Origin of the sequence: Paenibacillus amylolyticus (assembly GCF_047302515.1) — a bacterium.
In the GTDB taxonomy this organism is placed as follows: Bacteria; Bacillota; Bacilli; order Paenibacillales; family Paenibacillaceae; genus Paenibacillus; species Paenibacillus amylolyticus_G.
Genome location: NZ_CP168019.1, coordinates 4,609,967 through 4,667,637 on the forward strand (window position 1 = coordinate 4,609,967; position 57,671 = coordinate 4,667,637).

At 47.0% G+C, this 57,671-nt stretch carries 50 protein-coding genes (1 of these 50 cut by a window edge); 18 read left to right on the plus strand and 32 right to left on the minus strand.

What is annotated here, in order from left to right:
• On the minus strand, positions 1 to 942 hold the 5' portion of the coding sequence (gene pruA, locus ACDJ59_RS20185; protein WP_413405225.1) for an L-glutamate gamma-semialdehyde dehydrogenase. 606 nt of this gene lie to the left of the window's left edge; the window shows 942 of its 1,548 coding nt (coding positions 1-942); the start codon lies at positions 940 to 942; its stop codon lies off the left edge, out of view.
• Positions 943 to 1,262: 320 nt separating this feature from the next.
• Between pruA and ACDJ59_RS20190 the strand changes: the two genes are divergently transcribed.
• Complete coding sequence (locus tag ACDJ59_RS20190; protein ID WP_076251307.1) at positions 1,263 to 2,186, plus strand: proline dehydrogenase family protein; 924 nt, start codon at positions 1,263 to 1,265, stop codon at positions 2,184 to 2,186.
• Between the two features lie 226 nt (positions 2,187 to 2,412).
• Here the strand turns inward: ACDJ59_RS20190 and ACDJ59_RS20195 are convergent, their stop codons facing one another.
• Positions 2,413 to 3,579 carry a BclA C-terminal domain-containing protein gene (locus ACDJ59_RS20195; RefSeq protein WP_413405228.1) on the minus strand — a complete coding sequence of 389 codons (1,167 nt, stop codon included), beginning with the start codon at positions 3,577 to 3,579 and terminating at the stop codon, positions 2,413 to 2,415.
• Positions 3,580 to 4,053: 474 nt separating this feature from the next.
• Between ACDJ59_RS20195 and ACDJ59_RS20200 the strand changes: the two genes are divergently transcribed.
• Positions 4,054 to 5,739, plus strand: a complete 1,686-nt coding sequence (locus ACDJ59_RS20200; RefSeq protein WP_413405230.1) for a sigma-54 interaction domain-containing protein — start codon at positions 4,054 to 4,056, stop codon at positions 5,737 to 5,739.
• Positions 5,740 to 5,785: 46 nt separating this feature from the next.
• On the opposite strand, the gene ACDJ59_RS20205 is transcribed toward ACDJ59_RS20200, so the two are convergent.
• Positions 5,786 to 7,855 carry a hypothetical protein gene (locus tag ACDJ59_RS20205; protein WP_413405232.1) on the minus strand — a complete coding sequence of 690 codons (2,070 nt, stop codon included), beginning with the start codon at positions 7,853 to 7,855 and terminating at the stop codon, positions 5,786 to 5,788.
• A 318-nt stretch (positions 7,856 to 8,173) separates the two neighbouring features.
• Here ACDJ59_RS20205 and ACDJ59_RS20210 point away from each other — a divergent pair, with 318 nt between their 5' ends.
• Positions 8,174 to 8,464, plus strand: a complete 291-nt coding sequence (locus ACDJ59_RS20210; RefSeq protein WP_413405234.1) for a hypothetical protein — start codon at positions 8,174 to 8,176, stop codon at positions 8,462 to 8,464.
• A 59-nt stretch (positions 8,465 to 8,523) separates the two neighbouring features.
• Here the strand turns inward: ACDJ59_RS20210 and ACDJ59_RS20215 are convergent, their stop codons facing one another.
• Positions 8,524 to 10,194, minus strand: coding sequence for a PucR family transcriptional regulator (locus tag ACDJ59_RS20215; protein ID WP_413405236.1), 1,671 nt, complete (start codon positions 10,192 to 10,194; stop codon positions 8,524 to 8,526).
• A gap of 189 nt (positions 10,195 to 10,383) precedes the next feature.
• Here ACDJ59_RS20215 and ald point away from each other — a divergent pair, with 189 nt between their 5' ends.
• Positions 10,384 to 11,517 carry an alanine dehydrogenase gene (gene ald, locus ACDJ59_RS20220; RefSeq protein ID WP_413405238.1) on the plus strand — a complete coding sequence of 378 codons (1,134 nt, stop codon included), beginning with the start codon at positions 10,384 to 10,386 and terminating at the stop codon, positions 11,515 to 11,517.
• 167 nt (positions 11,518 to 11,684) lie between these two features.
• Here ald and ACDJ59_RS20225 read toward each other — a convergent pair whose 3' ends face one another.
• The gene (locus tag ACDJ59_RS20225; protein ID WP_413405240.1) at positions 11,685 to 12,602 is read right to left on the minus strand and encodes a PD-(D/E)XK nuclease family protein; all 918 of its coding nucleotides are present in this window, start codon (positions 12,600 to 12,602) and stop codon (positions 11,685 to 11,687) included.
• 524 nt (positions 12,603 to 13,126) lie between these two features.
• On the opposite strand from ACDJ59_RS20225, the gene ACDJ59_RS20230 reads away from it, so the two are divergent.
• Positions 13,127 to 13,810, plus strand: a complete 684-nt coding sequence (locus tag ACDJ59_RS20230) for a serine/threonine protein kinase (RefSeq protein ID WP_413405242.1) — start codon at positions 13,127 to 13,129, stop codon at positions 13,808 to 13,810.
• Between the two features lie 329 nt (positions 13,811 to 14,139).
• Here the strand turns inward: ACDJ59_RS20230 and ACDJ59_RS20235 are convergent, their stop codons facing one another.
• Complete coding sequence (locus tag ACDJ59_RS20235) at positions 14,140 to 15,036, minus strand: AraC family transcriptional regulator (RefSeq protein ID WP_413405244.1); 897 nt, start codon at positions 15,034 to 15,036, stop codon at positions 14,140 to 14,142.
• 129 nt (positions 15,037 to 15,165) lie between these two features.
• Here ACDJ59_RS20235 and ACDJ59_RS20240 point away from each other — a divergent pair, with 129 nt between their 5' ends.
• Both ACDJ59_RS20240 and ACDJ59_RS20245 read left to right on the plus strand, forming a co-directional pair.
• The gene (locus ACDJ59_RS20240) at positions 15,166 to 16,053 is read left to right on the plus strand and encodes a sugar phosphate isomerase/epimerase family protein (RefSeq protein WP_413405246.1); all 888 of its coding nucleotides are present in this window, start codon (positions 15,166 to 15,168) and stop codon (positions 16,051 to 16,053) included.
• 136 nt (positions 16,054 to 16,189) lie between these two features.
• Entirely contained in the window at positions 16,190 to 17,245 is a 1,056-nt protein-coding gene (locus tag ACDJ59_RS20245) for a Gfo/Idh/MocA family protein (protein WP_413405248.1), read from the plus strand.
• A 313-nt stretch (positions 17,246 to 17,558) separates the two neighbouring features.
• On the opposite strand, the gene ACDJ59_RS20250 is transcribed toward ACDJ59_RS20245, so the two are convergent.
• Positions 17,559 to 18,878 carry a glycoside hydrolase family 125 protein gene (locus tag ACDJ59_RS20250; RefSeq protein ID WP_413405250.1) on the minus strand — a complete coding sequence of 440 codons (1,320 nt, stop codon included), beginning with the start codon at positions 18,876 to 18,878 and terminating at the stop codon, positions 17,559 to 17,561.
• Positions 18,879 to 18,992: 114 nt separating this feature from the next.
• Between ACDJ59_RS20250 and ACDJ59_RS20255 the strand changes: the two genes are divergently transcribed.
• The gene (locus ACDJ59_RS20255) at positions 18,993 to 20,054 is read left to right on the plus strand and encodes a LacI family DNA-binding transcriptional regulator (RefSeq protein WP_413405252.1); all 1,062 of its coding nucleotides are present in this window, start codon (positions 18,993 to 18,995) and stop codon (positions 20,052 to 20,054) included.
• A 228-nt stretch (positions 20,055 to 20,282) separates the two neighbouring features.
• Here ACDJ59_RS20255 and ACDJ59_RS20260 read toward each other — a convergent pair whose 3' ends face one another.
• From ACDJ59_RS20260 to ACDJ59_RS20270, 3 genes are all read right to left on the minus strand, one after another.
• A complete protein-coding gene (locus tag ACDJ59_RS20260) occupies positions 20,283 to 21,908 on the minus strand; it encodes a hypothetical protein (protein ID WP_413405254.1) in 1,626 nt (541 codons plus the stop codon).
• Positions 21,886 to 22,461 (minus strand): RNA polymerase sigma factor, encoded by a 576-nt coding sequence (locus tag ACDJ59_RS20265; RefSeq protein WP_413405256.1) that lies wholly within the window; start codon positions 22,459 to 22,461, stop codon positions 21,886 to 21,888. Before ACDJ59_RS20265 ends, ACDJ59_RS20260 begins: the two co-directional genes overlap by 23 nt.
• Positions 22,462 to 22,602: 141 nt before the next feature.
• Positions 22,603 to 23,118, minus strand: coding sequence for a mismatch-specific DNA-glycosylase (locus tag ACDJ59_RS20270; protein ID WP_413405258.1), 516 nt, complete (start codon positions 23,116 to 23,118; stop codon positions 22,603 to 22,605).
• 121 nt (positions 23,119 to 23,239) lie between these two features.
• Between ACDJ59_RS20270 and ACDJ59_RS20275 the strand changes: the two genes are divergently transcribed.
• Positions 23,240 to 24,160 carry an AEC family transporter gene (locus ACDJ59_RS20275; protein ID WP_413409869.1) on the plus strand — a complete coding sequence of 307 codons (921 nt, stop codon included), beginning with the start codon at positions 23,240 to 23,242 and terminating at the stop codon, positions 24,158 to 24,160.
• A 60-nt stretch (positions 24,161 to 24,220) separates the two neighbouring features.
• Here the strand turns inward: ACDJ59_RS20275 and ACDJ59_RS20280 are convergent, their stop codons facing one another.
• Positions 24,221 to 24,472, minus strand: a complete 252-nt coding sequence (locus ACDJ59_RS20280) for a hypothetical protein (RefSeq protein ID WP_091015650.1) — start codon at positions 24,470 to 24,472, stop codon at positions 24,221 to 24,223.
• A 275-nt stretch (positions 24,473 to 24,747) separates the two neighbouring features.
• On the opposite strand from ACDJ59_RS20280, the gene ACDJ59_RS20285 reads away from it, so the two are divergent.
• On the plus strand, positions 24,748 to 25,140 hold the full coding sequence (locus tag ACDJ59_RS20285) for a RidA family protein (RefSeq protein WP_413405260.1): 393 nt from the start codon (positions 24,748 to 24,750) through the stop codon (positions 25,138 to 25,140).
• Positions 25,141 to 25,274: 134 nt separating this feature from the next.
• Here the strand turns inward: ACDJ59_RS20285 and ACDJ59_RS20290 are convergent, their stop codons facing one another.
• From ACDJ59_RS20290 to ACDJ59_RS20300, 3 genes are all read right to left on the minus strand, one after another.
• Positions 25,275 to 25,904 carry a copper amine oxidase N-terminal domain-containing protein gene (locus ACDJ59_RS20290; protein WP_413405262.1) on the minus strand — a complete coding sequence of 210 codons (630 nt, stop codon included), beginning with the start codon at positions 25,902 to 25,904 and terminating at the stop codon, positions 25,275 to 25,277.
• A gap of 161 nt (positions 25,905 to 26,065) precedes the next feature.
• Complete coding sequence (locus tag ACDJ59_RS20295; RefSeq protein WP_413405264.1) at positions 26,066 to 26,869, minus strand: nucleotidyltransferase domain-containing protein; 804 nt, start codon at positions 26,867 to 26,869, stop codon at positions 26,066 to 26,068.
• A 26-nt stretch (positions 26,870 to 26,895) separates the two neighbouring features.
• On the minus strand, positions 26,896 to 28,389 hold the full coding sequence (locus ACDJ59_RS20300) for a TROVE domain-containing protein (RefSeq protein ID WP_413405266.1): 1,494 nt from the start codon (positions 28,387 to 28,389) through the stop codon (positions 26,896 to 26,898).
• A 371-nt stretch (positions 28,390 to 28,760) separates the two neighbouring features.
• Between ACDJ59_RS20300 and ACDJ59_RS20305 the strand changes: the two genes are divergently transcribed.
• Both ACDJ59_RS20305 and ACDJ59_RS20310 read left to right on the plus strand, forming a co-directional pair.
• Positions 28,761 to 30,116, plus strand: a complete 1,356-nt coding sequence (locus tag ACDJ59_RS20305) for a helix-turn-helix transcriptional regulator (protein WP_413405268.1) — start codon at positions 28,761 to 28,763, stop codon at positions 30,114 to 30,116.
• Positions 30,064 to 30,948: a WYL domain-containing protein gene (locus ACDJ59_RS20310; protein ID WP_413405270.1), complete on the plus strand. Its 885-nt coding sequence runs from the start codon at positions 30,064 to 30,066 to the stop codon at positions 30,946 to 30,948. The genes ACDJ59_RS20305 and ACDJ59_RS20310 overlap by 53 nt, the downstream gene beginning before the upstream one ends.
• A gap of 121 nt (positions 30,949 to 31,069) precedes the next feature.
• On the opposite strand, the gene ACDJ59_RS20315 is transcribed toward ACDJ59_RS20310, so the two are convergent.
• The 6 genes from ACDJ59_RS20315 to ACDJ59_RS20340 all read right to left on the minus strand — a co-directional run bounded on the left by ACDJ59_RS20315 (position 31,070) and on the right by ACDJ59_RS20340 (position 35,258).
• The gene (locus ACDJ59_RS20315) at positions 31,070 to 31,570 is read right to left on the minus strand and encodes a hypothetical protein (RefSeq protein ID WP_413405272.1); all 501 of its coding nucleotides are present in this window, start codon (positions 31,568 to 31,570) and stop codon (positions 31,070 to 31,072) included.
• Positions 31,571 to 31,750: 180 nt separating this feature from the next.
• The gene (locus tag ACDJ59_RS20320; RefSeq protein WP_413405274.1) at positions 31,751 to 32,491 is read right to left on the minus strand and encodes a hypothetical protein; all 741 of its coding nucleotides are present in this window, start codon (positions 32,489 to 32,491) and stop codon (positions 31,751 to 31,753) included.
• On the minus strand, positions 32,488 to 33,186 hold the full coding sequence (locus ACDJ59_RS20325) for an ABC transporter ATP-binding protein (protein ID WP_017690291.1): 699 nt from the start codon (positions 33,184 to 33,186) through the stop codon (positions 32,488 to 32,490). The genes ACDJ59_RS20320 and ACDJ59_RS20325 overlap by 4 nt, the downstream gene beginning before the upstream one ends.
• The gene (locus ACDJ59_RS20330; protein WP_133386622.1) at positions 33,179 to 33,565 is read right to left on the minus strand and encodes a GntR family transcriptional regulator; all 387 of its coding nucleotides are present in this window, start codon (positions 33,563 to 33,565) and stop codon (positions 33,179 to 33,181) included. The genes ACDJ59_RS20325 and ACDJ59_RS20330 overlap by 8 nt, the downstream gene beginning before the upstream one ends.
• 225 nt (positions 33,566 to 33,790) lie before the next feature.
• A complete protein-coding gene (locus ACDJ59_RS20335) occupies positions 33,791 to 34,654 on the minus strand; it encodes an aldo/keto reductase (RefSeq protein WP_413409871.1) in 864 nt (287 codons plus the stop codon).
• A gap of 46 nt (positions 34,655 to 34,700) precedes the next feature.
• Positions 34,701 to 35,258, minus strand: a complete 558-nt coding sequence (locus ACDJ59_RS20340; RefSeq protein WP_413405277.1) for an STM3941 family protein — start codon at positions 35,256 to 35,258, stop codon at positions 34,701 to 34,703.
• Between the two features lie 395 nt (positions 35,259 to 35,653).
• On the opposite strand from ACDJ59_RS20340, the gene ACDJ59_RS20345 reads away from it, so the two are divergent.
• On the plus strand, positions 35,654 to 37,663 hold the full coding sequence (locus ACDJ59_RS20345; protein ID WP_413405279.1) for a prolyl oligopeptidase family serine peptidase: 2,010 nt from the start codon (positions 35,654 to 35,656) through the stop codon (positions 37,661 to 37,663).
• A 130-nt stretch (positions 37,664 to 37,793) separates the two neighbouring features.
• On the opposite strand, the gene ACDJ59_RS20350 is transcribed toward ACDJ59_RS20345, so the two are convergent.
• A complete protein-coding gene (locus tag ACDJ59_RS20350) occupies positions 37,794 to 38,036 on the minus strand; it encodes a hypothetical protein (protein ID WP_413405281.1) in 243 nt (80 codons plus the stop codon).
• Between the two features lies 1 nt (position 38,037).
• On the opposite strand from ACDJ59_RS20350, the gene ACDJ59_RS20355 reads away from it, so the two are divergent.
• On the plus strand, positions 38,038 to 38,178 hold the full coding sequence (locus tag ACDJ59_RS20355; protein ID WP_413405283.1) for a hypothetical protein: 141 nt from the start codon (positions 38,038 to 38,040) through the stop codon (positions 38,176 to 38,178).
• Between the two features lie 68 nt (positions 38,179 to 38,246).
• The gene (locus ACDJ59_RS20360; RefSeq protein WP_413405285.1) at positions 38,247 to 39,440 is read left to right on the plus strand and encodes a MalY/PatB family protein; all 1,194 of its coding nucleotides are present in this window, start codon (positions 38,247 to 38,249) and stop codon (positions 39,438 to 39,440) included.
• 191 nt (positions 39,441 to 39,631) lie between these two features.
• Here ACDJ59_RS20360 and ACDJ59_RS20365 read toward each other — a convergent pair whose 3' ends face one another.
• The 5 genes from ACDJ59_RS20365 to ACDJ59_RS20385 are packed head-to-tail and all read right to left on the minus strand — an operon-like array spanning position 39,632 to position 44,880.
• Positions 39,632 to 40,237: an ABC transporter ATP-binding protein gene (locus ACDJ59_RS20365; RefSeq protein ID WP_413405287.1), complete on the minus strand. Its 606-nt coding sequence runs from the start codon at positions 40,235 to 40,237 to the stop codon at positions 39,632 to 39,634.
• Positions 40,227 to 41,183, minus strand: coding sequence for an ABC transporter ATP-binding protein (locus tag ACDJ59_RS20370; RefSeq protein WP_413405289.1), 957 nt, complete (start codon positions 41,181 to 41,183; stop codon positions 40,227 to 40,229). The genes ACDJ59_RS20365 and ACDJ59_RS20370 overlap by 11 nt, the downstream gene beginning before the upstream one ends.
• Positions 41,184 to 41,185: 2 nt before the next feature.
• A complete protein-coding gene (locus ACDJ59_RS20375; protein ID WP_413405291.1) occupies positions 41,186 to 42,187 on the minus strand; it encodes an ABC transporter permease in 1,002 nt (333 codons plus the stop codon).
• Entirely contained in the window at positions 42,184 to 43,179 is a 996-nt protein-coding gene (locus tag ACDJ59_RS20380) for an ABC transporter permease (RefSeq protein ID WP_413405293.1), read from the minus strand. Before ACDJ59_RS20380 ends, ACDJ59_RS20375 begins: the two co-directional genes overlap by 4 nt.
• A 42-nt stretch (positions 43,180 to 43,221) precedes the next feature.
• The gene (locus ACDJ59_RS20385; RefSeq protein ID WP_413405295.1) at positions 43,222 to 44,880 is read right to left on the minus strand and encodes an ABC transporter substrate-binding protein; all 1,659 of its coding nucleotides are present in this window, start codon (positions 44,878 to 44,880) and stop codon (positions 43,222 to 43,224) included.
• Positions 44,881 to 45,305: 425 nt separating this feature from the next.
• Here ACDJ59_RS20385 and ACDJ59_RS20390 point away from each other — a divergent pair, with 425 nt between their 5' ends.
• On the plus strand, positions 45,306 to 46,493 hold the full coding sequence (locus tag ACDJ59_RS20390; RefSeq protein ID WP_413405297.1) for a hypothetical protein: 1,188 nt from the start codon (positions 45,306 to 45,308) through the stop codon (positions 46,491 to 46,493).
• A gap of 1,059 nt (positions 46,494 to 47,552) precedes the next feature.
• Here the strand turns inward: ACDJ59_RS20390 and nikR are convergent.
• From nikR to ACDJ59_RS20420, 6 genes are all read right to left on the minus strand, one after another.
• On the minus strand, positions 47,553 to 48,092 hold the full coding sequence (gene nikR / locus ACDJ59_RS20395; RefSeq protein ID WP_413405299.1) for a nickel-responsive transcriptional regulator NikR: 540 nt from the start codon (positions 48,090 to 48,092) through the stop codon (positions 47,553 to 47,555).
• 52 nt (positions 48,093 to 48,144) lie between these two features.
• A complete protein-coding gene (locus ACDJ59_RS20400) occupies positions 48,145 to 49,158 on the minus strand; it encodes an alpha/beta hydrolase (protein WP_413405301.1) in 1,014 nt (337 codons plus the stop codon).
• A 93-nt stretch (positions 49,159 to 49,251) separates the two neighbouring features.
• Positions 49,252 to 50,292 (minus strand): hypothetical protein, encoded by a 1,041-nt coding sequence (locus ACDJ59_RS20405; protein WP_413405303.1) that lies wholly within the window; start codon positions 50,290 to 50,292, stop codon positions 49,252 to 49,254.
• A 351-nt stretch (positions 50,293 to 50,643) separates the two neighbouring features.
• Positions 50,644 to 52,698 carry a hypothetical protein gene (locus ACDJ59_RS20410; protein ID WP_413405305.1) on the minus strand — a complete coding sequence of 685 codons (2,055 nt, stop codon included), beginning with the start codon at positions 52,696 to 52,698 and terminating at the stop codon, positions 50,644 to 50,646.
• Entirely contained in the window at positions 52,673 to 53,575 is a 903-nt protein-coding gene (locus tag ACDJ59_RS20415; RefSeq protein ID WP_036606401.1) for an ABC transporter ATP-binding protein, read from the minus strand. The genes ACDJ59_RS20410 and ACDJ59_RS20415 overlap by 26 nt, the downstream gene beginning before the upstream one ends.
• Positions 53,568 to 53,957, minus strand: a complete 390-nt coding sequence (locus ACDJ59_RS20420) for a GntR family transcriptional regulator (protein WP_036606399.1) — start codon at positions 53,955 to 53,957, stop codon at positions 53,568 to 53,570. Before ACDJ59_RS20420 ends, ACDJ59_RS20415 begins: the two co-directional genes overlap by 8 nt.
• Positions 53,958 to 55,150: 1,193 nt before the next feature.
• Between ACDJ59_RS20420 and ACDJ59_RS20425 the strand changes: the two genes are divergently transcribed.
• Both ACDJ59_RS20425 and ACDJ59_RS20430 read left to right on the plus strand, forming a co-directional pair.
• Positions 55,151 to 56,056, plus strand: coding sequence for a futalosine hydrolase (locus ACDJ59_RS20425; protein WP_413405308.1), 906 nt, complete (start codon positions 55,151 to 55,153; stop codon positions 56,054 to 56,056).
• Positions 56,053 to 56,895, plus strand: coding sequence for a 1,4-dihydroxy-6-naphthoate synthase (locus ACDJ59_RS20430; protein ID WP_036606394.1), 843 nt, complete (start codon positions 56,053 to 56,055; stop codon positions 56,893 to 56,895). Before ACDJ59_RS20425 ends, ACDJ59_RS20430 begins: the two co-directional genes overlap by 4 nt.
• The last annotated feature ends 776 nt before the right edge of the window (positions 56,896 to 57,671 follow it).

The following is a 57,671-nucleotide window of genomic DNA, read 5'->3' on the forward strand; positions in this document are numbered from 1 at the left end:
ACCAAATGCCGAAGCGGTAATGGACTCTGCCGCGAGTTCCAGATCACTGTCACTGTCTACTACGATGGAATCCTTGCCGCCCATCTCTGCAATAACCCGTTTGATCCACTTCTGACCTGGAGCTGTAAGTGCTGCACGTTCATTAATTCGCAGTCCTACATCTCTGGAACCGGTGAAGCTGATAAAACGGGTGAGCGCATGATCCACGAGATAATCGCCCACTTCACTGCCTGGTCCTGGTAAAAAGTTCACAACGCCATCTGGCAAGCCGACTTCTGCGAGCAGCTCCATAAACTTGGCGGCAATCACTGGAGTTGTGCTGGCAGGCTTCAAGACCACTGTGTTGCCAGATACCAGTGCAGCCGAAGTCATGCCTGCCATAATCGCCAGCGGGAAGTTCCAAGGTGGAATAACAACACCAACACCCAGCGGAATATAGCTCAGCTCATTATCTTCCCCTGCAATCCGCACGAGGGGCTGCGGTTCACTCAGTCGCTGCATATCCCGTGCATAGAATTCCATAAAATCAATGGCTTCTGCTGTATCCGCATCCGCTTCAGGCCAAGTCTTGCCAGCTTCATAAACCATCCATGCGGAGAATTCATGCTTGCGACGGCGCATAATGGCAGCTGCTTTGTATAGATAGCGAGCCCGTTCATTCGGGTCAGTATGTTTCCATGTGTGGAATGTCTCCGCTGCTGTCTGAATGGCTTTTTCGGCCAATTCCTGATCTGCCTGATGGATCGTTCCGACAACTTGATTCTTGGCTGCGGGGTTCACGGAAGTTAACGTGCGGCTGCTTGTTATTTTTTGCCCACCAATAATAATCGGGTATTCCTGCCCAAGTTCAGCTTCTACCTGACGAAGTGCGTCTTCAAATGCTTCCTGGTTCGCCTGGACCGCAAAGGGTGTGAATGGTTCGTTAACAAAAGGGATATTCATCAATGATTCCTCCTTCAGGATGTGGGATTCGCTGGCTGCTCGCCTGAATTATTTTGCATGTTATTCATCACCAAATATATGTAGCAAAATCCGTGCCAACTCCGGTTGAGATTGAAATATTTTTCTCGTTAAATTTAACTAAAGAAAATTCACACGGGCCACTCCGATGACAGAATAACCTTCCGATCGCTGTTATCCCCAGATTTTTTTGTTTCCTTTTTATAGAGGGAAAATCTCCATGAAAAATAGTAGACCATCGCCAAATCTGGCACGTTTCTTGCTTGAATTAAAGATGCACAATGCTGAAGGAGGAAACGAAAATGAGTGTGGGAACGGAAATATATCGCAAAACCTTATTAACCGTGGCAGGCAACAAAGCTGTAGAGAACCTGTCCATTAGATATGGTAAGAAGCTGGCAGGCAAATTTATTGCAGGAAACACCTTGGAAGAAGCTCTCGAAGAGATCCACATACTCAATAATAAAGGCATTATGGCTACACTCGATCATCTGGGCGAAGGCATCACCCGCCTGAGCGAAGCGGCATTGTACAGGGATGAGTATGTACGCCTGGTAGAAGGCATTGCACGTGAAGGCGTAGACTCCAACGTCTCGCTAAAACCAACCCAGATGGGCCTCGCACTTGACCCGGAAGAGGGTTATCGAAATATCCGTACCGTTGCCACACAAGCCAAATTGCATGATCTATTTGTCCGAATTGATATGGAGGATAGTCCATTTACTCAAGCAACGCTGGATATTGTCCGAAGACTGCACTCGGAAGGACTGCATAATACAGGCACAGTATTGCAAGCCTACCTGCATCGCACCGAAGAAGATACGCGTGATATGATTCGGGAAGGCATCCGGCTTCGACTGGTTAAAGGTGCTTACAAAGAACCCGGATCAGTCGCCTATCAGAATACTTCTGAAGTCATTCATCAATTCAAAACGATGATTCGTAATCACCTCGATCAGGGTGTGTACACTGCGGTTGCCTCGCATGATGATCACATCATTAACTGGACGAAACAATACGCCAAGGATCGGGGAATCTCGCCGGATGCCTTTGAATTCCAGATGTTATATGGTCTGCGGATGAGCGAACAGGAACGTCTCGCCAAAGAAGGCTATCGCATTCGCTGTTACGTACCTTATGGCACCATGTGGTATCCGTACTATACCCGCCGTTTGGCCGAAAAACCGGCTAATCTCTGGATGGTCGTTAAGAATATGTTCCGATAGTTATTCTCCAACTGGATCAATATATATGAAAAAAGACAAAAGAAAACCATGTTGCCTCTTTTTTTCTGGGCACATGGTTTTTTCTGTACGAACACTTTAGCAGAGCATCCAACTTTCCTTTTCTCCGGTTCTTCTCTTAATGTCTAAAAAATTAGCATCCCCAATTTTAAATGTCTATTTTTTTGGACACATCCATTTATTAATCAAAATTATAAGCTCGAAAAGTTTAACTGCTTAACTGTTGAATAAGAATAGAAGCATTAGCATTGGTCTGTGTTCCACCTGCTAGTGTTTGCAGACCAACAGCTGATGCGCTGGAATGATTTCGTAATGTCAGCACATCACCGGGAGCAGCCGTAATAATGACCATGCCTGGATTTGGTTGAGTCCCAGCTCCTGAACCATAGACACTGCCACCTACAGGGGCTCCGTTTTGATAAAGGGTGAATTGGTTTGCCTGCACACCTGCAACGTTGAAAAACACCGCATAGTCCCCGGCATTACCAATAATAATCGCAGCGGTATTGGGCGCGTGAGTAATACCGGTAAGATTTGCGTTGCTGTCGAAGATTACATCCGCTTCAATAGCTACAGTTTGAGCTGATGTATTAAAAATGTAGGCGTACGAGGACAACCCTTGCCCTGCTGTACCAGTTGCTCCAGTGACACCTGTTGTTCCGGTAACCCCAGTGCTTCCTGTTACTCCCGTAACACCCGTGGATCCTGTCACTCCGGTGGCCCCGGTGCTTCCCGTTACTCCCGTAACGCCCGTGGCTCCTGTTACTCCGGTGGTCCCAGTGGCTCCTGTTACTCCGGTAGCCCCGGTGCTTCCCGTTGCTCCCGTAACTCCTGTTACGCCAGTAGCTCCGGTGCTTCCCGTTGCTCCCGTAACGCCCGTGGCTCCTGTCACTCCAGTAACTCCAGTCCCTCCTGTTACTCCCGTAACGCCCGTACTACCAGTGACCCCGGTGCCTCCTGTTACTCCTGTAACGCCCGTGGCCCCGGTGGCTCCAGTTACACCTGTTGTGCTAAGCGTTTCTCCCAATAACTCTTGGGATACCAATCGGTGAGCCGCGACTAATTCGCCTGCGGCATTTTTGCCCCATACGGATATTTGTGCTTCTGAAGCAGCCGTGTCTGAGGTTGAAAATACAAACTCAAAAGCATCAAAATTCCCATTATAAACTTTGGTTATGACCTGATTAGGTGATACATTGAGCAGTTCTTCTACATATAATGTTCTGACTCCATTAAGGTAATAGCCCCGAAGAAGGACCGTGAACATTTCTGTCGCATTCCGGTTATCGATTTTGACCGTAACGGATTGAGTTGGTCGGATCCCCGTTATTCCTGAAATTTTATTCTCAATGGGCCCAGTTGATAGAATGGCCATTTCATCACCCTCCTTTGGTTCTTCTTCATGCGGATGGCCTTCATATAGCATTATTCAGAAGTTTCATAATGGTGTGGACAATTCATGTTCTATACGAATAATCACTTCAACTGCCGTGTAACAGATTGAGAAATCACAGCTTAATAAGGTAACTCAAATGTCATTTTTAATAACTCAACCCTCACTTTAAATTACTGAAGGGCTCATACAAATTAGCATTAATTCCTTAAAATAATAGTAAAAGGAAATATCAGAAATGAAAATTCAACATCGATCTCCTCTGTGTCGACAACATGTATGCTTCATGTCAAAAAATATATACACACCTCATTTGGAAAGTTATAATATGGGTAACCATCATTCTCCAGTCATTTCATATGTAGATTACTTGTATGTAACTCGTGTAAAGAAGTCGTTTCCAAAAGTTATGTTCTAACTGAGGTGATATCGATGAAACATTTACTTCCAGAATTAATGTCTTTATTGCGTACGGATATGGATATTCTGGATACAGACCTCTCCACACTTACCATTCCGTCCTCAACATCGTTGGTAGATGCCTTCTGCTTATTCAACACATCTTCTTATTTATTCATTCAGGATGATGGCCCTCTATTGGGATATATCGCCGTATCCGATGTTTTGCATGCCATGATGCATGCGCATCGCCTAATAGAAGCTTATTTTGAGACCACACTGGAGACAGCGGGTTCAGCTCTGACATTAATTAATGAAGATGCCAAGGTGGCCTACTGGACAACTGGCGCGGAGCATGTTTTTTCGATCAGCAAAAAAGACATCATCGGACAACCCGCAGCGGACTTTTTCCCTCCAGATCGGCTACAGTCTCTCAAAACGTTGTATACCGGTGAAACGGTCTACCGCAAACAGCATCAGCCACGGCCCGACCTCTTCGCCCTGATTAATGCTCGTCCTGTCCAACTGGATGGACATATTGTGGGTGCAGTTGCTGCCGAAGTGGATATAACAACCGAAATCCGATTACATCAGGAACTATTACATATGACCTCCAAAGTCCAGCACCTGGAGAAAGCCGTTGCTCGGCTACGTCCCGAATTAGATCCATTTGCCAGAATCAAGGGCAGCGGCCCGGTCATCAAGCAGTGCATGGAGACCATTCGCAAGATCAGTACCACCTCAGCAACCGTACTTATCCTCGGAGAGAGTGGCACAGGCAAGGAGTTATTCGCCAAAGCCATTCATGATCTTCGTGAATCGCAGACTGCACCGTTCATCGCTATTAACTGTGGGGCAATCCCTGCTTCATTGTTTGAAAGTGAGTTATTCGGCTACGAAAAAGGCGCCTTCTCCGGAGCGGATCCCAAAGGCAAAAAGGGCAAGATTGAGCTTGCGGAAGGGGGTACTCTTTTTCTGGATGAGATTGGTGAGATGCCATTGGAATTGCAAGTGAAACTACTTCGGGTGTTGCAGGAGAAGAGTTACTTTCCTGTGGGGGGAACGCGTATGAAACAGGCCAACTGCCGGATTATCGCAGCAACCAACCAGAATCTAATGAGTATGATTGCCCGTAATCAATTCCGAGAAGATCTCTACTATCGGCTGAATGTCATTAACCTTGTCATCCCTCCTCTGCGCATGCGCAAGGAAGATATATATGAATTAACCCAGACGTTCCTTCAAGAATTTTCATTGCTCTATAACCGTCATATTGAGTTGGTTCCACCTGAAGTGTTCAAGTTGCTGTTCCAATATGATTGGCCAGGCAATGTGCGTGAATTACGAAATGTGATCGAACGCCTGACCATTCTGACGACAGATGGTGAGATGAAGCAGGAATATCTGCCCGATACCCTCACTTCCCTCACCATGCAAGAACAGTCCGAAATTCAACTGACATCCGGAATCCATTCACATGCCAACAACGAATATCAGCAACGTCAGGATTCGGCGGGAGCAGAACAAGAACCTCGAACGGTTGCAAATGCGGACGAATCAGAACCCTCGGATGATTCCGAACTTGTCTCCGGTGTTATCTACCAGCAAAAATTGGACACCTATGAAGCGCAACTTCTAATTCAATATCTGAAAGCAACAGGTGGTAACAAACGAACCCTCGCCAAGCAACTTGGCATCTCCAGGGCAACGCTCTATAATCGCATGAAGAGGCTTGGTCTATGACCAGCCTCTTCTTGTCGTTATTATCGGTATATGAATGAATCTAACCCTACAAAATCCGCGCCAAGCGAGTCAGCGCTGTTCTGAGATGGCGATAAAATGTCGCCCGACTCATGGAACACGTCTGGGCTGCGGCAGTTGGATTGCCAGCATGCGTCCAGTAGGCCGCATATAACAGCATCTGATCCTGTGGAGATAGGCCATGTACTCTGCCTTCCAACAGATCCATGACATACAGCTGTAACTGGATTCCATCCTTTACTCCTCTAACCCTGCCAGCATATTCATGCAATTCTCCCGGGGAACGAAGGTATCCCAGCATCTTGCGAACCTCCTGTTCCGACCAGGATGTCCGCTCCCGCACCGTTGTTCCTGGCTGTATCCGATCATCTTGCCATTCAGGATCAAGCAGGGACATAACCCACACTCCGAATTGCCCACTACGCAAATCCAAATCAAGCACATCTGCCGGGTCCTCATATCTGTCACAAGCACGGGTTCGGGTTCTCCGCATCTGAAAGCCAATACTCAGCAGGAACAACTTCAGATGAGGATTCGTTGCAATCAATATCACTCTCGCACCATCACCCAAGAGAGACAGTCGGTCCAGTGCCATATACCCCACCAGTTCTTCTCGTGTGTAACCAGGCACGTCATCTCTTGCCGCAGCCAGCAAAGCAAAGTGAGTATCACTTTGATCCGGATCATTGCCAAGCTCCTGTGGGGTGAAGCATTCATTCATCTCATTTGGAAAATACTTCAGTAGCAGCCCGCTACTTTCCCTATGTACTAGCACTGTAATGAACATGGCGATCGGCTCTCCAAGCTGGTCACGCATCAATACGATCCCTTCGGGATAACGGTACGCCAGCTCATCCAGGAACGGACCATAGAACACGGCCTGATCTGGTGCCACGCTGTACTCACACCATTGTTGTAACAGCCTGTGCAGCGAAGGCAGATCCTCTTGTTTCATCGTTTCAAGAGGGGAGAACAAGGAATCACGGGACACATCCGCGTACTTGCGGAATTGAAGCATGGACTCCTGACAGAGCAACAACATCTTCCGGGCAATCTGGCGGCGCTCATGCGAACCTGCCTGTTCATGTAGCGGTTTCAGCAACTTCGCGATTCGGATACGCATCGTCTGCAACCGATGCGGCTCACGTTGGCGCAAATCCCGTAGCAGATGCACCCTGCCCATGTCATGCAGGGCAAGACCATCCGGGCCGGAACGAATAAACGACATCTGTCTCAGCATGTGATACTCTTCTTGGGTCACAGTCATATCCAGTACAGATGATAACAATTCCTGATTTGCTGTTCCAAGCAGGGTTAACACCTCCACCATGGGATGCAGACGGGGAATCGTCAGTTCCAATAGCAATCGGGCACTGATCATATGCGACAGTTCAGCCCATTCGGCATGGGGAAGATTCCGTCTCTGATCCGCAGCTTCCACAGCAAGCGCCAAACCCAGCGGATGTCCATCGGTCATTCTCGTAATAGTACCTGCCATCCCCTGATTCAGAGAGCCCGCAACCGAGATATACTCCGAAATCTCTTCGAAGGTAAAATGTTGAAGCTGCATCTGTACAAACCGCTGATGCAATCGGGGATGTGTCCGCCAGGCGGATGCCAGTTCTGGGCGTGATGCCAGAATGACAAGTATCCCTCTTAACGGAAGTTTGGATATGAAGACTTCCATGAACCAACTTTCCAGCAGTGCGAGTTCTTCATAATTATCCACTGCCAGGACCAATCGCTTCTCGACCGAAGTGTCTTTCAGCAAGCTCAGTGGTCGCGGATATCCGTCATTATCCAGTGTTTCCAACCCCAACGTAGAGGACAAATAATCCATAAAAACGGAAGGAGTTGCGCCGCATGATCGGCCATCCATCCATATTGCCGTCGCACCTTGATCACGAGATACGGATAACATCTCTGAAAGCAAGGAAGATTTACCGATGCCTCCCATACCCGTAATTGAAAATATGGTCAGTGGCGCTTCCGGATGATTGAACCACCGCTCCAGTGTCGTCAGTTCCTTGGTTCGACCAATGAAACGTTTGCCATCCCCAACATAGTTATCGTATTGAGCCTCACTACTGTTTCCCATATATGTCCTCCGTACTAGATACTGGTACTTTTAATATACTATATTTTCTCACAAAATTGAGACTATATTGAGACGCGCAGTTGCATGTGAAGTGATAGAATCTTGTTAAAAGCCAATTTATAGTAAAGATTCAAAACAGCGGACATGGAAACGTTTTTACAAGGTATACATAGACCCTTCCGCGCTACTTCTTAACATAATGGATCATTCCGCCGATCAAGCACAGCCAACATGTACATGAGCATTTACCGATCTCGAATTCATGCTTCCCTTTCAAACCCTACTACCAGCCCGATATTCCAGGAAAGGCGGATTTGTGTGAGAATAAACCTCGATATCTGTAATCTGAGCGGACAACTCGGAATCAATCCCGAACGACTTAATGAATGGCTGCATCAAAGCGGTATTTCAATGGCAACCCCTGAGGCAGAACGAGAAGGACGTGCCGATCGGTCATCGCCCCCGTATCGACTGGCTGCTCCTACTTCATTATCACTGGCACCATCCTCCAGTCAAACGAAGCTTTATCGGGGCCGACGCTCCACTTCCACTCTGCAGCGCCTGCCTGCTTCATTACGACATACCCGGCGGATTAGTAAAAAGGGCTAGACTGTACTCAAGGTAGTGTAAGATCGATGCACAGTCTGTGTTGCATCCCTTTCACCTCATCAAGAGGATTGCCACTGTCCATTCTCAATCATCGCGTGCGCGAGCAGCGCCATCTCCAGACAGATTCTTCTCCCTTGATCCATGTAACCTGGACCCATCAGTTCTTCCAGCTTCTCCAGTCTGTTGTACAACGTTTGCCGATGAATAAATAACTGGGCGGCCGCATCCCGTTTGGAACCAAAGTTCTGCAGGTAAGCATCCAACGTCTCTACCAATCGCAGGTGATGCGTTTGGTCATGTGCAATCAACATACCCAAGTGATCCTGGACAAAGGGTTGCAGGAAGGAGTGGGGTAATGCTTTTAACATTTGATATATACCCATACGTTCGTAAAAGTGAACATGTTCCATCGGATCTACCGATCTCGAAACTTCGATCACCTGATAGGCCTCCTGAAGGCTCTCCGGCAGGCTGGTCAAACGGTTGCGTAACTTGCCAAATCCCACATGTATCATAACCTGTTTCAAATTACGACTGGCAAACCGCTTCACGTCCTGGGCAATCCCTTCCAGCAATCGCAGCAGTTGATGACGTGCAGCAGCCGTTACCGCTTCCTTCGCACAGCACAGATATACCTGGTTGTTCTTCAGCATAATCAGGCTAGGCAGATTGTTCTTCTTGAGCAGGGAACGCAGCAGGACAAGAACATCCTGATGATTCGCTTCCATTCGCTCCCGGCCTGTACCCTTCAATCGATGCTCAATCTCGATGACCCCTCCTGCAAACCAGTACTGTCCCTTTACCAGCAAACGAAGCCCCATTCGAGTCTGAGCCTGTTCCTCCTGATGGATGTTGCCATTCATCAGATCCTGGATCAGTTCATTCTGATTGCGGACCATCTTCTCCTCAAGAAACTGGGAACGAAGCGTGAGCGCTGCCGCCGCCTTCGCCGTATAATCGAGCAACAGCTTGAGATATTCCACTGGAGCCGCGTGATGCACAATCATGCCTACAGCCGAAAATACTTGGCCAAAACAGACGACCGGATGACACAACAGAGCCTTCTGTTCGTCCATGTGGAACCATAATTCGGTATCTGAATCATTCAAATCCAGATGTTCTACCTCCTGCTCATACCAGGTATAGATGGCCTGTTCCATCTCCGGAACAAGTTCGGGCACAAAACTGCCCGGCTCCATGGACGAAATGTACACCACCGGTTTGGCAGCATACTCATGCAGCAGGTTCAGCACAGCAGACATGTCCGTACTCTGTAATGTACGCTGCTGAAGCTGGCGGGAGTAGGCTTCCAGACTTTTCAGTAGTTGGTGCTGATGATTAATGAGCAGAGAGTGAATATCCTGCGTAATTTCGACAAAACGAACCGGTTGTTCAAATACGATCAGCGGGAACTGGTGTCTGTCCGCCAGTTCAATCAATTCCTCAGGAATTCCGTATATGCTCGTACCAAACTCCACACACAGCCCCGCTGCCTCACTGCCAATCAGCTGAAGCAGATACTCTTCGCGCCCTTCTTCCGATTGAAGCCACAGTCCAGTGGATAAAATAAGATCATGGGGGCTTACGAAGGGAGATACATTCGTAATCTCCAATACATGAACCCAGCCAACCTGACGGTTCACCCCATCCTTCCCTGCCGCTAGTCGTGCTCGGCCAAATACCGGACGTGCAAGGATATCTTTGATCGTAAACACGCGGTCATTTCGCAATGGCGATCCCTCTTTGTGTTATTTTTTCTTACATTATAATCCATGGACAAATGTCCTGAACAGTCTTTTTCGACAATATGTTGAGTTCGATTCCTAAAAATTAGACATCAAGTAAGGTGCAAAACGATTATGCAAGTCATAAACTTGTAGTATAAGCTAACAACCAATAAATGGACGAGGTGCATGGTGATGAGAATCGGAATTCCCAAAGAAATCAAAAACAATGAGAATCGTGTAGCAATGACTCCGGCCGGGGCTGCTGATTTCATCAGAGCCGGTCACCAGGTACTGATTGAACAAGGCGCGGGTATCGGCAGTGGATTCACGGATCATGAATATCAAGCTGCGGGCGCCGAGATTCGGATTGATGCCAAGTCCGTGTGGACCGAAGCCGATATGATCATCAAGGTGAAAGAACCGCTTGCCAGTGAATATGGATATTTTCGTCCGGGACTGATTCTGTTCACATACCTGCACCTCGCAGCGGAACCGGAGCTTGCCAAAGCCCTTATTAAAAGTCGGGTAACGGCTATTGCGTATGAAACGTTGGAGGTCAACAGTGCTCTCCCCCTGCTAACCCCTATGAGTGAAGTTGCAGGCCGCATGGCCTCCCAGATCGGAGCACAGCTACTGGAGAAAACGGAAGGTGGCAAGGGCATTCTGTTGTCCGGTGTACCAGGCGTCAGTCGGGGGAAAGTGGTCATTATTGGTGGTGGAACGGTGGGAACAAATGCAGCCAAAATAGCTATTGGTCTTGGCGCCGATGTGACCATCCTTGACCTGAATCTGAATCGTCTGCGCCAGTTGGACGATATCTTTGGCAATCAGATCCACACGTTGGTATCCAGCCCGTCCAACATTGCAACAGCTGTTGCAGCGGCAGATCTGTTGATCTGTGCGGTGCTGATTCCGGGCGCCAAGGCGCCAACGCTTGTCAGCGAGCAGGTGGTGAAGACGATGGCACCGGGTTCGGTCATTGTGGATGTAGCGATTGATCAGGGCGGGATCGTTGAGACCATTGATCATATCACAACCCACGATGAACCGACCTATGTGAAACATGGTGTCGTGCATTACGCGGTGGCGAACATGCCGGGCGCCGTGCCGCGTACGTCCACGGTGGCGCTAACCAACGCCACTATGCCTTATGCGCTGCAGCTGGCCAACCACGGTGCAGCCGCCGCGATTCGCGGCAGTTCGTCCATTCGCAGCGCGGTTAACGTGCTGAATGGACATATCACGTATGAGGCGGTTGCCCGGGATCTCGGGCATGCCTATGTTCCCGCGGGTCAGGCGCTGGAGAATACCGCCGCTGTCCAGTAATCTTGATATGATCGTTCCACCCGGCGCCTTGTCTCCAGGCCTGTGGGACGCAATAGAAGCGCAAGTCGGGCAGATGATGTTCCCGGCTTGCGCTTCTTGATTTTTTTCACATATGAAATAGCTCGTTGTTTGGTATAAGGCCTTTAGGTTGCTCCGGTTTTGGCGCTTCAGACTGCTCGCTCACTGCAAACTTCGCGGAAGTTGCAATCCCGACAGGACCGGTGCGAAGGCATTGCCGTGAAGTAGGTGACGTCCTTGGGACGATTATAATACTCATCCTCCACACAGGATCGCATCTCCTCGATGTAACGACCCACGTTCTCCTCCACCTTCCGGATATCCTCTTCCGTTGCCGTAAACTCCCGGTGTTTTCCGGTTAACAGGTACTCCACTCGCAGTTCAATCTGCTCCAAAGGGATTCGGTAGTGTTCTCTCACATAGGATGCGTACAGCATTAGCTGATCCGAGAAGTCATCTTCCTTACCCGTCTTCCAGTCCACAATGACAATATTGCCATTACTGCGTCGATACAATAAATCCATCTTCACATACACACGTGTATCGTGCAGCATCATGGTATCCCATTTCTCGATCTCCAGAATGTCCGTACTTGCCCGGGACAAGTCCTCCCACGTAAGCGTCTGGTACAGATTACTGACACAGGCCGAAGCCCGTTCCTTAATCGTGGCGATCCGGTCATTTAACGTATCATCCCCGTAATAAATCTCAGACAGCATCGTGCGATTCTTGGGGTTCATCCGCCACTGATCCGCGTCCATGGATTCCACATACGCCTGATTCAGTAGCTTGCGTATGGTCTGTTCCAGGAAGTGTTCACGCGGTTTATCTTTGCCCTCTTCCCTGCTGCGTACCGCCGACTCACACATCCGATGCGCGAGATCCCCGAAGACAAGATACAGATTGCTGAGCTGCTTCAGACGGTACAGACGAACCTGCATCTCATCAGCAGAGTCTGTCTTCCAACCGTTATGGGCACCGTAATAATGATAATAATATTTGCGCAGGCACTCATCGAACATACTCGCCCGCGACTGCGAATAAGACCACTGCGGGTATTGTGCCATAAGTAATCTGCCTTTCTGTATGCCGGATCTGCATGAGATCCCTTAATGCTCACAGTATAAAGCCCGGGCAACCTTGCCGCAAGCGCGCTTCCGTTATTTTCTTCTGACGCAACCGTTTCCGATTCGATCCGTATCGTTTATATAGTAACATCACCAAAAGATGAAATTGCGGAGCAGAACACATAATATACTCTATAGAGGGCAGCGAATCCGGGACCGGGATGCTAGTACGGGTCTAGCCCGGGGCCAGTGCGGGGCCAGTGCGGGCCCGGCGCTAACGAATCTCACACACCTTATCACGTGGATCAAGAGGTTTTACGGAATCCAACGAACCCAGACAAGCTAATTAGCCTTATTTCGGTTGTAGATCGTGTTTATTGCAAGCAGATGAGTCAATAGCCTGTCTCTGATTCGTTACATTTTCAGATCTGCCGATTTTCGTGAAATAAGACTTACTCGGTTCGTTAGAAAATGATTATATGAAAAAAAATTGTACAGGCATATCCTAAAAGGAGGCAACACCCATGAATCGACCGGATTGGTTCCAGGCGGAAGAAGCATTACAACAGATCCAAGTCATCGGAAGCGACCGGAATGAGCTCGTGAACATCATCGGCGATGTAGAAGGATTGAATTGCATTGGCACGGGTACAGACGCGGCTGTATTTACGTATGACGGCTTGCCGCAGTATGCCTTCAAGATGTACTCGGATCATGCCTTGGACAAACTCGAAAATGAAAAACAGGTATACGAGCAGCTCAAAGGCCTCCCATACTTCCCTACCTATTACGGCAGCGGCCGGAATGTACTCGTGATCAGTTTTGAACCCGGGGATACACTGCTGGAATGTTTGGAAAAAGGAATCCCCGTCCCCGAGCAGGTGATGCTCGATGTGGACGCAGCGCGAGAAGCCGTTCGCAGCCGCGGGTTGAACCCTCGCGACATTCATCTGAAAAATGTAATTCTTCAGAACGGACGCGGGAAAGTGATTGACGTATCCGAGTATATTCAGGAGGGCAATGACAATCGCTGGGAGCATCTGGTCTGGGCCTATCACAACATCTATCCACGGATCAAAGGAACGCCCATATCTCCACGTATGCTGCAAACGATCAAATGGGGATACAATCAGTTCGATCATGCCAACGTTAAAATGGACGACCTCGCCAAGAAAGCCAATCGTCTGTTCTCCAGATTTATGAAATGAGCACGTTATACACATAGATGATTGTCTTGATATTATTGAATCAAAACCACCCGGATAACAGCCTTGAAGAGGCCTTTATCCGGGTTATTCTTTGTATATGTGCGTATGCGCATGATTATGGTTACGGTAATCACTGCTGTGTGCTTCTGCTTCTGCTTCTACTTCTACTTCTACTTCTACTTCTACTTCTACTTCTACTTCTACTTCTACTTCTACTTCTGCTTCTGCTTCTGCTTCTGCTTCTGCTCATAATTGCAACTGCGAGTCACTTAGGGTCACAACCATCGTTGTAGATATTTTATTCGAGACTACTGCTAAACTGGTCGTGCTCAACCTTCTTTTCTTCCCCGCCCCTGTGAGGGGGTCATGCCCTTGTACTGTTTATATAACTTCGTAAAATAGTTGGCATTGTCGCAGCCAACTCTGGCGGCGATCTCTGTAATGGTCAGACTACTGCCTTGCAGCAGCTGCTCTGCCTCACTCATCCTGCACCCGTTTACGTATTCCACAAAGGTACGTCCGGTCAGCTTTTTGAACATTTTGCAGAAGTGATACGCATTCAATCCCACATGACTTGCCGCTTCCGTAACAGACATCTTACCTGTGGGATCCGCTTCAATCTGTGCAATCAACTGTTTGAAACGTTCGCGGTTTGGAAAATACGATCCGACCGTTTTATCCGGTAGCTGCTGCGGCATAAAGGTTCGCGCAAGCAGGGTGAACAAGGCATGCAGCTTGGATTTCACCACGAGCTGATAAGCCGGGGGCTGTAACGCCATTTCCTCCACAGCTTCATTCAGCAAAGAATAATAGCCTGTGCAGGCTGTGTTTTCCTCTGCCGGTTTGACCGGAAATCTCACTCTTCCTTCCAAATACGGCGCGACATATTGCTCATGCACAGGATCATGAGTGAAATCATGAAACAGTGCACGGTTCACTACAACGGAATCATAATGCACATCCCCGTCATCCAGAGCATATCCGACATGCAATGTACCTCCTGGAATGATAATGACCTCACCTGCTCGAACCACATAAGGTTTGCTATCAATATGAAAAAGCGCACTTCCCTTGCGCATGATAATCAGTTCAAAATGTTCATGCCAATGCAAATACAAAATGCATTCTTCAACTTTCATATCTGAACACCGATTTTGGAACAGCTGAAATGGATGTGATTTATGGTCAATTCGGGTATTTTCGTGAAGCGCTTTCAGATCCAGCACGACTTCTTCCCCCTCTTCACAAGATCCGACTATTATTACACAAGATTGTTTAGAGCCATCCCGTTTATCCAGGGCTATAATGAGTGTGTCACGAAGTACTATAAGCCAATATTGGAGTGAAATACAACCATGAATAAATCATTACGCATCGGTACCCTTGTAGGCGGGCAGGACGCCGTCCGCGTTATCCCGCAGATCATGCAACACGGCTTTGAATCATTTAACCTGACCTTCTGGCAAACGACTGGTGATCTGGACTTGGCAGAGACAGCCAAACGTGTCCGTGAAATTGTGGACGAACAAGGTATTGTCATTTCCGCGGTAAGTATATTTGGTAACCCGCTCACCGGAGCCGGAGACAACGCCGATACATTGGCAAGTTGGGAGCGGGTGATTGATCATGCACAGCTCTTCGGTGCAGATATCGTCTCCGGGTTCACCGGACGTCTGACCGATCTACCCATTAACGAGTCCATCCCCCGTTTCAAGGAAGTATTTGGTGAACTGGCACGCCGGGCAGCAGACCGGGGTGTACGCATTGCTTTTGAAAACTGTGATATGGGTGGAACCTGGCAGACGGGAGACTGGAACATTGCCCATAATCCAACGGCCTGGGAGATGATGTTTGATGCTGTTCCGGATGACAATGTCGGACTGGAATGGGAGCCTTGTCATCAAATGTCCAGCCTGATCGATCCTATTCCACAGCTGCGCAAATGGGCTCACAAAGTCTTCCACGTACATGGCAAAGATGCCACGATTGCCTGGGATATTGTCAAGGAATACGGTGTGCATGGCCCACGTGAATTTGTCTGGCACCGCACACCCGGCTTCGGGGATAACAACTGGGCAGACATTATCACCATTCTGCGCCAGAACGGTTATCAGGGTACGATTGACATTGAAGGCTGGCATGATCCTGTCTACAAAGACGAACTCGAAATGACCGGACAGGTGCATGCATTGCGATATTTGAAACAATGCCGCGGCGGCGATTTTGTGCCCAATCCGGTATAGGAAACCAACCTCAACCTCAACTTAAACCTAACTTGCTGCTGGCCTGAGGTTGGATAACAACCTTGATTTATCTATTCCTCATTTCTCGAAAACAATGCGAGCTGTATAACACAATCCATGCGAAGGAGATGAGAACATGACTCATCCTTATCGGGTAATTATTGCTGGCTGCGGTGTCATGGCAAACACATGGGCGGACTATGCTTTGCAAAGGCCGGATACAGAAATCGTCGGGCTGGTCGATCTGTATGAACAGACAGCCATTGCTTTTGCTACAAGACATGGGCTCACCTGCCCTACGTTCACCGATATCCGTGAAGCCATTCAAACGACTGGTGCAAATATCGTATTTGATGTCACAATTCCGGCGAGTCATTACGGCATTGCCATGACGGCGCTGAAGGAAGGATGTCATGTATTTGGCGAGAAACCACTGGCAGAGTCCTTCTCCGATTGCACAGATATTGTGCAAACCGCTCGCAGCACAGGACACATTCAAGCGGTCATGCAGAATCGTCGTTTCGATCCGCGTATCCGCGCCTACCAGCACCTCATCTCCGGCGGAGCTATAGGGCAGGTAGGTTATGCAGGGGCTGACTTTTTCCTCGGGCCACACTTCGGCGGATTCCGTGATCTGATGGATAGTCCGCTGCTGCTCGATATGGCGATACATACATTTGATCAGGCACGGTATATTCTCGGAGCCAACCCGGTATCGGTATACTGCCATGAGTTCAATCCTCCAGGTTCCTGGTATCAGGGCAATGCGATGGCGTTATGTATATTTGAGATGTCTGACGGGTCCGTATTCAACTATCGCGGGTCCTGGTGCGCAGAAGGTGTACGCACATCATGGGAAGCAAGCTGGCGCGTAATCGGTGAAAAAGGAACCGCCATCTGGGATGGTCACGATGACATCTACGCTGAGGTGGTTACTGCGCAAAGCCTGGACGCTGACGGCAAACCCTCCTTTTTCCAGCCAAGTGAGCGGATTGAAGCGGAACTGCCTGTCATGGACAAAACAGGTCATCACGGCTGTCTCGAAGACATGTTCGCTGCACTGGAATCCGGCCGACTGCCTGAGACCGATTGCAGTGATAACCAGTTCAGCATGGCCATGGTCCTCGCTTCCCTGGAAAGCGCCCGCACAGGACAGAAAGTGTTCATCGCCGATCTACTGAAAAACACATAGCGCAGCGCCTGTGTTTTTCATATTAAACAAAGCCCAAACTGCAAAGTTCAGCAGTTTGGGCTTTCTTGTTTTTTTTACCTACCTCTCCTATTCAAGAAATGATATTTACAAAAAAATAGTCATGCCAAATAGCAACAGTAGTGCAGGGAACGAAATCGATTCTGAAGAAACGAAGTGCTCGCCTTTATCACCGGATTTCGACTTTACAAAAGTCGATCAAGAAATCCGGGGATAACAGCGATCAAAAGAACGATTCGTAACCGGAACGGCCACTTTACAGGCAGTGAGCAATTATTTTTTTGAATTACATCACTTATAGAATTCCTTTTTTCATTGCCTTATACACCAACTGCGAGAACAGGCTGTTGGACCAAGCAAACCATGGTCTAGTGAACGTGTTTGGATCATCGGCGTGGAAACCCTCATGCATATATCCGGTACCCGCATCCGTGTTTTCCAGCAATTCAATCGTCGCCAGCATCTCTTCGTCATTGTCTGCGGTGAGCCCCTGCATGGATAGCGCCATGTGCCAGATGTATCCCGGAGGGGTATGGGGGCTACCAATACCTTTGGCTACCTTCCCTTCATAATAGAACGGATTTTCCTTACTCAGAATAAATTGACGTGTGTTCTGATACACCGTGTCTTCAATCGAAGCATACTCCATATACGGTATAGACATCAGTCCAGGTGTGCCCGCATCATCCATCAGACAAAAGTTGCCGTAACCGTCCGTCTCATAGGCATAGATCTGCCCATACTCTGGATGACGGTAAGTTCCGTAAAGGGCAATACCGTGTCGTATTTCTTCTTCCAAACGAGCCATCCGGCTTACCAGTTGTTCATCCCGGAACACCCACTTCGCGATCTCCCCCATCTGGCGCAAGGTTACCGCAGCGAACATGTTCGCCGGAATATTATAATGAAAATCACAGGCATCATCACTCGGACGAAAACCGGACCAGATCATGCCCGTATAATTCACTGGCATACCCAATCCTTCATTACGTAGCGTATCATGGGCTGGACAATTACGCCGCATGAACCGGTAAGATGAACGTTCTGCATGCTGCTGCTCCGTCTCCCATAGTTGTACGATATTCTCCATCACTTTCTTGAAGCGCTCGTCAAATATATCCGTAAGTTCCGTCTCCCGCCAATATGTATAAGCCAGCTTCATGGAGAAACAGAGGGAATCCAATTCAAACTTCCGTTCCCACACCCAGGGTGACATCTCCGTCTCATCATTGGCATCCCAATGCCATCCATTCGCCGTTTCATTGAATGCATTGGCATAGATATCCATATCAGCGTAGAACGTATGCCGTTTGATTAGGCCTCCGATAATACGTTGCAACTTCTCGTCACCCTTGGCAAGCGGAACATAATGCATGACCTGCTCTACGGAATCCCTTAACCACATGGCGGGAATATCCCCTGTAATCACAAAGGTTGTCCCATCCTCCAGTAGCTTCGTGGTCGTTTCCAGCGTATTGGGAAAACAATTTCGAAACTGAGCCAGCAATCTCGGTCGATGTTGCAAACGCTCGTCCGCCTCAGTCAGAATATCCTGCACAGCTTGTGGCAATTCCAGTTGTGGCATAGGGATTTTCGGTAATCTGAACTGTTCCATGGATGTCGTCTCCTTATAACTCTATTGTTATTTTTGTTATGATAATTTATAATAACATTATTATTTGTAAGTGTACTGTGTCAGAAGATGATCGTCAAATGAAGGAGTAATGATATGTCACGCAAAGTATCCATTCAGACGCTGGCTGACCAGCTCGGATTATCCAAATATGCCGTCTCCCGCGCACTCAGTGGCAAGACGGGTGTCAGTGAAGCGACACGCGCACGGGTACTGGAACTGGCTCGAGCTTTGGGATATCGCCAAAGTACTCCGGGTGCTAGCAATAGTCCTGCTACTGCAAACCATGCAGATCCGTCCGATCCACCGTTTGTTCTCATTTGCATGAATCAGCTCAACCGCGGTGAACCCCACTACTGGCAACGTGTTCTGTCAGGCATGATCTCCGCCTGTAATGAGCGTGGTTGGCATCATGCCATTGTATCTCCCTCACTCGGAGTGACGGACGAGAACACCTCTCCCGAAAAAGCTATTGCTCCTCACTTGGACTGGGAACGTTGTGCCGGGATTATTGTCATGGGAGCTTTCCCGCATACGGTTCTGCAACGACTCTCTCAGACGGGTCGGCCTATTATTTTGGTAGATCATCAGGAACCCCTGCTGAATTGTGATACGATCAGCCATGATAATCTGGAAGCTGGCATCACCGTCGCTAGATATCTAATGTCTCTGAATTGCCGACGGATCGGCCTCATCACAGATGATGGTCGTGCTGCGAGTTTCGCCCAGCGGAAAATCGGGATTGAGTTGGCTCTGAACCATTTCCATGTGGACACCAGTCATACGACCAGCTTCAGAGAATGGAATATTCCGTATGAGAACGGCGAATGGGTTAACCAATTGGCTACCGCCATTCAAAACATACCAGATGACAAACGTCCCGATGCCTGGATTGGTGTTAATGATGATATTGCTTTGCAATGGATGCATAAATTACAGGAGATGGGCATCTCCACGCCTAAAGATTGCCTTGTCATCGGTATCGACAATGTACATTCTGCCGTTACGTCCTCCCCGCCCCTGACCACAGTTAACCTGTGCAAAGAGGAACTTGGACAGCGAGCCGTCGAGGCTTTGCAACGCCGAATCGAACGCCCGGGGACACCAAAAGAAACCGTTATGTTATCGACCACGTTGATTCCAAGGGAATCGGCATAATTCGGAAAGGGTACTGCTCTCTTCTGAAGATGAATTCTTTAGGTACTTGCCTTTCCCATAAATCTGGTGCATACGAAAGAGGCCCCGCATACCATTATGCAGGGCCTCTTTCGTATATTAGGCTTATACCTTATATTTCTTTTACATTCACACTTAAATCTGCTGATCCATCCTTATATCATCCATTCGAAGCTTCATTTACTTTATGTCTGAGAATTGTACTAGTGGTTATTTTAGCCAAGACAGGCTATCGTACGACGGAAGATCCACTTCCCAATTCACATCGCGATACTCTCTATTGACTACTGTTCTTTTCAAAGTGAATTTTGTCCCCTTTTCTTCGTTAAACCCCCGAATTTTTAATTGCAGATCATCTTCAACGTATTCACCGTTATTATTAGGTTGATCCGGATAACCGTTCACTTCAACAGGATACTCTTTTCCATCCGAATCTACTGCAACCCAGCGATCACCCATGAAAGCATTTCGGAACGTCCCACTCCCCTTCAGAACTAGTGAATACCCTTTCTTTACATCAATCTTCGGAGGATCATACGATTCCATCACTGGCTCGTACTCAAAATCATAGATTAATATTTTATCTCCAAGCTGTTCAAATGCTACAAATGTATAAAATTTAGTGTCGTCCTTACGTCGTTTTTCCAGTTTTTCCAGATCAACTTCTACTGATTTCTCTTCCTTCACCGGGAGGGTGTAACCATCCAGAACAAAGCGAATGTTCTTCGCATCTACCGTAACAAATGCAGGGTCCCATGTCTCCGACAACTTCAACGGCCCACCATTTCTTAAGTCACTCAGATCTTGGAGTCGAAACTTGGCTTGACGTGAATCTGGTCTTATCCCATTGAAAATTCGGTATTCATTTGTTTCAGGGATTTCAAGATGGTAGATGATGCTCATATAGTTCGCCCAATCCTCATTAACTTTGGCACGAAGTTCATCATCCAGACTCACATTCAGGTCAAGCCGGGTTCCGTTTGGCGTGCGTACAAGCTGTGTCATATCAAGCTTTAGTCCTTCTGGCGTCGTATATGTGTTATCCATAGAATTTTCAACAGCCAATGATTTGGCTTTGGTCATATCGATATTGAATTGGAAACTCCAATCCACCGTAACATCTCTATCTTCGTAGGATTTCTTCTCGTAATCATAATATCTGCCCACATTTAAATTACGCAGTTCACCCCGCACGACTACCTGATCCGGAATTTCATCATGGAACTGGAATAACAATCGTTCAGTTACGGAACCCTTAGTTCTGGTATCTCTTGCAAGAGTAGCAACCTGTCGCCCCTCTTCATCCGTAACATGAATTCTCCCCATCTCAGACAGTAACCGTGATAACCCTAATCCATCAGGTGTTGTTTGTTGCATGGTCATTACCATATGAGATCGGTCTACAAGCACGTCTTCAATTTTAAGCGTGTAGCCCTGGTCATTGATATTGATATCCGGATTAACTACAAGTCCGAGAGGTTTAAGACGTTTATAATCATCTGCAAAATAGGAATATTTCAACTCTTCCGGCACAGGCATGTTCGGTAGCGGGGGGCGATCCACAGCGCTCACTGAGGGGGAGGATGGCTCTGTCGTAAGGTCAAAAGCAAACCAGGCCCCTCCCGCAAGAATCACAACTGCCGCTGCGGCGATTCCAGTCCGGCGCATCCAATTCGCTCTCATGGATTTTTTCACGAATGGATACTGATCTTCTCCACTTTCCATAGACACGCCATCCAGCTTCTGCATCACCTTAAGCGTAAAATCCGCATCCGGCTCCTCTCGATACAAATGCTCTTCCCACAACCGATCTTCATCCTTTGAAATAGGCTTCATACGTAGCTAAACCTCCTTTGCGTTCCATTTGCTTCCTCAGCGTTTTTTTCCCGCGATAAAGGGTGTTACGCACTTTGGTTGAACTCATGCCTGTAATGTCTGCAATCTCTTCATAGCTCAACTCGTTTGTGTACTTCAGTAATAACACCAGGCGATAAGATTCAGGTAACTGTTCGAGCTGTCGGTATATTTCACGTTGCATCTCTTTATGCAGCACACGCTTTTCAGGTGTTTCATTACTGACAGGTTCGATCCCCTGATCGACCGGAGACATGGCGGGTTTCTTTTCCCGTATAAAATCCCGCATCCGATTCACCGCAATGGTGTACACCCAAGACGAGAAACTTCTTCCCTCCCGCCGCGACGGGAGATGACGATAGATGCGGATGAACGTATCCTGAGCGAGATCCTGTGCATCCGGATGACTCGCGCCCATTCCGCGCAAGATGCCGTAGACTTTATTTTTATATCGATCCACAAGCACGGAGAACAACTGCTTATCCCCTGCAACAATGCGCTGAATAAGCTCCTCCTCCGGTATCTGTTGAGTCATGTAATCCCCCTTCTCTACAGCTTCCATGCATGGTTCTGTACTATATAGACGGGAGCCGTTCCCGAAACCTCTCACTTTATCCAAAAAAAAAGAATTCGCCCTCATCGGCGAAGCCAACTGGGTGAACTCTGCTTACTTGCCTTAATCTTCCCTGTTCTTCTCCGCAACAAAATCAGCAAGCTGGGAATAGATCGCCACAATCTCATCCATCGACATGCGCACGAGCCCACTGGACGACGGAGCGACGAACTCCTGAATCTCCTTGACGACCGGGTCGTCCTGGAATCCCCATTGCACTTTGGCACGTTTGCTGTACTGGGTATATACACCTTTTCCGACAAAACAAGCGATGTCCGGTCGGTATTTCTCCAGCTTTTGCCGTAAAATCTGTCGTCCTTCTGCATACTCTTCCTTCGTAATATCCTCCATACCTCTGGTGGGACGGGCCACAATATTCGTGAATCCATATCCCAGCTTCAGCAACTCTCCATCCTCCTGTGTATCATATAAACGCGGGGTTAATCCCGACCGTTCAAGGATGCGCCAGAACCGGTTTCCTTTGTAAGCATAATGATGACCCGTCTCCCCAGACGTAATGCTCGGATTGAAACCAATAAACAATATCGATAAACCAACATCCAGATGATCTGGAATCATGATGGGAAGCCCCCTTATCTTTTTTAACTAATTACATCTTTCGTGTGTGTATAAAATGATATAATAAGCAAAGCATTTTCGAAATCGGATTGAAATTTTCATGAAAAAGGAAGCTGAACTAATGATTGCAGACATCATGCTTGAAGTCGTCCTGCCCGTCTTTCTCCTGATCGCTGTCGGATCCTGGATGCAAAAGGTGTTCAAGCTGGACTTGTACACCCTCGCCAAAATCAATTTCTATTGTATTACCCCCGCAGCCGTCTTTATGAGCATGTACCACTCGGATATGTCGGGCGAACTGCTTGGGACCGTGACACTCTTTTACACGATATATGTATTGATTCTCTATATTGTAGGTTCTGTATTTGCACGCTCGCTTCGGATGAATAAAGGCATGAAGGCTGCTTTCAACAACAGTATTATGCTGGATAACGCAGGCAACTATGGACTGCCCATCAATGCACTGGTATTCCGCGGCGATCCACTCGCCTCTTCCATTCAGGCACTGGTAATGTCTTTACAAGCATTACTGACATTCACCTATGGCGTGTTGTCCATTCAGGGCGCGAAGCTCAAAGGTAATTACCGTGCGGTGATTATTGGATTTCTTAAAATGCCCGTTCCGTATGCACTCTTGCTGGGGATTCTGTTACACATGTGGAAGGTTCCCTTGCCTACGTTCCTGTCCATGCCGCTGACCTATGCGCAGCAAAGTATGGTTGCCGTGGCGCTTCTGACACTCGGAGCACAGATTGTAAAATATCCAATTCAACTATACCGTCTTGATGTGTATATTAGCACATTTTTGCGTCTTCTGATTGGCCCGGCTATCGGGATTTCGATTGTGCTTCTGCTTGGGTTGGAAGGCATCGCTGCACAGGCACTTATTATCGCTTCGGGTATGCCGACCGGTGTCAACGCATCCATCCTTGCGGAAGAATACGATAACGAACCAGATTTTGCAGCCCAGACGGTGCTGATCTCAACGTTGCTTAATATCATCACGATTACGGCACTGATCTCTTATGCCAAAACGTTCTGAAATAAAAAATAAGTCCATGACCCATGAGCAGGGTTAGGACTTATTTTTGCGGTGCTGAAGCTATGTTTCAAACGTCGTTCGTTCAGGGAACTTGCCGCCTTCCCTGAATAAACATCGTACCAGTCGCTGCGCGGCTCGGTTAAAGAAAAAACTCGGACTTACCCCATCCACCTGGACAGGTTCCAGTTCCCTCACACTTTCCTTGATCTTATTCATCTCAATGAGCCCCATCTTTCGCTCATTCGGTCCGAATCGATAAATAACCTTCTCATCGTCCTCCGTCTGTTTCACCAGCAGAATCACAGATGCCATACAGGTTACCCCCTATCGTTACGTTATGAGATCCCATTAATCACTTGCCTACTATAATTATTACCCAGATTCTAGGGGAAGGATATAGGACTTAAGTTAGTTATACCAAAATTAAATATCCTGATATAAAGATTCTCTGAAATGAGTCGTTAGGCTCACAAACATCGCAGTCACACTATCCTAATGGATAGTCACTGTCATGAAAGTGCGTACTGCCCAAGTCGTTTTTCTCCGTATATACTAACCTTATCTTTAATTCCAAAGGAGAGATACATATGTCTCAAGCTCAAATCTATAGCCACGGTGTCCCGTGGGAAGAAGCATTTAGCGTTGCTCAGGGATACAGCATTAACGGTACGATCTACATTGCAGGACAATTTTCGCATGATATGCAGGGGACGTTTATTGGTGTCGATGATATTGAAGCACAGGTCCGCCAGACATTGGATAACTTGGATCGCGTGCTCGCAGGATTCAACGTGACCAAGTCGAACATTGCTGAATTGGAGATTTTTTTGGTTCACCCGCAGGAGCATCTTGAGCCATGTGTTGCCGTGTATAAAGAGTACATTGGTACTCATCGTCCGGCTGTTACGATGGTTGGGACATCCGGACTCGCCTTCCCTCATCAACTAATTGAGATTCGCGCCGTTGCTCATACCAACTGATCCAGGTCATGTCAAAAGTTGCAGCGCCAAGTAAAATAGCCTGATAAGATTTCGCTTTAACGAAGTTCATATACAAAAAAAGAAGCAGGGCCGGATAAACTCCTAACCGGCTTCTTTATGAATTCTTATTCTTATTATTTGACTTTCACCGTCAGCGTATTACCAGATGAAGTGAGGGATGCCCCAAGCCCTTCTACCAAAACTCTGAGGGGAATGTAGGTCGTTCCCTTAATTTCTTTGGGTGCTGCCTGTAGGGTGACTTCTTTCCCGTTAACCTTCACCTTTTTACTGCCCAAGGTAAAGATTAGCTTGTACTTATCTTTGGTAACGGTAATGGTTTGAGTCTTACTGTCCCAAGACGTTTTGGCTTGCATTGCTTTGGCCATCTCACGCAGAGGTACGAGATTCGTGTTATTCATTACAATTGGAGACTCGGTGAAAATAACCTTGGAACCATTCACCTTCACCTGAACAGCAGACTTGATATATTCTGGTTTAGGAGTGGCTTTCTTTTGGGTTGCAGTTGAAGACTTGTTACTTTTCTTGGTACTTCCTGAACTGGATGAACTTGAAGAGGAAGATTTGGAACTCGAAGAAGAACCTCCGTTGTGATAATGATATTCCCCTTGTTTCAGCCCCCATTTTGCACAGTTGGTACGACAGGTGTGCCCTCCACTCGAATCTGTTCTTCCTGGATGAGCAGACGCAACAGTAGCAAAAATCATAAAAATGGCAAGCAAACTGCTTATTACTTTGATACGCATACGGGTAACCTCCAGCAATTAGTTTAGCCAGAGTATCATACCATATTTACCCATACAATATAGGTGAATAACAAAATTTATTTTCATATAACAGTTTACAAACGCGGGTATACTCACTTAAACTCAATCGATAGCGTTACCAGCACACAACTTTCTTCCTCTTACCCCCGTTCGCCCCACACCTCTTGTAATGCAAACCGGAAAATCCGGTCCAATTCTTCAAATTCAATAATCTGCTCATTCTCCATCTGGCCGGCCAGTTGTTCAAAATGCTCGATCTTCTCCGCCAAAAAAGCTTGTATTGCGGGCAACTGCGGTTCCAGATCCAGTTCCTCGCCCGCCTTTTTCCGGCGTAGTAACTCATGAATCTCCGTATATAGCGGTGTAGTCGCAGGTACAAGTTCTTGAATCAGCTCTTCAAATGCCATCGGTGGCATTGCATCATAACGTTCGATCCAGCCACAAGCGAGTAATGGACGAAGAACATAGAAGTACTTTTTAATCCTCACTTGCTCACCTTGTAAATAATCCCGGAAGTTCCCCTTTGCCATATTCAGATAATGATACATACAGGACTTGGGCGAGAAGGTCAAAGGCGACAATGCACGAATATGCTGTGCCACGCTATACTGTTCATCATACTGAATGGGAGATTGCAGCCACTCCAGCAGTGGTGGATTTGATTTGCGAAACAGCTTCAAGGCCTTGCGCAGATCCCACCCATTGATATCGAGCTGGTCACTAATTGGGCGTTCGATCACATCCCTTTTATCCTCAATCGACAAGTACCACTCCAGCGGTCTTACATACAGAAAACGCACATCATAATCGCTGTCCTGTGAAGGAAACCCCCACGCCCGACTGCCCGATTCACAGGCATAGATGATCCGTACCTGCTCCTCCTGTTCAATCTGCTTCAGCTGTTGTCTGATCGTATCTTTCATTTCTTCATGAACATAGGTCATGTCCGTCGCCTCCAATTTCCCCAAATCTAAATATCCATCGCTCTCACCCGGTTCGCGAGAGTATCATATCCTGCCACAGTCTCGGCAATATACGTCAGTACCGTTTCACTCCACCCGTAGATGTAAAAGGTTTTGCCATCCCGTGGCGGTACCATGGCCTGCTGATAAGGTGCTATATCCACAATAAATGCCTTCAGCTCCGGATTCATCATCCGGCGATATCGCTCAAGCTCGGCATATAACGGGCTGCCTTCATTCTGCTGTTCATCGGTGATTATAATGATCTGATCCACTTTTTCTCCGATATCCCGTAGTTCCCGTACTGGTCGACCCGTGTCTGTTCCACCTTGTGCGCGAATACGGTGAGCTTGGGAAAGGATGCTCTCATCCATCTTGGGACGAGCATCCTCAACCATATGGTCGAATAACCAGAACAGTGCGTTACCTCTTGTTTGCTTATAAAGCGCCAGTGCCAGCACCGAACCAATCCGCAAATAATCCCCTTGCATGGAACCGGAGCGATCCAGGAAAATAGCGGTTCTTCCCGGCAGTGTTGGCAGGTTGCCAATGGATAGCTCCACCGCTTGCCGCAAAGCATCCCGCAACTCTTCTCTCGCAAACATTTCATATGCACTGGCGAATCGGAAAGGCAAGATGCGCGACTTACGCAGGGCTTCTGCATCCGTTAGACGACGTGTTACATAATCGATATTTTTCGATTTTTCAAAAACACCTGCCCGATCCATTGCATTCAGATGGCGCAACAATGCAAAGGTCGGCATCTGAGACATTAACGCCTCCCACACCGTACGTGTCGGTTGCATGATCGAGTTGACCACCGAATACGGGAGTTTACCTTTCTCGATCAGATGCATCCGGCTTGCCGGGTTTGGGGTAGCTTTCAGCTTTTCAAGCGCCTGCAACTGCGGAAGTTCCGTAAGATCCACCTCATGCCCGCGCAAATAACGGAATAAGGCTTGTTGCTTCGTATCTATCGGCTTGGGATGTGCTGTAGCGATCATATCGCCCAGACTGTATCCACGCCCACGCCCGTTGTATTTGATCGCCCAATATTCAGTAATGCCGTTCAAAAATTGACTCACCTGACGCTTCACCGCTCGACCACCCTGTCCCCGACCAGTTCCTCTTAGAATCGTCAGAAAATCGGCCAAGTCAGCCGGTGTCTGTACGACTTGGGAGAACACCTTTGCAAAATGATCCACATCCACTTTGGACAGCAGTGCCAGCCCGTATAGAGGCTGTAACCGCATCAAACCTTCATTACGAGCATAGACCAGCGCCCGCGCCATAAACCCTGCATCGACCTCAGCCATCTCCTGATGACTGACCATCGCATCGTCCATCAGTTGCTGGGTATCTGCATAGAACGTATTGTTCAAAGTATTGGTCATCAACATCTGTATATATTGTTCCTCCACCAATCGCTCATAGGCTCCGTAGCCCCCATGATTACGTGTCGTTGGCTGAGGTTGATTAAATAATTGTTTCGCTCTGCTCATCACTCATGACCTCCCGGTGTGAGTCTATTTGCTGTTCTTTCATAATAAAATGTTCCGAGGAAAAAGGTGGGAAGGTATAATACCCGCTCTACCGCTGAGCTACACCGCCATGTACGGCGGCGATTGGATTCGAACCAACGACCTGGTCGATTAACAGTCGAAGTAACCCTCCCTGGCGCCTCGGAACCTTGATTCACAGCGCTTGTTGCTGCCCCGCTTCACAACCTCATTATGCCTCACACATTTACACGCGAACATGGCGAAAGTATGGCGACGAATCATTTTCTGAAATGGAGTCAACCTTCATAAGTTTAAAATGAAACCTGCCACTCATCCTGCTACAATGAAGGGATAACAAGGAGTGAATGTTCATGGCAAGAGAGAGTTTTGACAAAGAAATTCAGTTCTTACGCATGTTATCCCTAACAAGCGGTGCATATAACCGCAAACAATATGCCGAGCGGCTTGGCATATCCGTACATACCTTTGATAAAACCAATCGCAGATTAAAAGAAATCATGCAGACCGTCGCCGACCAACGCTCAGGTGCCGAAGCAGGCCGGGAAATGGCAGATCTCGTCCGCTTCCAATACGGGGAGTCGGCAGAGCCTATGCTGCTCTTCCTCTTCCGCGCCAAGTCGATGAAAGAGACTGAAGTTCAGCGGCTTTCTGTCCTTTTGCATACCTTACAACATAAAGCCTTAACCGCGATGGAACTGCTGGACGCTTGCTGTGCTGATCTGCCGGAGGATCTGGCGTTACCTGACGAGAAAACCATTCGCTCTGATCTGAAGTATCTGGAAGAGGTTGGGGTTATTCGAAAAGAACCTGGTGGCAGGCCATATCAATATGCTTTACAACAGGATGTCCTTACCCAATTAACAGTGGAGGAACAGCTGGAGTTGTATGATTTTGTGGATATGATGGCGAATACCCAGGTTCCTTCCGTACAGGGGTACTTATTGCGCGACAGTTTAAAAAAAGCCATTACGGCAAGTTTCCCGCAAGAAGAAGCTACCGAGCCCTATATCTATAAGTATCACTATTATTCTCGTATCCTGGACGAAGCTCATCTCTACACGCTGCTTAGTGCGATTCGTCAGCGTAAACGTGTGCAGTTCCTATACTATTCACCGAAAAAACCATCCAGCTACAGTTCACAGAATACGAATCCACGCTTTGAACGGGAAGCAGGTGGTCGATCCAACCGGATCGTGCCCCTTGAAGTGATCTATGACCATCAGTATGGTCGTTGGTATGTAATTGGATATCAGGGCCGGCGCGGCTTTGTGAAATTCCGCATGGAAGGCATAACACAGTTGGAGGAACAAGATTCAGTAGAAGAGCAATACATGTCCGAACTGAAGCAGCAGTGGACCGACATTAGTCGCTACAGTTGGCTCGTGGATACGGGAAATACCGTGACGGTTCAAGCTCGCTTTTTCCACCCGGAGCGTGGTCAGCGCAACTTTATTCTGGATCGGGTTCGTCTGCAAGGTCAATGGGGCAAAATTATACCCGAAACGGATCATACCTTTCTCTACGAAATCCAGGTCAACGGTACCACCGAGATCAAACCGTGGTTACGGAGTTTTGGCTCAAGCTGCGAAATAATCGCACCTCAGAGACTACGCCAGGAGATGATTAAGGAATGGAAGGAGATTGCGGAATATTATGAACCTGTTCGAGAAGATGTTCAATTACCAGATGATGACACGACTGAATGAAACCGGACTGTTCACCTGGACCTCACAGGAACGGGCCTGGCTTCGCATGATGCTGAATCACCCTGCTGCGAGAGAAGCGCTGAGCGCTGTAACGTTGGATAAAATGTACAACATGCTGAATGGTGAGCAGGACCTGAACCTTCAGGATTACCTGACCGAAAAAGCCAAAAGCGAAGAAAACAGTGTCTCTCACCCACTACTTCGACAGTTACGGCTAATCATTCTGCATCATCAGGGATTTCGCATGACGGGTCGCGTCCGCAATGGACGCACGAGCCATGATGAATTCGGCTTCCCGTATAAACTGGAGTATTCCATGGTCAAAAAAGAATGGTACGTGCTCTGGTATGCTCCTCGCTTCGACAAACTCATGTCAACCAAGCTGCACAGCATCGTTATCGTGGAAGCCCAACCGGTTGAACCGGATACCGCTTCGGGTTACACTGCCCGAATTGCTGCGATAACGGAGAAGCGCAAAACGACCATCACCATCGAGGTACTGCCCCAGTTCAATCAGGAGTTATCCCGCATCCTCTATGCCTTCTCCTGCTTCGAGAAACAGGTCGAGTACCTAGAAGCCGAGCAGACGTATCGAATCGAGCTGACCGTTCCGCGGAATGAGATGGATTATGTCTTATCCAAGATGCGTTTTCTAGGCAAACGGGTTCGAATCGCTGACCACACGATGCTGCGGGAGCGGATGTCCGAGACAGCTGCCAAGGCATTGGCCCGTTATGCAGAGACAGATTCTGTTATGCATCCCAAACACTCCAATGAAGTTCAGCACCCCCAACGCGAGGAAGGCTCTCTTGCGAAAGCCGATGGTCAATGATTTTGTAAGAGTGGGTTAACCATAACTATTGCTCAAAAGCCAAATCCATATCCATATCCATATACGAAAAAAAAGGTCTGGATGATCTCATCCAAACCTTTTTGCTATACATGCGCCTAAACTAGGTTCCACCACTGCTAGCTGCCGAGTTCCTTCTTTTGTTAATCGCGTGCACGCCCATGACCACTGCAATTAATTCATACGTGTCCAGTTGTTCCGACTGGTTATCTAATACAAATGCCCCTGAACTAAACCAGCCGCTGGTGCGACGGAAACTGGCCACGATGCGGCCACCACTGCCACTTATATCATATTCCTGCGAAAATGCTGGAGCAGACACATCATATGTACCGCGTGATCCTGCGTCATATTCATACTTTTTGCTAAAGAAACTGAACCTGGCCCGCAACACACCCAGATGTCTCCCATCTGCTGCAGTGATATCCCAACGATTCGTTAACATGCGAAATTTGCCGCTACAGACTAATCCCGAGTTATCTGATACATCGAGTGAAGAACCAAAGACACTTTTCAAATCCAGGTGCCCGGCCTGTTCCTGATTTGGATACATAATCTCGGTGTAACCCGCGTTAAAAAAGTTATCCCTGAAGTATAATTCCATAACGTTTCCTCCTTTCGCTTACATATCCTTTTGTTCTCTTTAACCTAATCTCGCATCGAGCACACAATATATTTATATATACGTATAATTAATGGTAATGGATTCAAAAAGTGGATTATTACTGGATGTAAAAAAACGAGCAACCTTGGTTGCTCGCATCACGTTCAAGTTATCCTGTCATCAGACTTCAACTTTTTTGTTGTTCAGGTAAATGGTAGCCCACACCAAGATGACCGCCACAATGACTTCAAATATAATGCTTCCCCACATGCCGTCTGACCATAATACACCATTGGCTGTGATTGCAATACCTGTACTTTCTTCCGTATACCGGAACATCTCATTTGGACTGAAGCGTCCAGTCGTAATAATATTCTCCAACCAGCCAATCAGATTAACGAGGACAAAGAATGCAACGATTCCAATCCATGGCCCAGTTCTCCAACGGAAGCTGCCTGCAATCGAGATCGAAAGGAAGATAATGACGGTCATGAATATCATAACCCATGCGCTAAACAGCAACAAACTAATATAATCCGAAACATGCAGACCCGAAAGATCAATATTGCTAGCCATGTTCATTCTGAGCTTCATTGAAATATAGATGTAGGCATGAGTCGTAAAAATAATGACTAACCCCAACCCGCAAAGTAGTCCAAAGATCAAAGGAGACAACACATGTGATAGGCCCGTTACGGGTAACAGACGGCGATTATAAGAGCGGATATTGGACGTGTATGTTTTAATCATTTTCACATAAATAGCAACTCCAACTCCAACATAACCCATAATGCCAAGCACAATCCCTGTGACCTCAGACACGAAAAGGGAAAGCCCCACTTGAGCGATAATCAAAATAACTAGCCCAGCCAGCAGTGTATTCCAGTTCCTTCTAAAGTCATACTTCAATAATGTCATCATTCCGCATAGACCTCCTTGAACATCTCATCCACACTTTTTCCATATTTCAGACGGAGCGTTTCCACTTCTTCCCGCATCACCAGTTCGCCCTCGCGAATAAAGACAACTTCATCAAAAATGCGTTCGATATCATTCACAAGATGCGTGGAGATGATGAGACTGCTGTCTTCATCATAGAATTTGACGATCGCATCCAGAATCTTGCCGCGCGCAACCGGATCTACTCCGCCAATCGGTTCATCCAGCAAATACAGACGAGCCTTACGAGAAAGTGCCAGTGTTAGTTGTAGTCGTTCATTCATACCTTTCGACAGATGCCGTACCCGGTCACTCTCGACAAGGTTCATGAAGTCCAGCATCTCCCGCGCCTTCTCCTCATCAAAATCAGCATAGAAATCGCGATAGTACGCAATCGCATCCCGGACTCTCATCCACTTTTCGGTTAATGGACGATCCGGCATAAATGAAACCAACGCCTTCGTCTCCAGCCCAACAGGCTTACCTGTGACTTGAATCGTTCCGCTGCTCGGATGCAACAAACCTGCAACCAGCTTCATGAGCGTACTTTTTCCACTACCGTTGCTACCCAGCAGACCTACGATTCGTCCTGGAGCAATATCCAATGTAATATTACTGAGCGCCTTCTTATTGCCATATGTCTTATTGATCTGGTTCAGTTCAAGGATGTTACTCATGCGTTGTTCCTCCCTTTCCTTCCGCAACGGCATCGGCTACGATGGATAAGATATCCTGCTCTTCGATCCCCAGTTCCTGCATTCCGGTCAGAAAACGTTCCAGTAATTCACTTGCCATCTCTTTTTTGATCGTCATAATTTTCCGCTCCTCACTGGTCACATATCTGCCCAAGCCCCGTTTGGTTTCGACCACTTCTTCCCGCTCAAGCTCCTGAAATGTCCGTTGTACTGTATTTGGATTGATCTGTAGTTCAGCCGCCAGTTCACGAACCGAAGGAATTTTGTCACCTGCCTGAAGTGTCCCGGTTACAATCTGTCTCTTGATGTACTGCATGATCTGCAGATAGATTGGTAAATTGTTATCAAATTCTATAGTCACAAAGCTCTCGCTCCTCTCTGTACTGGTGTGTTAGTTACATAGTACACTAGTGAAATAGTGTTGTAAAGCCCATTTGTTAAAATATATATTCGCTCAATTGATGGGCAAGCTTCTGCTATCGATATCCATACAAAAAAAAGAGCAGATCGTGAAGATCTGCTCTGCATAACTTTATTAATCGTATTGTTATCTTATTCATATGCTTATCCAATAAAAAAGAGCCAGCTACACGATATCTAGAGGTACTTTGCCTTTAGATGCAGGGAATGCCTCATCCAAACGGGCGAGTTCCTCTTGTGTCAAAACGATATTCACTGCTGCTGCATTGTCTGCCACATGATTCAGCTGTACCGCCTTCGGAATCGCCAGTACATCTCCATCCCTGATCACCCAGGCTAATGCGATCTGCGAAGTCGTAACTCCTCGATCCTGCGCAATCTTCTGAATGACTGGATGCTCCAACAATTCACTTCGAAGTCTGCCACCCTGTGCCAGTGGACAATACGCCATTACAGGAACGCTCCGTTCCCGCATCCAGGGAAGCAGATCATGTTCAATACCACGCGAAGCTGCATGGTAGAGCACCTGATTCACCATGCACTGAGACCCCTCCGGCAGGCTCCATAACTCCTGCATATCTCTTGTATCCAGATTCGATACACCCCAGCGAAGAATTTTACCGGATTGCTTTAATTGTTCCAAAGCCTCAACCGTCTCTTCGAGTGGTACTCCCCCTCGCCAGTGGAGCAGATACAGATCCAGGCGATCTGTTCCTAAGCGCTTAAGACTACGTTCACAGGCCGTAATCATCTGCTTGCGATCCGCATGATGGGGATACACTTTGGATACGAGAAAAACTTCGTCACGATGGCCCGAGATGGCCTTTCCCGTAATAACCTCTGCCCCACCTTCTGCATACATCTCCGCCGTATCAATCACGGTCATTCCCTGTTCAATACCGGAACGCAGTGCGCGTACTTCTTCTTGCTGGCTGGATTGCTTCTCTCCCATGTTCCATGTGCCTTGTCCTATCGCAGGCAGGGCAGTTCCATCCGGAAGTAGAATCGTGCGTGTTTGATTACCATGCATCATCTATATTCCTCCATTCTGAAGACTTATGGACATTCTGACCTCTCTAACGACGATTATACGAATCATAAATCATGTTATCACTCACATGTCTCCAGTGGCTCATCATCATGATATACAATTGATCCAGTGGTACTGTAAGGCTACTTTGGGCAACGCTGATGGTCGCATCGACCATATTACTGTTGACCGTCATCAATTTGCGTTTCATCCCGTTCTGGCGATCCAGAAAGGCTTTCTCGTCCCGCAACTTGACCCCGATCATTTTCTGTCCCATCAATTCATACATAAAAATATTCTCAACGTCTTTCCAGGCCACTTCTCCTCCTGCGGTATAAGAAGATGCATCCACAAACCCATCCTCATCGATTACAAAAGAAGGTTCCTTCTTGATCATCTTTACCAGACTGTAACAGAAACATAGCCCGAAAAACAAAATGGATAGAAGTCCAATCACATCCGAAAGGATGGAATCATTCGTAACTGAAGAACTATCAAAAATCAAAAAAAATCCGGCTGCCACAAAAAGTGCTGCCCCTGCCGTGAGCCACGCCATTCGTTTCCGGTTTGGATATTCCACATGCTGCTCATAGGATGTGCTCAACGTGACGTTCCTCCTCCATTGCGACTGAATCATACAAGTTCTATATAAACGAATGGCTAAGAACCAAATACCTGAAATGTAGAACAGGAATTGCATTGTACATTAAACCAAATTAACCAATGTTAAACATTGAATTAAGACCATTTTTCGTCATTTCCGCGCTTATTCAACATTAGGATTCGTCATCCTTCGAGCAAATCCTTTTAACACACCTATATGAATTGAACAAAGAATTTTCACATGGGTCACTCCGATGACAGAACAACCTTCCGATCGCTGTTATAAAAGTCTCCCCTCCCATCCTTAGTCATATTGTCCTGTCCCTTGCTTTCCGTTAATATAAATGGAAAGGTTAGGAAATTAACCAATTCTAATTCATGGTGGGAGGACAAACAATGATGAGTCAGCGCGGCATAACATCGGAAGATCTTTATCAGATTACATGGGTTAATGATCCAACTCCGTCCCCTCAAGGCGGACAACTGGTATATGTAAGCCGGAAAACGAATGAAGCACGTGACGGTTATTGTTCTCACCTGAGACTGTTGCATCTGGGGAGTCAGAAGGACAGGCCCTTTACCTCTGGTGAGAAGGATCATTCCCCTGCCTGGTCGCCCGATGGGTCTCAGTTGGCCTTTTTAAGAGAGGTTGATGGGAAATCCCAAGTGTGGATTATCGCATCAGATGGCGGAGAAGCACAGCAAATCAGTCACCTGAAACATGGCGTCAGTTCCCTGCTCTGGTCACCAGACGGTCAAACTTTGCTTGTGAAATCATCCGTGGATATGAGCGGAAATGAAGAATCAGAACATACAGATCCTATAGACGATAAATCCAAACTGCTGCAAGAACATGTCGTAGACCGGATTCGCATGAAGTCAGATGCCAGTGGATTGTGGAACGGTCGACGTTCCCACCTCTTCGCTCTCGCACCGATCGATGCGGAAGCAATTCCTGTAACTACAGGTCATTATGACGTCGGAGACTACGCCTGGTCCCCGGACGGAACATCCATCGCTTGGATTGCGCAGATGCCTGAAGAAGGCGAGGACCATAATGATTACACCCTGACTAATCATGTGTACCTTGCCAAGGCAGACGGATCGGATGTGCAGCAGTTGACCCCGGAAGGGTATACGTTCAGCCGACTGGCCTTTGCACCGGATGGACAATCTCTTGCACTGCTCGCCAGTGACCGTTCTTATGGAAATGCCACACTTGTGAAGTTGTACACCCTTCAGATATCAGGTGGTGAACTCGTATGTCTGAGCACCAATTGGGATGTACAGTTGAATCACAGCATTGTTGGCGACATGCGATCACATCTGACAACCACGGGGCCTGTATTCAGTCGGGATGGTTCATCCATCCTCTGTCTAGCGACCATCCATGGTAGTGTACGCATCGCCAAATTCGCACGAGACGGCAGCAGTGCCGACTATATACGGCCTGACGAACGGGAGATTTATCAATTTGCCGAGTTGGAAAACGGGCAGATCGTTGCCGCTGTAGCCGATACACTAAATCCTGGTGATCTATATATATATGAACAACCGGAAGATCCTGAGGTAGAACCGATTCAGCTCACCCGCAGCAATCCACAGCTTGAGGATGAGATCCACCTTAGTACACCTGAGACCTTCTGGTTTAATTCCTCAGATGGCCTGCGACTGCAAGGATGGATCATGAAACCTCATGGCATGGTCGACGGGGTCAAAATCCCGACCATTCTGGAGATTCATGGCGGCCCGCACATGATGTATGGTTTTTCGTTTATGCACGAGTTCCAAATTCTCGCCGCACAAGGCTACGCTGTTGTGTATATCAATCCACGCGGTGGCCTCGGATACGGGCAGCAGTTTGTAGACGCATGTCGCGGAGATTATGGTGGTGGAGATTATCGCGATCTCATGGAGAGTGTGGACTATGCCCTGTCCCAATATGAGTTTATCGATGAATCCAGATTGGGCGTAACCGGGGGCAGTTATGGTGGCTTCATGACCAACTGGATTGTTGGACACACCGATCGTTTTAAGGCCGCTGTTACCCAGCGTTCCATCTCCAATTGGCTATCCTTCTACGGTGTAAGTGACATTGGATATTTCTTCACGGAAGATCAGATTGGCGGTAACGCGTGGGATGACACGGAAAAGCTGTGGAAACATTCCCCGCTCGCTTATATCGGCAACGTGAGTACTCCGCTCCTCATTTTACATGGCGAACAGGATCTGCGGTGTCCAATTGAACAGGCCGAGCAATTATACGTTGCATTGAAACGGCGCAAACAGGCCACTCGTCTTGTTCGTTTCCCAGGTGCCAACCACGAGTTATCTCGTGGAGGTCATCCTCATCTGAGGGTACGCCGTCTGGAGCATATTGCCGGATGGTTTAACGAGTACCTGTAACGGACTAATATTTAGACTATTAATTCAGAGTATAGAACCAGATATGGATTCAACCCTAAAAGCCGTCCAATGAAATCTGTTATGATTTCAACGGGCGGCTTTTGCTGTTCACCTTTTATAGAAGGAAAGATTACTCTTCGCCCCATACTACGGTGATTTCATTCAGATCCTTGTTGGTTGCAGACACCGAACCTGTGATGGTTACGGCATATTTCCCATCTTCACGACCCACGATGCTGAAGCCGTCTGTCTGGATATCCTGGGTGTTCTGACTCTGATTTTTGGTCTGGTAGTAGTCTTTGTAGGATGTTCCAACAGTTAGCAACGTTTCTTTGGTTGTGTAGGTGAGAACAACTTTTTTGTTACCATCCATTATGTTCTCAATGAGACTTGTTGCCTTCGCATCCTTCGGTAATGGGAAATCAGCCGGAAGATACTTGGACTTCACGCCAGCAGCCTGTGAGTTCGTACCTGTAGATGGTGATGTTATACACGCACAACAGTTGCGAAATTAACCAATGTATTAGATAATTATTTGTCGATTTGTGGTCGAAGGAACGGAACTCAAGGGGGATTAAATACGATGAATAACAATAACAGTACATTTGACCAGCCTATTAACCGGATCTCTACCGGATCAGAAAAATGGGATGCGCTTGAGGATATCTTCGGTGCTGCTGATGCGCTTCCGATGTGGGTGGCCGATATGGATTTTGCTGCTCCACCATCCGTCATTCAGGCCCTGCAAACACGGATGGAGCATGGGATTTTTGGTTATACAGTACGGACTGAGGCGTATCATGCAGCTGTTGCAGGCTGGATGGAACGGCGCCACAACTGGAAAATTAACGATGACTGGATTGTATTCACTCCCGGTATCGTGCCCGCACTCAGCATTGCTGTACAACGATTCACTCAACCGGGAGATGCAGTGGTCATCCAAACTCCGGTGTATGCTCCCTTCTATGAAGTAGTGCGTGGTCAGGGCCGTGAACTGATCACCAATCCTTTGGTAGAGAATAACGGTCATTACACGATGGATCTGGAACAACTGGAATCCAGCTTGCAGACCGGTCGGGTTAAAATGCTGATTCTGTGCAGTCCTCATAACCCGGTTGGACGGGTATGGACTCATGAGGAGCTTGAAGGGCTTACGTCACTGTGTCTGCAATACAACGTACTGATGGTTTCAGATGAAATCCATGCCGATCTTGTTCATCAGCGCGGAACTCATACACCACTGACCCTGATCTCGGACGCCGTCTCTGATCTAAGTATCATCTGTACGGCTCCAAGCAAAACGTTCAACATTCCTGGCCTCTGCACATCCAATATCATCATCCCCAATGCCAAGTTGCGGGAATCGTTCGCGCAGGGTGTAAAAACGATGGGACTTGCCAATATCAGCACATTGGGGGCTGTTGCAACCGAAGCCGCTTACAATGATGCCGAGGAATGGCTGGATGAGTGCCTTGCCTATATCCGTGGAAATATGGAGTATGTACAGCAATATGTTGCGGAACATATGCCTCAGATTAAGATGCATCTGCCTGAAGCAACCTATCTGTTATGGATGGATTTCCGGGAGCTGAATATCCCACATGCACAACTATGCAATATGCTGCTTCATGAAGCAGGGCTCGCTTTCAATGACGGGAGTTTCTTTGGAACAGAGGGTACAGGGTTCATGCGCATTAATGTAGCCTGTCCACGTTCCACGGTTGAAGAGGCGATGCGCAGGTTATCTGTGTTGTTAAGCAATGTGTCGGGCAAATAAGCTGTCAGTTACATCTATGTACGTTGCGAACAAAACGTGTACTGTTTGTTAAATGGTGAATATTTGTCAAAAGAGAAAAAAGGGTGCCCCGTAGTCAAGTCCATGACTCATATTCATGGTCAATGACTTCACAAGGGGCACCCCTTTGTATTCGATCATTTTATTTATTCAAAACATAATTAAAATTACAGTCACATCGATATCGACATCGGTGTAATTCTGTCGCACAACCTGTTCAGCAAATCCCGATCATGGCTTATGATCAGTAATCCCAGATCACGCTGGCGAGCCACTTCCATCACGGTATGCCAGATCTGTGCCTGAGTGATGGCATCCAGCATCGTTGTCATCTCATCTGCGATCACGTAACGTGTCGCTGTACCAAGTGCCCGCGTCACACAGAAACGTTGCAGTTCTCCACCGGATAATTCACTCGGCCTACGGTCCAACCAGGTCTGCTGAATACCCAATGCTTCGAGCAACTGTTCATCCTGCACAGACGCCTCCTGCAACACGCGGCGCATTCGCCAGCGTGGATTCACAGCTTTCTCCGGATGCTGGAATACCAGCTGAACCGGACATACTCCTGTACGTGGGAGTGGTTTCCCATCCAGAAGCACTTGTCCTGCCACAGGTTCGGCATATCCTGCAAGGATGCGTCCAAGGCTTGTTTTTCCACAGCCACTTGGTCCCCACAAGCCCACGACTTCGCCTTGTTTCACCTGCATATTCATCTGCTGGAACACCCACGATTTCGGATCGTAACGGTAACTCACGTCCCGTGCTTCAAGTGACATGGAAACACCTCACTTCTCCGCCCCGTACCTTACGAAGTTCTGGACGTTCGCGGGTACATGCAACGGTTGCTACGCTACATCGGGGAGCAAATGAACATCCTATCGTGATCTCTTGACCTGCCAACGGCTGGGAGCCTGGGAGTGGCTGAAATCCGTTCTGCGGCAACGCATTCCAGAGCGCTTTAGTATATGGATGACGCAGACGTTCTCCATTCCCTTTAAAATCATCCACCTGCGCCGCCTCTACATTGGTCCCCGCATAAAATACAGCGATACGATCGGCTACCATCAGGGCTGTCGTGACATCATGGGTGATCCACAGGATACCTACACCTTGATTTGCAAGCTCGCGAAATTGCTTCATCGTCTCGGCCAGCACTTCGGGATGAATGCCTGGTGTCGGCTCATCGGCAATGATCAGCTTGGGCTGACCTGAGGTTGCTGTAGCCATCAACACCCGCCTTGCCATACCTCCGGACAACTCAAACGGATATTTCCCGGCTGTTCCTTGAGGAAGATGATAACGATCCGTCAGCTCCTGCTCCGTCTTTTTCAAGTGGGATCGAGTTATGAAGCCTCGTTTCTGTCCGGAATCTCGGGTTACCGGCTGAACTTGCCTTCCCACCTTCATCAGCGGGTCCAAATAACTGACGGATTGTGGAATCAACATCAGTTCATCACCACGCAGATGAAGCTGCCGCTCCGGGGTCAAAGGCTCGCCACTATAGCTAATACGTCCCTCTAACCTGGCATTGACAGGTAGAATACCCATAATGGCCTGCGCCAGCACACTTTTACCCGATCCACTTGCGCCTACAACAGCCACGATCTCGCCCTCGTTTATGGAAAGATCCAGATTCTGAATGACATAAGTCTGTTCGTGCCCAAACCAACCACGAGCGCGCCGAAATGACACCGACACTCCCTCAATATCAAGCAGAGCCATATTTACCTCACCTCCCTTGAACTACCTGTACCCGTCAATGTCTTCAGACTGTTGCCCAATACATCAAACGCACGAACAACCAGCAACAATGCCAGTCCGGGGAAAAAGGCGAGCCACCACATGCCAGCAGATAAATATCTCATCGACTCTGACAAAATAATTCCGATTGCCGGTTGTTGTGGGGACAACCCCAGCCCTAGAAACGTAATGGCTGCCTCATGCAGAATCGCATGGGGAAAGATTAGCAATATGCCCACGAACAGCTGCGGGACCAGATGTGGCAGCATATGTTGCATCGCAATCTGTAACCTCGATTGGCCCAACTTGTGTGAAACCTGAATGTATTCTGCGGATTTCAGTTGAATCATCTCCGCTCTTACAATCCGGGCCAGATTCGGCCAATGCGTCAGCGCAATCGCTGCCGCCACTCCTGCTAAACCTCCACCGAATACAAAGGCCAGCATAACTAGCGATACCAGATGAGGTACACTCAGGAACAGGTCGATAATCCATGAGATTACCCGGTCAGCAGCCTTGCTTGAAGCGGCAGCTAAACCCAATAGCAGTGCGATCAATCCGCCACCACATGCAGCAAGCAATCCCACTTGAATGCTGGTTGCCAATCCTTTTAACGTACGCATGAACATATCTCTTCCGAGCCAATCTGTGCCAAATGGATGCGCCCAGGTTGGAGCCAAATTCCGATCCATTAGTGAAGTCAGCGTAGAACCAGCCGGAAGCAGCCTGCCCGTCAACCACACAACGGCAATCCAGATCACCGCGAGGCTTCCCCAGATCACCGCTCTTTGGCGAGGGTTGCGGAAATTTTGGTCTCTGGCAGCCGTATAATCTTTTCTCGATGGGCGTGATGTTCCTGTTCCATTCCCAGCTTGTAGAGACTCGGTATTAATGTTGTACCGTACCTCTTGATTCGCAGTTTTCAATTTCTGTATTTTGGCTGTTTCTGTCGTCTGCTCGGAGGAGCATTCTACCGTCTGCTTCATGACATCAGCTCCTCCTTCATCCGTGGATCAATCAAGCGATACAGAATGTCGGCAACCATATTACCTGTGAAAACAAAAATCGCACTGCACATCACAAGTCCAAGCAGCAGTGGAACATCTCCACGCACCCCCGCCTGAACCGTCGCCTGACCAAGGCCGGGGTATGAAAATACCTGTTCTGCAAGCACAGCCCCACCAAACAGTTCACTGAACGAAGCAAACTGCAGCGTGATGGCTGGCAAAACAACATGTCTGAACCCATGTCGACGGAACAGCTGAAATCCACGCTCACCTCGCGCTCTCGCAAACAGAATATAATCTGACTCGAGCACATCTGTGAGCTTCTGCCGGGTATGCAAAGCAATAGAGGCTACCCCGGTCAGGCTGAGAGTCAACGCTGGCAAAATCATATGAATAACCCGATCTCCCCATGTAACCTGATCAGCTGACATCCCGGCGGGTACTCCAAGCCCAACCGGAAGCCATCCAAGCCACACACTAAATACCATCAGCAACAACAGCGCAATCCAGAATACTGGCGTGGAAGCCAGCGTATAACAATACCAACAGATCAGGCGATCCAGCTTCGAATCCCGTCTCATGGCGGCAACTACACCAAGAGTGAAACCAATGATGCCGGATAATATCCAAGCTACAGCCATAAGTGCGACAGAATTCATGAATCGTTCCTGGATAATATCCGCTACAGGCTGTCTGTAGATCATTGATGTCCCCAGATCTCCCTGAATCAGCGTTTGTCCCCAGGTTAGTAATCGTTCCACGGGAGATTCATTCAATCCCCAACGTTCTTCGATTAAACTGCGCTGTTCGGCGCTTACCCTGATCATGTCTCCACCAATGTAGGCTTCGATCGGATCAACAGGAGAGAATTGCATTAATATAAAAGACAACACACTGACTCCAACCAATAGAGATACAAGTCGCAACATTTTAAAACCAACAAATCTCGCCCATCCATTCCTGCCTGTCATCCAATCTCTCCCCAATTCAGGCTAAAGCTACCGGTACGTTTCCTACTTTGTACTGTTATCCCAGGACCATTCCTCCAGATTGGTTGTCACCGGCCAGCCGTGACCATGGGGGTGGATCTGCTGCTCACCAATGTTCAGGCCATTCGTAACCAGATACAGATGATCTATGTTCACAAGCCACGCCCATGGCGCATCACCCTGATAACTGAAACCTGTTGTTCCATCCCATTCCGCTTTCTGCCAGAACGGCAATGCCTCTTCTTCACTTGTTGCCTGAAGGGCTTTGTCCATCCAAGAATCCACGACAGGATTACTGTACAGCCCCACATTGTAATACCCTTCTCCTTTATGAGTACTGCTATAGAGGTTATAGGTTTCCAAAGGGTCATGACTGCCCCAACCAAATAATACAGCGTTGGAGTAAGCCATCTTTTTTGTCTCTTCACGGCTTTTGCCTTCAACATTGATTTTGATTCCCGCCTGGGCTACCATATCCGCAGCAGCCAGTGCCAGAGATTGTCTTGTTAAATCACCTGCAAAATAAAGCAGATTGAATTCGGCCTTGACGCCGTTTTTCTCGACGATACCGTCACCGTCCGCATCTACCCAGCCACCAGCGGCCAGAATCTGCTTTGCTTCTTCGAGATTGGCATCCGTAAATACAGCTTCCGCATTGCTCCAAGGCAGGTCATCGCTGACGGAATACGCTGGACGACCGTACCCTTCCAGTACACCCTCAACCAAAGCCTTACGATCAATCACGACATTCACCGCTTGGCGAATCGCCAAATCGGATGTCACATCATTCCCTGCGGGAAGACCATCGCCCGACTTGGCACCAGCAGGCTGCATCGGGAACATGATGCCACGGTTATCTACGGTTTTCACGGCCTCTAATGTCATGCCATTCACCTGTTGTTTGCTAAACGCTGCCGGGATAGCAGCGATATCCACCGTACCTGCCTGCGCAGCGGCGTAGGCTGCATCTTCATCCAGATAGAGGAAGGTGAGTTTGTGGAATACAGACTTGTTACCGTAATATTCTTCATTGGCTTCTACGATGGCCTGTTGTCCTTTGTCCCACTGAACCAGCTTGTACGGTCCTGATCCGACCGGATGTTCTGCATAATCAGCCCCATAGGCGTGTTCAGGCACAATGCCAAGTGTTGTCAGCAGACTGATAAATGTAGACTGCGGCGACTTCAGTGTAAATACGACCGTGCTATCATCAGGTGCCTTCACATCAGCCATATTCGTCAAATCAATCACAGACCCACTCTTGGCAGCTGTTTCAAACGTAAATTTTACATCCTCAGCCGTCAGGGCTTCCCCATCAGAGAATTTCACATCGTTCCGAAGCGTAACCGTCCAGGTCAGCCCATCTTCACTAACTGAGTATGTGGTAGCCAGATCGTTAACCAGCTGTAGCTTGGCATCCCGCTTCAGCAGGGTACTTTGGAAAAGTGGTGACCCATATTGCCCCCATCCGGTTGTTGGATCAAACCCACCTTCCGGCTCGGTGCCAACCGCCAGCACCAATTCGTCTTTGGTTGACGTTGGAACTGACTGTCCATTCTCTGCTGATGAAGCTATTGGCGCTGTGCTCTGTGCACAACCAGATAAACCAATGGAACATACAAGCAAAATGCCTAATCCTGTTCTACCTTTTCGTTTTCCCCATCTCCATGAAAATCTGCCCATTCTGGTCGTTCCCCCTCTAAATATGTGCTGCACTCACTTGTTTCGTGTTACTTTTTAGAGAAATTGTAGCACAAAATACAAATCATATGTCAACAAAGTTAACTTCGAAATCCATATTTTTTCATATTATAGATAAAAATCCGGCTAAACTCTATAATCTAGCATCTGGATCGCTTATAGAGAGTCAGGTATTATAACAAACAACAAAAAAACAGACCGTTGGCATCTTGAATTGAGATGTCATAGCTCGGATGACGCTCAAAAGTTTCGGAACCAAAGAAGAACTAAATAACATAAAAATTAAATTATTATAAAACTTTCTTCATTTTTTGTTGTTATATATTATAAGAGTTGGAAAAGGATGTAGTATGTAATGTATTACATACACTTTTCCTACTCATAAAAAACTATAGGAGAGTGAAGAAATGTCTAAGGGTAAGGTTAAATTGTTTGGATTAAGCTTGGCTGCATCTCTTATGTTCTCAGTGACTAGTTCATCTTTGTATGCAGCTCCTGCTCCTGTTGAACCAAAAGAAGGATTGTTTTTTGCTACTACTGAAGAGATTAGCAAAAACGTGGTACAGTCAAACATTGCGTTAGAAAAACCAAGTTCTAATTTACCTAATCTTAATGATTATAGCTCTTTCGCATATGAGGTAAAGGAAGTTGAGAGCAACCCTGAACTGAGATCGTTCTTACAAAAAGCGCTTCAAGATGGAAAAAAGGTTTACTTATATGGCGGGCTGACTCCAGGGAAATATGAAGACCTTTTGAACCAACCGTTAGAGTTTAAAGTCAGTAATGAAGCTGAAGGGGAAGTACGATCGCTCGTCATTAATGATGGTCAACAAAATGAACTAAAAAGTGGACTAAAAGAAACAACCGAACAAGAGATTGTGGGTTACACACTGGAGGACCAAGATTATAAATTGTTCATGCTTAACTATCAAAACATGGATGAAAACGGGAACGAAATACCTACGGATGCATCCATTATATTAAAACAAATAGTTAATCACGAAGAAAGAGTAAATCAGATTACTCCTTTTGCTACTATTGTAAAAAGTAATGCAGCTGATATTAGGACTGTTGGCGGTCTTTATGGACAAGATAGTGGTGAAATGGTTACTCAATGGTTGCTGTACAAAGAAAATAATGAGTCAGATCCAAAATTCGATTATTTTGCAGTTAAAGATATTATTCGAATAAATAAACTTGGCGGCTCTACCAATTCCAAGAAGTTAACAGTTACTCATGATATCCTGTACGCAAAAGATGATTTATATAGTGCCTCTCCTAAAACTTCAAGTAGTGGACCTTACACAGTTTCATTTGCGTATCCTTGGGGAATTGAGTGGAGTTTTACTTATGATGGTAATCCAAGTATTGCTCTCACAGAGAACACAAGTACAGATACAGCAAAGTGGGTAATCACACCTGGTTTCTTAAAAAATCTCCAAGGATCAGACACAATTGAATTAGGTAGCAGTTGGAAAGCAAATCAAGCATACACTTATACAGGAGTACAAATAAGTCATGCTACTGAATGGCACAGTGCTGTTCAGAAAATGTTTGATTTAAGTAACACATTTAATGTTGGGTATAATTGGTGATGAATAAATTCCAAAAAATTGTGTCTGTTCTGCTGGTGCTGATAGTTGTCTTACTGTGTCTTAACTATTTTGAGATACGGTACAGCAATAAATTACAAAATATTATCATTGAGCATTTGTACAATCATAAATCCTAGAACAAATTTAATTACAGAAGGCCACCTACATCTTGAACTGCTCCCTGTAAAGTAGCAGTTAAAAACAAAAAATGAGTTCATTGAGATGCCTTAGCTCGTTTGACGCGCTAAGGCATCTTTTTTTATGCAGCACGTTGGTATTCGTTCGGATATATACCTCCCAAATTCTCTGTGTGCGGTAGTTATTTTAGTTACGTAATATACCTGTTAACGGCGCTATAAAGATCTTCGTAGGTGCCATACTTCGTAAGATAATAACTTTATAACTTATAAGTTCCCCAGAATCATTCAGTCGGTTGGTTATCCAGACAGCTACTTACACGAAACTTCTTCTTCGTTTATCCGTACTTCAACTGAAGATGGTTCTACTCATGAGACGTGTACGTACTGAACGCCTCTGTCACCCTAGCTCATAGGCAGCTCACCTGAATGTTTGGCGTACGCCTTTTTCAAGGTATCCATCACGAGTTTATTATCTGCATGGGATGAGTACCTATGAAACAAGACGCTTCACTTCTTTTCCATTATGCAATACGTTTTCGAGCTATTTTTTTAAGCTCTTTAATCACAGGAGAGCATCTTTTCCCTTTATGAGCAGGTTTACATTCAATCCCCTGAGTATCGGTTTTCGGTACCTTTAACCCGTCCAATCCATGTACTCTGTATCCTGTACTGAATTCTTGCTTACCTTAAAATGTTTAGCTTCTACACTCGGATTGAATTGGAGCTCAAGACAGCGTTGTACAACCTGCAGTTTAATTTCTAAAGAAACAAAACTTCGTTTAGACAAAACAAAACTCCCCTCATCGTAGACGTAGGAGTTTGTTTTTCTGCTGTCTACGATGAAGGGACATCTCATGTCTAACCCAGAGTCTGTTTTAATTACATTCACTTATTTTTTCAAAATTTCACTCTTATTTATTTAATCTGCAGAGCGATGATGATGATGACTGTGACCATGCTGATCCGCACTGTGATTATGATCCAGGCTTTGATCCGAATTGTGATCCTGACCGTTACTCTGAGCATGAGCCAATTTATTGAGTTCATCCACATAAGTCACGGATAGTTCCGCATACAATACCCCTTTTTGCACCTGGATCTGTTGATGCAGATGACGCAATCGTCCCAGGTTACCCCGTACGGCAATTACCTCCAGGCATTGGTCATGGTTCAGATGCACGTGCATATTGGAAATGATGTCATGATGCGCCTCATGCTGCAGCTCCATCAAGCGGATCGGAAGATCACTAATATGGTGATCGTAGACCATTACAATGGTGCCAGCCACATCCTGCTCGGATTGCAGTGCAGAGGGTTGCAATAATGTTTTTCGAACAAGATCACGGAAAGCCTCAGATCGGTTTTTGTACCCCTGTTCCTCAATATACTGATCAAACTGTTCAATCAAAGGTGTAGGAAACGCCACCCCGAACCGGGTCAAATCTTCTTTATCTGCCATACTTCTCCTCCTGCGCCCTCATTTGCTTCGAGTGTACCACAGACTTGTCTGCTCATCGACTATACTGTTGCATGAATCGTACTGCCGAATGTATCGCCTGTTGTCCAGCGTCACTCTCCAGATCAAATTGATAATCATGTCCCAGCTTCTCTGATGAGTTTGAGAAAAACAAGGTTTCCACCTCAACATCAAGGCGCTTCAATACTTGTGCCAGCTCAATCGATTGACTGGTCAATGGGTCATCATTTCCTGAGGTAATGAATGCAGGCGGGTACGCTGCTGTGGCCTGAAGCACGGTCGACATTTCATGCAGACGTGGATAGTCTTCGAATGTTTTGACTCCCGTATATGACCAGAGAAATGTCCGTATGAGTGGAAAGCCTGTATTGGCTACTGTGCTTAGATTGTATGGACCACAGAATAGAAGAACCCCACGCAACTCTTCCGGCTGGGCGGCTGGCGTTATATTCATCAGTTTAGCCAGAGATGGATTGGTCACCACTGCCGCAGTCTGACTTGCAATCTGGGCACCTGCCGAATTGCCTGCGAGAAATATGTTTTCCGGGTCACCCTGATACTCACTGACATGGTTCTTCACGTAAGTCAAAGCCTGATTCGTCTGGATCACGGGAATGGGATATTTCGTATCCGGTGCGAGCGCATAATTCATACTGACCACAACGTAACCCTGTTTGGCTAATTGTACGGCATAATCTGCGATATCCTTTTTGTCACCCAAGACCCATCCACCACCATGAACCCACAACACAACAGGCAAAGGTTCCGATGTTACGGAAGGATAATAGATATCCAGCGTACTGTCATTACGCCCTTCGTCTGCATAGGGTACATCCACAACACGAGTTATCCCACCCGAGAGCATAGTGTCCTTGCTATTTGTGTCTGTATTAGCAGTTTCAATTAATGATTTTAATAAAAATACCGTTATTTTGGGTGTCCATTGTGTACCAATCCCAATAAAACCTATGATCAAAATTAGTACAACGCTGGGAATCCAGTAACGTTTACGTTTAAAACCTTTCGCCCCCGTACGTTTCGTTTCCAACTTGGACTGCAATAGCTCCACCTCGTTCCATCATCATCGAAGCGTCTTTACATCTAAAAGTTGTGTACGTTGCAGAGAGGACCGGGTTTCCTCTTATTTGGGTCTCTTGGCGATTTCCTGTCTGACTTTCACATACATGGTGGATACTTTTTGCTCCAGTGTATGAATATTTTGTTTTGTTCCTGCCCACTTCTCTGCTGCAGACGCCAAGGTGTTCAATGAGCTGAGTACACGTGACGTTTGGCCTTGCTTTGTATTCTGTTTGAACTGTTGTAGAGCGTTGGAATATCGTTCTTTTGCCAGACTCGCCTGTTTTTTAGCCGTTTGAATCTGTTTCTTCGCGGAGTCGGCCCCTGCTAGCATAGCTCGTAAACGTTTTATTTCAGCGCTCTTCCGTTTACGTGCTTCAGCAAGTTCCTTTTTCTTGATCCGGATGTCTTCTCTGGCAAGTTTCACAACGGGTCTCAACGTCTCTGCCTGAGTGCGGATTGCTGCACTCCATTCCTTATTTTTGATGGCTTTGGCTGCATCCAACTGTCTATTCACTGAACTATAGAGGGCGAATAGTGGTTCATATCGGGCTTGGGTTTGCTTTACCTTTTCAGCTAGAGCTGCGACCTTCGCATCATCGATTTGTCTTATTTCTACACGTAATCGCTCCAATTGCGCGGTATTGGCGGCATGAAGTGTCTTTATTTTTTGTTCCCAAGCCTGCTCTTGTGTCTTCCAGTTTCCCACTTTATCGTACGCTTGCTTCAACGTTAACTTGGTTTGTGCGTCGGCTTTGTTCAAAACGGAATCCCATGCTTTTTGCGCTGTTACGCCAAGATCTATGCCAGCAGCCTCTACTGAAGAAGCAAAATACATCGTACCTGCGCTGAACAGAATCACAAGCCCTATAAGCAGGCGTGATCCGAAAATAAGATGAGTCAACGATGGCAATTGACGACGCCGGACGTTACTTTGTTCCATCATGTGACTATGGCTACCTGCTATTGGAGAAGGGAATAGAATGTCACTCGTCTCCATTAAAGTTATATCTTCTGTAGCTATACCTTCGCTATTCTGTCGACCCTTCTTTCCTTTGATCAAGCCATGATGATCTATGAAGTTATGTAAGCTTGTTCGTTCCAATAGGGAACAACACTCCATTGCCTCCTGTTCATTTATCGTTTCCTTCCACGCTTCTGTTTGCATGCGTCTCTACACCCTTTCTTCTAAAATATTTAGCAGAATAGCCAACGAAATCAGCGAACGACAAAAAAGCACCCGCAAGTCAGGCATTTGCCTGCTCTTACGGGTGCTTCCCTCATAAGCCGTTCCATATGAGATTCGATTGAACGAGTCGCTCGAACCTTTCCTTTTTCTAATATATTCCATTCACTGTGTCTGGTCAAGTAAATCTGGTTTCACTGTACTAATATCAAACCTTTGATCAACGGGAGAACCCTTCCCACTTATAGTTAACAACTGATACAGCCCAGCTTATTGATTGACCAAAATAGCTTTCATTTCCTCGGTCAGATCCTCTTCTTTCAGCATCATATAGATGTTCGGTCCCCTTACCGAGTTGAGCTTAATTTGGTAGACCGTATCCTGATCGGTGTAAAATCCGGTTCTTTGTCGCAGTAGCAGATCGCTGATTATTTTTTTATTCTTGGTAGCGACCTGTCTGTTACCATCGATATTTACATCCACAAAATTAGGCTCAGGATACACCATTCTGTATTTACCTGGATTATCAATCTCCTGTTTAACAAATTGGGCAGAAGCCATATCCTCAGCCGATACCGTAAGTTGATCATAGAGATTGTTCTGTTTGAGCCATTCCATCAAGCGGCCATAGCTTGCCTTGAACTGATAACTCACACTGTGGCTCGGTCGATCCAACTTTTCTTTGGAAGATGCTTCATCAAGATAATCCTGATAGACTTCTATCGAAGCGAACGATTCCCATGAGGATAGCTGGTCCTCATATGTCTGATTGAGTATTTCAGACTTCAAAAGTTCCTTGAATTCACGAATCAGCTTAGGATCGCTAATGAATACTTTACGCTCCGAGTTGAGACTGGATCGAATACCAATACTGCGAACATCTTCATCCAGTGCATAGGTGTCATAAGTCGTTGATTTATAATCTTCCCACTGTTTCACCTCTGCTAATTCCTGCCTGAATTCTTCTTCGGGAATCTGATACCTACGTGTCATCGTTTTCCCATTATTGAGTTGGTAGTCGATCAATACATATTCATCGTTGCTTCTGTTCTGACCGCTGTTCTGATTACGTACTCTTTCGAGCAAAGGCAGATCAGAGTGCACAATTTTCTGATGCAGTGCAAGCACAGCATCCACATAACCCGGGGTATCTGAATAAAATGGGCTATCATCCAGTTTTACACTTTTATCATTCACATAGATGTAATGGTCTCCTCCCAGTCGTACCATTTGTACATTTTCCTTTGAGGGCACATTATTAGCGTAACCGTTCCAATCGGCTACAGGGATATACAAAATTAATCCTGCCACGATACCATATACTGCAAACCGGGGGAGTAACCTGCTGCTCCAGATGAGCCATGTTTTACGTATAATCATCTCAGCACCAATATAACCAACCACACCACCTAGCAGATAACCAAAGATACCCCATACACCTGATCCTTCAGGAGCAATTCTGGTAAAGTAGGCACCTCCTAATAATACCAATGTGAACATGAATCCAAAACGGAAGATGGGTTTGACGATCCTGAACGTAATTGCTTGTGTCGCCGACTCTACATGTCTTCTCGCATACAGCACATAACACAACACGAAGAGTATACAAGTTATAGCCGCATAAATTCCCAATTCCCCCCATTCTGGAGGATAATAACCCATAGAGCTCATTCGGAAGAGCAGGGATGTTTTTTCCATGTTAAAGTTACTCGAATTATTGTACGTAAAGCCAAGCAAATAACGTTGTAAATGAAGCTCATAAACTCCCCAAAAGATCACCGGAATTAATATTAGACCAAAAACTGTAAGTCCTTGCAGAATAGATTGGCCTATACACATTCCCACGGCAACCGTCAGGGTAAACATAAACAATGAGAAGATGCTCATCGTCACGCCCCACATCCAGATATCATGACCACTGAAAATATAGGATGGTTGATCGAGCACCGCCCATACCCACCCGGTAATCCCGGTGGTTATCCAGATCGGAAGCAGAATCATGACATATCCAGTCAACAGATTCATCGTTAACAGATGTTTACGCTGTAATGGCAGACTGTGGTATAAGTCCGCAGGTGCACCAGTTTGAATATAGCGGAAGAGTAGCAGAGCTATGGCGACAGGAAAGGTCAGCGCAAATACCAGATGAATTTCATTGGCCTGAAACAGACTGGTGATTTCCAGAGGTACTTCTATATATTGTGTTCCAATATATAGCGGAAGTGAGAACAACAATGTGATGAGATATAAAATGCCTATCCATCCATGTTGTCTGAAATTTTGGATCAGGATGCCCCGGTTACAGAACAATCGGTTGAATATCATACCCTGCGTCCTCCATTTCGTAAATAAAGATTTCTTCTAGCGTCAAAGGCAGTACATCCAGCAGATACGGATCATGTATACGGAATTGATCCGTTACCTGTTGTCGGTTGCCTTTGACAATGTACAGGGATACACTTCCCCGTTTCTCTTCATGTAAAATATCAATCTGCTCATCCATGGCTTTCGCATGGTCCGGGTGGCGGAAAGCAACCTGGATTTTATGCGTATCGGCCTTCAGATCATCGAGATCCTTCTCTACAATAATTCGGCCTTTGTGCATAATCGCCACATGGTCACACAGATCTTCGATCTCACGTAAATTGTGAGACGAGATAACAATAGTTACTTGACGCTCAGCTGCTTCCTGGAACAGCAAGTTTTTGATCTGCTGGCGCATGACCGGGTCAAGGCCGTCAATCGGCTCATCCATCAGTAGCACTTCAGGCATACAGCTAAGTCCCAGCCATACGGCTGCCTGACGGCGCATGCCTTTGGACATGCGATGCAGCTTGCGTTTTACATCCAGTTTGAACACGGTAGCCAGTTGCTTGAACCGTTCCTCATTCCAGCGCGGATATACCGAACGATAAAATGCAGCCATCTGAGTTATTGAAGATTGCGGGAAAAAGTAGGGTGAATCGGCCATAAAAATTGTGCGGCCTTTGAGATCCATATTTTCATAAATCTCATTATCTTCGATACGAACAGTCCCGCTGTCCTGACGGTAAATACCAGCCATCATTTTGAGCAGCGATGTCTTACCTGCCCCGTTGGAACCGAGCAAACCATAGATCGACCCCTTATGTATGTGCATCGTTACGCCATCCACTGCCTTTTCCTGTTCAAATGCTTTGACGACTTGATTCAGCTCAATCATGAGGCTCCTCCTTCTCTATACGGGCCATCGCTTCCTCAAACAAAAGCGTCATATCTGCTTTGGTCAAACCGGAATACGAAGCTTCTGCAATCAACTTCACCAGAGACTCTCTGATCTCATCTCTCATGGCTTCATTCGGATGTTCCACTGACGATGATACGAAGCTCCCTTTTCCCTGCAAAGAATAAATGTAACCTTCACGTTCAAGCTCACGATACGCTTTCTGAATCGTATTTGGATTCACGGTCAGCTGCGTGGATAACGCACGAACGGAAGGAAGCTGCTCGTCGGGCTTTAGAATACCGTATACGATCATTTCTTTGACTTTGTCCACTAGTTGCTCGTAGATCGCCTTACGGCTGCGTACATCTAATTCGAACATCCCGCACCTCCTTTCTGTAAATGTGTGAATAACCTATGGGTTTAAATGACTGTATCTGAGGTGTATGTGTAGTTATCTGGGTGTAAAAAGGCATTACCTAAGCTGTACAGCTGTACGTATTCAACTCTTAGGTGTATTAACTGTACTACTATTATTAATACAGTTAAAACGAATTGTCAACCGTTGACTTTGACTTCTTGTTTTATTGGGAGTACGTTAATAAAGATAGGTTATATGGTTTAAATGACATATATAATTTGGGGAAGCAGGTTCATTCTGGCTTACGACGGGGCTCGATCAGGGTGGCGTTCACATAAAGTGAAGCAAAACGGCTATCTGAAGCGATGTGACTAGATGTGGCTACTCGAAGTGATACGGCTACCCAAAATCTTTGCTTGACCGCTTTTGACAGAATTACATGCAAAGGTTGTTCAGGTCTTTCCCCTTCCGTTATGATGGAGATGAAATATTGTTCAATAATCACTTTATCTTTGTTACTTTTTGTGCGCGTTTAACCTGATTGATTGTTAGGTCTGTTATGCGTTTGTTGTGTTGTAGACCTATTGTTTGCACAGTAGTGGCTGTTTAGCAGGTAGCTTATAAGAGTTAGCAAAACTGTGTATTTGCTTAAATTCGGGTTTGCACAAATGAGCTACTATGCAGTGGTCGAGTGTAGAATGGGCCCGTTATTCATTTGGCTTGTTGGTCTAAAAATCCGAAGGTCTGTATATCATTCGCGTTGAATGGGTCGGGCAGACTCCAGCCTTTTCAATCGTTTATCTGTTCGTTTGGAGTGCCAACTCGTGATGTCCGTACTGAGCATACATATTGTAGATATGTCTTTCAAAGGGTGGACACGGACATGAGAAATCACCCTGGAATTGATATTCTACATATAGATAATTTTTAATTTCATTTCTGAAAACATCTATATGTAGTGTTTCATATTCCTGGATGGATATAGTATCTTTTTAGAAAAAGTGTCCACTCTTTGAAAGACAAAATTAAGATAAATGTCCTTTTATAGTGGACAAATATATACCCGAATTCCATTTATATAAGCTGAACTATACATTTACACGAAAATATAGAAGTAAGTAGTAACCCTAAGAAGTGTAACTAGAAGCTTGCTGTAAGAAAGATACTATGGAGGCATATGTTACACTTCTAATACCTCACAAGGAGAATCCGATATGAATGAACATAGACAGGATGAAGATCAGAATAATAAACCAAACGCATCATTCGAAAATAGTGGACACCACGGGGATTCAACTGGGGAAATAAACACTTCAGATATAAGTCCGGTCCAAGCAAATTCATCACAACGTGTGTTAATTGTAACCGCGGTTGATGCGGAGAAAGATGCGGTCCTCCGCGGCTTGGGAGACACGGCCGCGGAACGTTTTGACGTCATCGCTGCGGGCGTTGGCCCAGCCTCGGCCGCAGCAGGAACAGCCGCTACATTGGCATATGCCGTAGCGGCTGCAAGCACAAGGGCTTTGGCGCAAGGTTCTACTGCGCCAAGCCCATCCGATGTGGCACAGGCATCTGCCACATCTTCAAAGCTGGGGCCACTTGCCAGGACCGGATCTTCACCAGCCTACATGCTGGTGATCAGTGCCGGCATCGGCGGCGGGTTCCCCGGCCGGGCAGACGTCGGCTCCCTCGTGGTAGCCGACGCCATGGTTGCCGCCGATCTGGGCTCGCAGACGCCAGACGGCTTCCTTAGTGTGGACGAGCTCGGATTCGGCTCGTCCATTGTGGCGGCGGACGCGGAGCTTGCCGCTCGCCTGCGCCATGAGCTGCAGCGGGCCGGGCTCGCTGTCAGCGGAGGCACTGCGGTCACCGTGTCCACGGCGACCGGAACAGCGGAGACGGCCGCGGAGCTATTGCGCCGTGTGCCCGATGCCGCCGCCGAAGGCATGGAAGGCTTCGGCGTGGCAACAGCTGCCCAGCAGTTCGGCGTGCCAGCACTCGAACTGCGGGCCATATCCAACGCGGTCGGTCCACGCGACCGCGACGCTTGGCGCATCAAGGATGCCCTTGATGCGCTTCAGGCTGCAAGTTCCATTTTACGGGAGGTTATTACATCATGAAAATTGCATTTTCCCCTTGTCCAAACGATACATTTATCTTTCACGCGTGGGTGCACGGGTTAATCCCGGGCGCACCTAAGCTGGATGTCCGTTATGCTGATATTGATATTACCAATGGTCTGGCAGCAAATCCGGATGGACCCAATACACCTGAAGTGATGAAAATATCTTATGCAGCACTGCCATACGTGTTATCTGACTATGCTCTGCTTCCTGCTGGAGGCGCACTTGGCAGAGGCTGTGGTCCTTTGGTTCTGACCGCAAATGGCACGACCGATCCAGCATATCTGTCTGGACGACGGGTTGCTGTGCCAAGTGAACGCTCGACAGCATATCTATTATTCCGTCTGTGGGCAGCGCAAAATGTTCCTGGCGGTGTAGGCGAGATTGTTGTCATGCCATTCGACCAGATCATGCCTGCTGTTCGTGACGGCAAGATCGATGCCGGACTTGTCATCCATGAAGCACGCTTCACGTACCAGAATTATGATCTCAAACTAATGACAGATCTCGGGAACTGGTGGGAAAGCGACACAGGCCTACCAATTCCACTTGGGGCGATCATCGCACGTCGCGACATGGATGCTCACGCCCTCGCCGGATGGGCACGCGCCTCCGTTGAATATGCATGGGCGCACCCGGATGAGTCGAGAGCATACGTTATGGAACATGCGCAAGAAATGGACCCTGATGTAGCTGCACAGCATATCGGCCTGTATGTTAATGAATTCAGCGCCAACCTGGGTGATGATGGTTACGGTGCAATCACTGCACTGCTTGGCCGCGCCATAAAAGAAGGACTCGTTCCCGAGTTCGACCTTGATCTGTTGCGAATCTAACTTTGATTTAATTTGAGTTAGTTTCACTTCGCTCTATATCTAAAGAACACAGCACAACTTATTTAGCCGAATAACGTGGTATGAGAATTCTAAAGAATCTCAGACACCGTATTCGGCTAAATCTCGTTCAAATTGCCGATAACTCTCACACTCAAGCACAATAACGATCTTACGATTCGTTAGAAATTGGTATGTGCAGATTTTCCTAGAATAGCGTGTGCTCGGTTCGTTAGAGTTCGTTCCAAGACGCTCTGAGGAGCAAGCTTCGTAGAAGCCTATTCGGGGATTCGAAATTTAAGTGGTTTGTAAAAGTAGACTTAGGGTGCTACAAATTCGTAGTTTTTTTCTCTTACGAACCCAGTGCACCTTATTTAGCCAAATATCATGCTACGAAAATTCTAACGAATCCCAGACACTCTATTCAGCTAGAATTCGGTCATATCACCGACAAACTCGATTAATTCCACACAATAACGATCCTACGATTCGTTAGAAATTGGTATGTGCAGATTTTCCTAGAATAGCGTGTGCTCGGTTCGTTTGAGTCCGTTCCAAGGTGTTCTGAGGAGTAAGCTTCGTAGAAGTCTATTCGGGGTTTTCGTGGATACAAACCACTTAGCTAGCCAGGGTGATGGTGGTGTCCTTGCGTCTTGTTTCTTAAGAGCTTAGTTACTTAGGGGTAGTAAAGGTCGCATCCAGGAGGGCAACGAATCGGAGTCTGTCCTTTAACTGCCCCGTACCTGTTTTGCTGAATTCCTACCTTCCAGCAACAGTTA

Bases quoted from the DNA above. Each gene is read 5' to 3' on its own strand.
- ACDJ59_RS20190 (WP_076251307.1), top strand. From the start codon at position 1,263: ATGAGTGTGGGAACGGAAATATATCGCAAAACCTTATTAACCGTGGCA.
- ACDJ59_RS20195 (WP_413405228.1), bottom strand. From the start codon at position 3,579: ATGGCCATTCTATCAACTGGGCCCATTGAGAATAAAATTTCAGGAATA.
- ACDJ59_RS20200 (WP_413405230.1), top strand. From the start codon at position 4,054: ATGTCTTTATTGCGTACGGATATGGATATTCTGGATACAGACCTCTCC.
- ACDJ59_RS20205 (WP_413405232.1), bottom strand. From the start codon at position 7,855: ATGGGAAACAGTAGTGAGGCTCAATACGATAACTATGTTGGGGATGGC.
- ald (WP_413405238.1), top strand. From the start codon at position 10,384: ATGAGAATCGGAATTCCCAAAGAAATCAAAAACAATGAGAATCGTGTA.
- ACDJ59_RS20225 (WP_413405240.1), bottom strand. From the start codon at position 12,602: ATGGCACAATACCCGCAGTGGTCTTATTCGCAGTCGCGGGCGAGTATG.
- ACDJ59_RS20230 (WP_413405242.1), top strand. From the start codon at position 13,127: ATGAATCGACCGGATTGGTTCCAGGCGGAAGAAGCATTACAACAGATC.
- ACDJ59_RS20240 (WP_413405246.1), top strand. From the start codon at position 15,166: ATGAATAAATCATTACGCATCGGTACCCTTGTAGGCGGGCAGGACGCC.
- ACDJ59_RS20245 (WP_413405248.1), top strand. From the start codon at position 16,190: ATGACTCATCCTTATCGGGTAATTATTGCTGGCTGCGGTGTCATGGCA.
- ACDJ59_RS20250 (WP_413405250.1), bottom strand. From the start codon at position 18,878: ATGGAACAGTTCAGATTACCGAAAATCCCTATGCCACAACTGGAATTG.
- ACDJ59_RS20255 (WP_413405252.1), top strand. From the start codon at position 18,993: ATGTCACGCAAAGTATCCATTCAGACGCTGGCTGACCAGCTCGGATTA.
- ACDJ59_RS20260 (WP_413405254.1), bottom strand. From the start codon at position 21,908: ATGAAGCCTATTTCAAAGGATGAAGATCGGTTGTGGGAAGAGCATTTG.
- ACDJ59_RS20265 (WP_413405256.1), bottom strand. From the start codon at position 22,461: ATGACTCAACAGATACCGGAGGAGGAGCTTATTCAGCGCATTGTTGCA.
- ACDJ59_RS20270 (WP_413405258.1), bottom strand. From the start codon at position 23,118: ATGATTCCAGATCATCTGGATGTTGGTTTATCGATATTGTTTATTGGT.
- ACDJ59_RS20275 (WP_413409869.1), top strand. From the start codon at position 23,240: ATGATTGCAGACATCATGCTTGAAGTCGTCCTGCCCGTCTTTCTCCTG.
- ACDJ59_RS20280 (WP_091015650.1), bottom strand. From the start codon at position 24,472: ATGGCATCTGTGATTCTGCTGGTGAAACAGACGGAGGACGATGAGAAG.
- ACDJ59_RS20285 (WP_413405260.1), top strand. From the start codon at position 24,748: ATGTCTCAAGCTCAAATCTATAGCCACGGTGTCCCGTGGGAAGAAGCA.
- ACDJ59_RS20290 (WP_413405262.1), bottom strand. From the start codon at position 25,904: ATGCGTATCAAAGTAATAAGCAGTTTGCTTGCCATTTTTATGATTTTT.
- ACDJ59_RS20295 (WP_413405264.1), bottom strand. From the start codon at position 26,869: ATGACCTATGTTCATGAAGAAATGAAAGATACGATCAGACAACAGCTG.
- ACDJ59_RS20300 (WP_413405266.1), bottom strand. From the start codon at position 28,389: ATGAGCAGAGCGAAACAATTATTTAATCAACCTCAGCCAACGACACGT.
- ACDJ59_RS20305 (WP_413405268.1), top strand. From the start codon at position 28,761: ATGGCAAGAGAGAGTTTTGACAAAGAAATTCAGTTCTTACGCATGTTA.
- ACDJ59_RS20310 (WP_413405270.1), top strand. From the start codon at position 30,064: ATGAACCTGTTCGAGAAGATGTTCAATTACCAGATGATGACACGACTG.
- ACDJ59_RS20315 (WP_413405272.1), bottom strand. From the start codon at position 31,570: ATGGAATTATACTTCAGGGATAACTTTTTTAACGCGGGTTACACCGAG.
- ACDJ59_RS20320 (WP_413405274.1), bottom strand. From the start codon at position 32,491: ATGATGACATTATTGAAGTATGACTTTAGAAGGAACTGGAATACACTG.
- ACDJ59_RS20325 (WP_017690291.1), bottom strand. From the start codon at position 33,186: ATGAGTAACATCCTTGAACTGAACCAGATCAATAAGACATATGGCAAT.
- ACDJ59_RS20335 (WP_413409871.1), bottom strand. From the start codon at position 34,654: ATGCATGGTAATCAAACACGCACGATTCTACTTCCGGATGGAACTGCC.
- ACDJ59_RS20345 (WP_413405279.1), top strand. From the start codon at position 35,654: ATGATGAGTCAGCGCGGCATAACATCGGAAGATCTTTATCAGATTACA.
- ACDJ59_RS20350 (WP_413405281.1), bottom strand. From the start codon at position 38,036: ATGGATGGTAACAAAAAAGTTGTTCTCACCTACACAACCAAAGAAACG.
- ACDJ59_RS20355 (WP_413405283.1), top strand. From the start codon at position 38,038: ATGTTCTCAATGAGACTTGTTGCCTTCGCATCCTTCGGTAATGGGAAA.
- ACDJ59_RS20360 (WP_413405285.1), top strand. From the start codon at position 38,247: ATGAATAACAATAACAGTACATTTGACCAGCCTATTAACCGGATCTCT.
- ACDJ59_RS20365 (WP_413405287.1), bottom strand. From the start codon at position 40,237: ATGTCACTTGAAGCACGGGACGTGAGTTACCGTTACGATCCGAAATCG.
- ACDJ59_RS20370 (WP_413405289.1), bottom strand. From the start codon at position 41,183: ATGGCTCTGCTTGATATTGAGGGAGTGTCGGTGTCATTTCGGCGCGCT.
- ACDJ59_RS20375 (WP_413405291.1), bottom strand. From the start codon at position 42,187: ATGAAGCAGACGGTAGAATGCTCCTCCGAGCAGACGACAGAAACAGCC.
- ACDJ59_RS20380 (WP_413405293.1), bottom strand. From the start codon at position 43,179: ATGACAGGCAGGAATGGATGGGCGAGATTTGTTGGTTTTAAAATGTTG.
- ACDJ59_RS20385 (WP_413405295.1), bottom strand. From the start codon at position 44,880: ATGGGCAGATTTTCATGGAGATGGGGAAAACGAAAAGGTAGAACAGGA.
- ACDJ59_RS20390 (WP_413405297.1), top strand. From the start codon at position 45,306: ATGTCTAAGGGTAAGGTTAAATTGTTTGGATTAAGCTTGGCTGCATCT.
- nikR (WP_413405299.1), bottom strand. From the start codon at position 48,092: ATGGCAGATAAAGAAGATTTGACCCGGTTCGGGGTGGCGTTTCCTACA.
- ACDJ59_RS20410 (WP_413405305.1), bottom strand. From the start codon at position 52,698: ATGATATTCAACCGATTGTTCTGTAACCGGGGCATCCTGATCCAAAAT.
- ACDJ59_RS20415 (WP_036606401.1), bottom strand. From the start codon at position 53,575: ATGATTGAGCTGAATCAAGTCGTCAAAGCATTTGAACAGGAAAAGGCA.
- ACDJ59_RS20420 (WP_036606399.1), bottom strand. From the start codon at position 53,957: ATGTTCGAATTAGATGTACGCAGCCGTAAGGCGATCTACGAGCAACTA.
- ACDJ59_RS20425 (WP_413405308.1), top strand. From the start codon at position 55,151: ATGAATGAACATAGACAGGATGAAGATCAGAATAATAAACCAAACGCA.
- ACDJ59_RS20430 (WP_036606394.1), top strand. From the start codon at position 56,053: ATGAAAATTGCATTTTCCCCTTGTCCAAACGATACATTTATCTTTCAC.